Consider the following 57115-nt stretch of genomic DNA (forward strand, 5'->3'; position numbering starts at 1 on the left):
CGATCAGCGAGATCTCGGTCCACGACCTGGTCACCGGCGAGCGCGTCGGCGAGGTGCCGACCCCGGGGCTGGGCACCATCGGCGGCATCAGCGAGCGTCCCGAGGGCGGTCACGAGGCCTGGTTCGGCTACACCGACAACACCACGCCACCGAGCATCCAGCGTTACGACGCCCGCACCGGCGAGACGACGCTCTGGGCGGCCTCCCCCGGGGCCATCGAGGTGCCGGCCGTCGACACCGAGCAGGTGACCTACCGCTCGGCCGACGGCAGCGAGGTCCACATGCTGGTGATCTCCCTCCCCGGCGCCGAGGGCCCGCGCCCCACCATCCTGTACGGCTACGGCGGCTTCGGCATCTCGATGACCCCCGGCTACTCGGCGTCCGTCCTGAGCTGGGTCGAGGCGGGCGGCACGTACGCCATCGCCCAGCTGCGCGGCGGCGGCGAGCAGGGCGAGGAGTGGCACCGGGCCGGGATGCTCTCCCACAAGCAGAACGTCTTCGACGACCTGCACGCGGCGGCCGAGCACCTGATCGCCACCGGCGTGACCACGTCCTCGCGGCTGGCCATCTCCGGCGGCTCCAACGGCGGCCTGCTGGTCGGCGCGGCCCTGACCCAGCGCCCCGAACTGTACGCCGCGGTGGTCTGCTCGGCGCCGCTGCTCGACATGATCCGCTACGAGCTGTTCGGCCTGGGCGCGACGTGGAACGTCGAGTACGGCTCCGCCGAGAAGCCCGACGAGTTCGCCTGGCTGCACGCCTACTCCCCGTACCACCAGGTGCGGGAGGGCGTCTCCTACCCGGCGACGCTGTTCACCGTCTTCCAGTCCGACACCCGGGTCCATCCGCTGCACGCCTGGAAGATGTGCGCCGCCCTGCAGCACGCCCAGGCCTCGGACCGGCCGATCCTGCTCCGCAACGAGGCGGAGGCCGGTCACGGGGCCCGCGCGGTGAGCAAGACCGTCGAGCTCGCCTCCGACCAGCTCACCTTCCTCGCCTACCACACCGGGCTCACCTCCTGAGGGCCTCCTGAGAGCTTGGCGGGGACCTTGGGAGGCGGGCGTCGAGAGGGCGTCCGTGGGGGTGCCGGACGAGAGGGATGCTGGACGAGGGGAGTGCTGGACGAGCTTCCCGGCAGCGGGCGTGACGCCGTGAGACGAGGACGGCCATCGCGTGATCCTTCGAGCCTTCGATACTCCGAGCCTTCGGGCGCGACGTGCGAGATCGGAGGAGAAGGGGGCGATGGCCGTACCGGACGGGGGCGGGCCCCGCGGACGGCCGGTGAACTGTCGGTGGCGGCGGCTAGGGTCGGGGCCGTGAGCGACGCGGCGGCCGAGGGCCTGACCTTCACGGAGAGCGAGCCGGGGTCCTTCCTGCGGCCGTATGTCACGCATCTGTCGGCCTACACCGAGCGGCGCGCCGCTCCCACGCCCCGGCGGCAGCCGCCGTTCGCCGGGGTCGTCATGATCTTCGGGTTCGGCGTGCCGCTCTCGCTGAGCGGCCCCGCGGGGTTCCGGCGGCTGGCCTCGTTCGCCGGTGGCCTGCACGACACCTACGTCGACACCACCACGGCCGGGGTCGCCGAGGGGGTGCAGGTCAACCTCACGCCGCTCGGGGCGAGACGGCTGCTCGGGATGCCCATGCGAGAGCTGACCAACCGGCTGTTCTCGCTGGAGGAGGTGCTCGGGGGCTGGGCCACGGCCACGGTCGAGCGGCTGGCGGAGGCCCCCGGCAGGGCCGCCAGGATCGCCCTGCTGGACGAGGCGCTCAGCGGGCGCATCGACGAGGCGCCGGAGCCGGACCGCCGTGTCGGCTGGGCGTGGAGCCGCCTGGTCGCCACCCGCGGCACGGTCTCCGTGGCCTCGATCGCCGCCGAGCTGGGGTGGAGCCACCGGCACCTGGTCTCCCGCTTCCACGACCAGATCGGGCTGGCGCCGAAGGTCACGGCCAGGGTGTTGCGCTTCGAGCACGCCACCGGCCGTCTGAGGTCCGGCATGTCCCTGGCCGACACCGCCGCCACCTGCGGTTACTACGACCAGGCCCACATGAACCGCGATTTCAGGGCGATGGCCGGGGCCACTCCCCGCGAGCTGGTGCCGCCTCCGCGCGTCCTCGGGTGACCTGGTCAGATTTTTCCAAGCCTCGCCACTCCCGCCGGTGACATCGTGGTGATCACCACACGGGAGGAGAACACATGCGAACGGTGTATCCGCTGGTCCGCTACCGCGACGCGGGCAAGGCCGTCGACTGGCTGGTCGAGGCTTTCGGTTTCCAGGTCCACGAACTCGTCACGGACCCCGACGGGGGCGTCCGCCACGGTGAGCTGATCGTCGGAACCGGGATGATCATGACCGGCACGGGCGAGCCCGGCGGGCCGGGGATCTACGTCGTCGTGGACGACCCCGACGCCCACCACGCCAGGGCCGTCGCGGCCGGGGCGGAGATCACCAGCGAGCCGGACGACAAGGACTACGGCTCGCGTGACTACGCCTGCAAGGATCCGGAGGGCAACGACTGGTACTTCGGCACGTACCGGCCCTGACCCGGTGATCCTCGCACGGCGGGTCCGGCACCAGGCGATCGTGACGGCGATCCTCGCCGGGGAGCCGGAGCGGTGGTTCCGGCGTGGCGGGGCTCGAAGGAGCGATTCCGGAGGGGCGATTTCGGAGCGATGGCTCCGGGACGGCGGTTCAGGGACGGCGGTTCAGGGCGGTGGCGATGTGGGCGATGTGTCGGTCCGAAGGGAGCCGAGAGTGTCGAGGGTGTCGCGGGCCGCGGCGACGGCGGCCTGGCCGAAGCTGATACCGCCGTCGTTCGGAGGGACGGCGCGGTGGGTCAGGACCCGGAGGCCGCGGAGCCGGAGGGCGGCGACGAGGCGCTCCAGCAGCAGCCGGTTCTGGAAGACCCCGCCCGACAGGGCGACCGTGCCGAGGCCGGTGTCCTCCCCGAGCCGCGCGCACACCCGGGCGGCGGAGGCGGCGAGCCCGTTGTGGAAGCGGGCCGCGACGAGCGCCGGAGCCGCCCCGGCGCGGGTGTCCTCGACGACCGCCCGGACGAGGTCAGCGGCCTGGATCGTCACGAGTGACCCCTCGGTGACGGTGCTGGCCGAGTAGGCGCCCTGCTCCGCGGGGTCGGCGCACTGTTCCAGGGCGACCGCGGCCTGTCCCTCGTACGTGACCGTGTCGCGGAGGCCGAGGATCGCCGCCACCGCGTCGAACAGGCGCCCGGCGCTGGAGGTGAGGGGTGAGTTCGTCCCGGCCCCGGCGACCGCGACCACCTCGTCCCAGCGCGAACCGTGGCGGGCCCTGACCGGCAGGTCCCCGGGGAGCGTGTCACCGTACGCCGCGCGCAGGTGCGAGGCCGCCATCCGCCAGGGCTGCCTGATCGCCGCGGCGCCGCCGGGCATCGGCACAGGTGCCAGGCGCCCGGCGCGGGTGAAGCCCACCAGGTCGGCCACCAGGAACTCGCCGCCCCAGATGGTGCCGTCGGTGCCGTAGCCGAGGCCGTCGAAGGCCACCCCGATGACCGGGCCGGTCTCCTGGTTGTCGGCCAGGCAGGAGGCGATGTGCGCGTGGTGGTGCTGGACCCCGGTCAGCTCCACCGAGCCCGGCACCTCCAGGTCGAGGGCGTACTTGGTGGACAGGTATTCGGGGTGCAGGTCGTGGGCGACCAGTGCCGGGGTGATGCCGAGCAGGTGCCGGAGGTGCTCGATCCCCTCGGTGAAGGAGCGCAGCGTCTCGTAGTTCTCCAGGTCGCCGATGTGGGGGGAGACGAAGGCGTGCCCCTGCCTCGCGAGGCAGAACGTGCTCTTCAGCTCGGCGCCGCAGGCGAGCACGGCCCGCCGGGCAGGCGGTGAGAGCCTCAGGGGCTCCGGGGCGTACCCACGGGATCTGCGCAGCGGCACCGTCCTCCCTCGCACGGTGAGGAGTACGGAGTCGTCGGCGCGGACGTGGATCGGCCGGTCGTGGGTCAGGAAGGCGTCCGCGACCCCGGCGAGCCGGGAGAGCGCGTCGCCGTCGCGGTGGGCGATGGGCTCGTCGGAGAGGTTCCCGCTGGTGAGCACGTACGGGCGGGCGAGTTCGGCGGCGAGCAGGTGGTGGATCGGCGTGTACGGCAGCATGAGGCCGAGGCGACGGTCGCCCGGCGCGACGGCCCCGGCCACCGCGGCTCCGGGGCGGCGGGGCAGCAGCACGATCGGGCGCTGGGGGCCGGTGAGCAACCGCTCACCCTCGGCGTCCAGTTCGCACAGCGCCCGCGCGGCACTCAGGTCGGGGACCATGACCGCGAAGGGCCTGTCCTCACGGTGCTTGCGGGAGCGGAGGGTCCGGGTGGCCTCCTCGTCGGTGGCGTCGACCGCCAGGTGATACCCGCCGAGCCCCTTGACGGCCAGGACGCCGCCCGCTCGCAGCACCTCCACCGCGGCCGCGATCGGATCGGCCCCGCCGTCCGGACCCGCACCGGGACGGCCGGGGTGCGAGCCGTCGCCATCCGGGGTACGGGGGTCCGGGCCGCGGAGATGCGAGCCGTTCCGGGTACGGAGGTCCGGGCCGTGAGCATACGAGCCGTTCCGAGCACAGAGGCCGGGGGCGGAGGCGTGGCCGTGGCCGGGACGACCGGCGTCCGGGCCGTGAGCGGGCGAGCCCTCGCCGCGAAGGCCGCCGTCCAGGAGGCGAAGGACCGGGCCGCAGGCCGGGCAGCAGATCGGCTGGGCGTGGAACCTGCGGCCTGACGGGTCGAGATACTCCCGCTCACACTCCCCGCACATGGCGAACCCGGCCATCGTGGTGGCGAGCCGGTCGTAGGGGAGGTCCCGGATGACGGTGAACCGCGGCCCGCAGTTGGTGCAGTTGACGAAGGGGTGGCGGTGACGCCGGTCGGCGGGGTCGAACAGTTCGGCCAAGCAGTCGTCACATGTCGCGACATCGGGTGGGACGAAGGTGAAGCGCCGGGTTCCTCCCCGGCTGGCCGCGATACGGAATCCCCGGTCCCCGCACGCCGGTATCGCGGTGGCCGTCACGCGGTGGATCGCCGCCAGCGGCGGGGCCTGGTCCCTCAGGTCCTCCTGGAAGCGCGCGACGTCGCCGGGCTCCCCCTCGGCCTCGATGAACACGCCCCGGTCGTCGTTGCCCACCCACCCGGACAGCCCCAGGGCCCGCGCCAGGGAATGGACGTGGGGGCGGAATCCCACCCCCTGCACGATTCCCTCGACCCTGATCCTGACCCGGATCCGTGCCCGCGCGCGCCCCGTGCCCATCCCGCCATCCTTCCCACGACCGGCGGGAAGACCTCGGGGGCTCGCATGATCTGGACGGGAAGGTTACGTCGATGATCAGAGCTTTGCCGTTGGTTGTCGAGCCGAGGGTGTCGGGCCTGAAACGGCCAATCGTAATGTGGCGACTACCGTGAAAAATACGGAGCGTCGACATGCCTGGCACACCGAGTACGCGAACAACGCCTCTTTCGCCACCGGCCGTCATACCGGTCACCGAGGCGGCGGTCATCGCGGCCTTCGCGCGGCGGGACCACGCCGGGCACGCCCTCACGGGTGACGTGGAACGCATCGCGTGTGCCGCCCGGGCCATGGCCACCAGGTTCCGCCTCGGTGGCAAGCTGATCGTGTTCGGCGGCGCGGGCACGGACGCCGCGCACATCGCGGTCGAGTTCATGCACCCGGTCATCGTGGGCAAGAGGGCACTCCCGGCGGTGGCGCTGAGCAGCGGCGCCCCGGCAGGCCCGGCGGACGACGAGACGGGCCGAAGGAGCGGGGACGGCGACGGGAACGACGGGGACTTCCGGGAAGGCGGGAGCTCCCAGGAGGGCGAGCGCTCTCGGAAAGGCGGGGGCGGTGGGGGTGGCGCCGAGGTCTTCGCCCACCAGGTACGCCACTGGGCGGACGCCGCCGACACGGCCCTGGGGATCTCCCGTGACGGCCGATGCCCGAGCGTCCTGCGCGGGCTGGAGACCGCCGGAGAACTGGGCCTGCTGACCATCGCCCTCACCGGTGGCGAAGGCCATGGGAACGGAGACGGGACCGGGCACGGGGCCGGGCACAGGAAAGGGAACGGGGAAGGGAACGGCATCACGGCCGGTCCGGCGGGTGACGACCTCCCGGCCGACCACACCTCTACCGGCCGTACTTTGCCCGGCCGCGCCCCGACCGGCCGCGTCCCGACCGGCCGCGCCCTGACCAGTCGCACCTCGACCGGCACCCTCCCGGCCGACCACACCTCGGCCGGCCACGTCCTGGTCGATCACGTCCTGGTCGCCGCGTCCGACGATCCCGCCGTGGTCAAGGAGGTTCACGTCACCGCCTACCACCTGCTGTGGGAGCTGGTCCACGTCTTCCTCGACCGACTCGGCACACCCGGGCGAGGGGTGGACCGGTGAACGGCCCCGAGGACTGCACCGACGGTGTCTGCGTCACCTGCTCCGACCAGGCGCTGCCGATGAACGTGGTCAGGCTGCTGGGGGGAGAGCTGGCGATCGTCGACGCGGGCGGGGTCCTCGAAGAGGTGAGCGTGGCGCTGGTCGACCCGGTGGTGGGCGACACCGTCCTCGTCCACGCCAGGGAGGCCATCGCCGTGATCGCGCACCGGAGCGACAGCGGAAGCGACAACGACGACAGCGACAACCACAACCACAACCACAACGACAGCGACAGCGACAGCGGGAAGGACGGCGATGAGCAGGCTTGACAGAACACCCGCCGAGGCCGTGCGCGGCCTGTACCCCTTCCTGTACGACAACGACAACGACAACGACCAGCACACCCACGACCACGACGAGCACACCGACCGGACCACCGGCCGGACCGACCCCGGAGCAGCGGAGGTGGAAGCCGAAGCCATCCGGTCGGCCGCGGAGAAGACCGGCGAGATCGTACGGCTGCGCGGGCGGATGGGTGCGGAGTCGGCGGCGGAGCTGGCGGCGTGCGCCGAGGAGATGGCCGCGCGGTTCGCCGCGGGCGGAAGGCTGTTCAGCTTCGGCAACGGCGGGAGCAGCACCGACGCCCAGGAGGTCGCCACCGCCTTCCTGCGGCCCTGCGACGGCCCGGCCCTGCCCGCCCTCTGCCTGACCGGCGACGTCGCCGTGGTCACCGCGCTCTCCAACGACGTCGGCTTCGAGGTGGTCTTCGCCAGGCAGCTCGCGGCGCTGGGCCGTCCGGGGGACATCGCCGTCGGCCTGTCCACGAGCGGCGGGTCGGCCAACGTCGTCCGGGCGTTCGAGGAGGCGGCCCGGCGGGGCATGCTCACCGTCGGGCTGGCCGGAGGCGGGGGCGGCAGGCTGGCCGAACTGGCCGAGCGAGGCGTCCTGCACCACCTGTTCGTCGTCCCCTCCTCCTCGGTTCACCGGATCCAGGAGGCGCAGACCACCCTCTACCACGTCCTCCGGGAACTCACCTGGCACGCGCTCGGGCCGGCCCCGACACCGCGGGCGCACAGCCCCGGGTGAGGAAGAGCATTCGCGCAGGTCCTCCCCCTTCACGTTCCGCAGACACCCACGAGGAGGGGAGGCGTCATGGCAGCGCCGACGGACGCAGCGAGCAGCAGATCTCAGAGGCCGGAAGAACGCCGGGAGGAACCCGTCGTCCACATACTGTGGATCAACGCCGGGCTGAGCTGCGACGGCGACTCCGTCGCGCTCACCGCGGCGACCCAGCCGAGCGTCGAGGACATCGTGCTCGGCGCGCTTCCCGGGCTTCCCAAGGTGGCCGTGCACTGGCCGCTGATCGACTTCGAGTCCGGGCCGATGCAGGGCTCGGACGTCTTCATCGAGTGGTTCTTCAAGGCCAAGCGCGGCGAGCTGGACCCGTTCGTGCTGGTCGTCGAGGGCTCGATCCCGAACGAGAGGATCAAGCAGGAGGGCTACTGGTCCGGGTTCGGCAACAACCCCGAGACCGGCCAGCCCATGACGACCAGCGAGTGGCTGGACCTGCTCGCGCCCAAGGCGACCGCGATCGTGTGCGCGGGCACCTGCTCGGCGTACGGCGGCATCCACGCCATGGCGGGGAACCCGACCGGGGCCATGGGCGTCGCCGACTATCTGGGCTGGGACTGGAGGTCCAAGGCGGGGCTGCCGATCGTCAACGTGCCGGGCTGCCCGGTGCAGCCGGACAACCTCTCCGAGACGCTTCTCTACCTGCTCTACCAGGTCGCCGGGCAGGCGCCGATGATCCCGCTGGACGAGGAGCTGCGCCCGACGTGGCTGTTCACCCAGACCGTGCACGAGGGGTGCGACCGGGCGGGCTACTACGAGCAGGGCCAGTTCGCCACCGAGTACGGCTCCCCGAAGTGCCTGGTCAAGATCGGCTGCTGGGGGCCGGTCGTCCGGTGCAACGTCCCCAAGCGCGGCTGGATGAACGGCATCGGCGGCTGCCCGAACGTCGGGGGCATCTGCATCGCCTGCACGATGCCGGGCTTCCCCGACAAGTTCATGCCCTTCATGGACGAGCCGCCGGGCGCCCACCTCTCCTCGGCGATGAGCGGCGCGTACGGGACCGTCATCCGGGCGCTGCGCGGCATCACCCTGCGGACCGTCGACAAGGAACCGAAGTGGCGCCACAAGGGGCGCGAGCTGCTGACCGGCTACAAGGCGCCCTGGAGCTGACATGACGACATCGGAGCGAAACCCCGACCTCGTGGAGATGGCCTGGGACCCCATCACCAGGATCGTCGGGAGCCTCGGCCTCTACTGCAAGATCGATTTCAGGAACCGGCGGGTCGCCGAGTGCTACAGCACCTCGTCGATCTTCCGTGGCTACAGCGTCTTCATGAAGGGCAAGGACCCGCGCGACGCCCACTTCATCACCAGCCGCATCTGCGGGATCTGCGGCGACAACCACGCGACCTGCTCGGTCTACGCGCAGAACATGGCGTACGGGGTGCGGCCCCCGGCCCTGGGCGAGTGGATCCTCAACCTCGGCGAGGCCGCCGAGTACATGTTCGACCACAACCTCTACCAGGAGAACCTGGTGGGGGTCGACTACTGCGAGAAGATGGTCCGCGAGACCAACCCCGGGGTGCTGGCGATGGCCGAGCGCACCGAGGCGCCGCACGCGGGCGACCACGGCTACCGGACCATCGCCGACATCATGCGCTCACTGAACCCGCTGGAGGGCGAGTTCTACCGCGAGGCGCTGGCGGTGAGCCGTCTCACCCGCGAGATGTTCTGCCTCATGGAGGGCAGGCACGTCCACCCCTCGACGCTCTACCCGGGCGGGGTGGGCACGGTCGCGACGGTGCAGCTGTTCACCGACTACCTGACCCGGCTGATGCGCTACGTGGAGTTCATGAAGCGGGTCGTGCCCATGCACGACGACCTGTTCGACTTCTTCTACCAGGCGCTGCCCGGCTACGAGGAGGTCGGCCGCAGGCGGGTGCTGCTCGGCTGCTGGGGAAGCTTCCAGGACCCCGAGCACTGCGACTTCACCTACCGGAACATGAGCCACTGGGGCCGCGAGATGTACGTCACGCCCGGGGTGATCGTCGACGGAAAGCTGGTCACCAACGACCTGGTCGACATCAACCTCGGCATCCGGATCCTGCTGGGCAGCTCCTACTACGACGACTGGCAGGACCAGGAGCCGTTCGTCACCCGCGACCCGCTGGGAAACCCGGTCGACATCCGGCACCCGTGGAACCAGCACACCATCCCGCACCCGCAGAAACGCGACTTCGGCGACAAGTACAGCTGGGTCATGTCGCCCCGCTGGTTCGACGGGGAGGACGCACTGGCTCTCGACACCGGCGGCGGGCCCATCGCCAGGCTCTGGTCGACGGCGCTGTCCGGCAGGGTCGACATCGGCTACGTCGAGTCCACCGGCCACAGCGTGCGGATCAACCTGCCGAAGACGGCGCTGAGGCCGGAGAAGACGTTCGAGTGGAAGATTCCCGAGTTCAAGGGGCAGCCACTGTCCAACGCCCTGGAGCGCAACCGGGCCCGCACCTACTTCCAGGCCTACGCGGCGGCGTGCGCGCTCTACTTCGTCGAGCGGGGCCTGGCCGAGGTGCGGGCGGGGCGCACCCAGACCTGGGAGCCGTTCACGGTTCCCGACGAGGCGATCAGCTGCGGCTTCACCGAGGCCGTGCGGGGCGTGCTCTCCCACCACATGGTGATCAGGAACGGGAAGATCGCCAACTACCACCCGTACCCGCCGACGCCCTGGAACGCCAGCGTCCGCGACGTGCACGGCACGCCGGGGCCGTACGAGGACGCGGTGCAGAACACGCCGATCTTCGAGGAGAACCCGCCCGCGGACTTCAAGGGCATCGACATCATGCGCACAGTGCGGAGCTTCGATCCGTGCCTGCCGTGCGGGGTGCACATGTACCTCGGCGGCGGCGAGGAGCTTCGCAGGGTGCACACCCCCCACGCCTTCGGCGCCACGTGAGCCGACCGTTTCCCGGCACCGGAAAGGGGACCCGGGCAGATGCCGCAAGCCCATGACGTCCGGGCGACGGGCGATCGCGTCGAGGCGCTGATCGCCGACCTCGGCGCACTGAGCGACGCCGTGACCCGCGCCAAGGCCGAGGACCTCGTACGGGCCCTCGTCGAGCTGTACGGCGCCGGTCTGGAGCGTGTCGTCGAGATCGTCACCGAGTCCGAGGCCGCCGAGGTGCTGGGCCGCATGGTCGGCGACCCGCTCGTGTCCGGGCTGCTGGTCCTGCACGACCTGCACCCGCTGACCACGGCCGAACGCGTCCGCGACGCGCTGGACACCGTACGGCCCCACCTGGGCTCGCACGAGGGCGGCGTGGAACTGCTCGGTGTGGGCGAGGACGGCGTCGTGCGGCTCCGCCTTGAGGGGAACTGCCACGGCTGCCCGTCCTCGCTGCTCACCGTGACCGACGCCATCGAACGGGCCGTCGTCCAGGCGGCGCCCGAGGTGGCGGGGGTGGAGGTCGAGGGGGTGAGCGGCGGGCGGCCGGAGGTGCTGCAGATCCAGCGCCGCCCGCCCGGCCCGTGCCCGGTGCCCGAACGGGCACCGGTTTCGGAATCGGCCACGGGATCAGAGTCGGCAACGGCAACGGGATCAAAGCCTGCGTACGAACAGGAGCCGGCATCGTGACGGCCACCGGGTTGCGCAGGTTCCGCGAGCCGCTCCCGCCGGGCCGGCCCGGCGAGTCGCCGGTGACGCTCTGCGAGCTGTGCGCGGCACCCGCGGGCGAGGACCACGGCCACGTCGTGAACGTCGAGAGGCGGGCGCTGCTGTGCGCCTGCCGGGCCTGCCACCTGCTGTTCACCCGCGACACTCCCGGCCGGGCCCGCTACCGGGCCGTCCCGCGACGCTACCTTCACGCCCCTCGGTTCCGGTTGGACGCGGCCGACTGGGAAGAGATGCGCATCCCGGTCCGCACGGCCTTCTTCCTCCGCGACTCCTCGACGGATCGGACCGTGGCGTTCTACCCGAGCCCGGCCGGGGCCACCGAGTCGCTGCTGCCGCTGGAGACGTGGGAGCGCGTCCTGACGGCCAACCCGGCGATGGCCGACGTCCGGCCGGACGTGGAGGCGCTCCTGGTGGACCGCCGCCCCGACGGCGGCTTCGCCTGCCACCTGGTGCCGATCGACGCCTGCTACGAGCTGGTCGGCCTGGTACGGCTGCACTGGAAGGGCTTCGACGGCGGCCGGGAGGCGCGGGAGGCCATCGAGGGGTTCTTCGCCGGGCTGCGCGAGCGCAGTCGCACCGTATCGCCCGCCTCCGGTGGTGATGAGAGTGGATGAGCTCGCGTTCGACTGCGTGGACGTGCGGGCGGAGGCGTACGCGGCCTTCCCGACGCTGGCCTTCCGGCTGCGCGTCACCGACCCCTCCCCCGAGGGCGTGCACACCGTCGCGCTGCGCTGCCAGATCCGGGTGGAGCCCCATCTGCGGCGCTACGGCGACACCGAGGCGGAGCTGCTCGGCGACCTGTTCGGGGACCCGGCCAGATGGGGCGACACGCTGAGACCGCTGCGGTTCGCCGATGTCTCCGTCATGGTCCCGGCGTTCACCGGGAGCACCGAGATCGACGTACCGGTGCCGTGCGGTTACGACCTGGAGGTATCGGCGGGCCGGTACTTCGCCGCCCTGGACGACGGCGAGATCCCGATGGTCATGCTCTTCAGCGGCACGGTGTTCGCCAGGGCGCGGGGCGGCTTCTCGGTGAGCCAGGTGCCGTGGCACCGCGAGGCCCGCTGCCGACTGCCGGTGGCGGTGTGGCGGGAGCTGATGGACCGCTACTTCCCGAACTCGGGCTGGCTGCGGCTGCGCCGCGACACGCTGCGGGAACTCAGCAGGTTCAAGTCCGGGCGCGCCCTGGCGACCTGGGACGAGACCTTGGAACTACTGCTCAAGGAGACCCGGCGATGAGCGTTCCGATGGACATCGCGCGGCGGGTGGCGGACGCGGTGCTGTACGAGGGCTACCTTCTCTATCCCTACCGTGCCTCGTCGGCCAAGAACCAGGTGCGCTGGCAGTTCGGGGTGCTCGTACCGCCGGGGTTCACCGCTACCGCCGAGCACTCGGCCAGCGTGACCGAATGCCTCCTCGAAGGGGCGACGTACGCCGTGGCACACCTGAACCTGCGTTTCCTGCACGTCAGGACGCGCGGCGTCGAGCGCGCCGAGGACGACGGCTACTGGCCGGTCCAGCAGCTGCGCAACGGCCACCGGACCTATCTCACCTTCGACGAGGCGACCGAGCGGGAGGCGGAGGTGACGCTCCCCATCGCCGGTCTGCTCGGCGCCCCCGAGCGGGTGATCGAGGTGCGCGTTCCCGGAGACCGCGTGGTCGAGCCGATCGTGGCGCCGTCCGGGGAGGTGATAGGGCGTCTCGTCTCCGAGCACCTGCCGCTGCACGCCGCGCTCAGGGTCTCCGCCGAACTGGTGCCCGGACCGTACGGCCTGGTCAAGTTGCGCGCCCGGGTGGAGAACACCGACGACTGGCAACCGCTGGGCGCGCCGCGCGAGCAGGCGCTGCGGCACTCGCTGATCTCGGCGCACCTGATCATCGCGGTGACCGCCGGGGCCTTCGTCTCCCTGCTCGACCCGCCGGAATGGGCGCGTCCCGCCGTGCAGACCTGCCGCAACGAGCACACCTGGCCGGTACTCGTGGGCGAGCCCGGCCACCGGGACGTCGTGCTCTCCTCGCCGATCATCCTCTACGACCACCCCGACCTCGCGCCGGAGAGCCCCGGCCCGCTGTTCGACTCCACGGAGATCGACGAGATGCTCCACCTGCGCACGCTCACCCTCACCGACGAGGAGACCCTGGAGGCCAGGGAGACCGACCCCCGGGTGGCCGAGCTCATCGACATGGTCGGCAGCATGCCTCCCGAGCTGCTGGAACGGCTCCACGGCGCGATCCGCTCGGTGGAGGAGGCCAACGGCCACGCCGACCGGCGGCCCCCCGCGTCCCCGGAGGCCGCAGAGCCCCCGGGCCGGGAGGAGACGCCCGTGCCCTGGTGGGATCCGGGCGGTGACGCCGCGGTCTCCCCGGAGACCGACAGCGTGACGGTCGCCGGGGTGGCCGTCTCCAAGGGCAGCAGGGTCAGGCTGGTGCCCGGCCGGCGCCGCGCCGACGCCCACGACATGTTCCTGGCCGGAAGGACCGCCCGCGTCGAGGCCGTCCTCCTCGACCTCGACGGCGCCCGCCACCTGGCCGTCACCCTCGACGACGACCCGGGGGCCGACCTGCGCCGGTCGCACGGCCGCTTCCTCTACTTCGCCCCCGACGAGGTCGAGCCGCTCACGGACGACCCACCGGCGGACGGTCCCGCCGCCGGAGAGGCGACCGGGCACGGACCGGCTCCGGAACCGGCGAGAGAACCGGCCACGGAATCGGCGGGGGAATCGGTGACGGAATCGGTGACGGAATCGGCCACGGAGAGGTCGGCCTCCGAGGGATCGGCCGGAGGGCCGCGGTGCGACCGCCCGTTCGGCGACGGGGAGGTGGGCGCGTGAGGGTCCTGGTGGCCGGGGTGGGAAACGTCTTCCTCGGCGACGACGGCTTCGGGGTCGCGGTGGTCAGGCACCTGGCCGACACCGACCTGCCCGGCGGGGTCGAGGTGCGGGACTTCGGCATCCGGGGCATCCACCTGGCCTACGAGCTGACCGGCGGAGGGTACGACACCGCGATCCTGGTCGACGCGGTCTCCCGCGACGGCCCGCCCGGCACCCTGTACGTCCTCGAACCGTCGGCGGGCGCCGCACCGGGATCCTTCGTCGACGCGCACGCGATGACGCCCGAGAGCGTGCTCTCGCTGGCGGGCACGCTCGGCGAGACCGGTCGCGTCCTGCTCGTCGGCTGCCAGCCCGCCGACACCTCGCCGGGCATGGAGCTCAGCGGGCCGGTCGCGGACGCCGTCGGCGTCGCGGCGGACCTGGTCACCGAGCTCGCGGGACAACAGCTCGCGGGACAACAGATCGCGACGGCCGTCGCCGCCGCGGCTCACGAGGAGGAACGGACATGCTGAAACGCCTGCTGGCCGGGGCGGTGCTGGCGGGGATGGCCGTACTGGTCTACCAGTCGCTCCCCGACATCAAGCGCTACCTGAGGATGCGGAACATTTGACGTCCTCCTCGGCGTGAACGCCGAAGATTCCTGCCATGTCGCTCACGCGACATCTTGGTGGGTTCCTGTTTCACAGCCAGGAGCCTGGACGAGTCCAGGTCTTACCTCAGCTCCGCAGGCGTTTAACGTCTCCGCTCGTCCAGCGGCGACTCGATCACACTACCGGAGCGTGTCCTGACCTGACGGCAAAACCAGGAGGGTCAGGGCACGCTCGCGTCAGAATGAGAGGAAACGATCATGCACGAGTTCGGGATCGCCGAGGCGATCCTCATCGCGGTGGAGAAACGCGCGGACGGCAGGCGGGTGCGACGGGCGCGAGTCCACGCGGGCGCCCTGCTCCGCGTCACGGAGCCGGGGATCAACCAGGCGTTCTCCTCGATCTCCGGAGGGTCCGTGGCCGAGGACGCCCACGTGGAACTGGTCATCGTCCCCGTGCGGATGACCTGCCGCTCCTGCGGGAGCACGTCCACCTCCGTCGAACCCTTCGCCGTCTGCGCGGGGTGCGGCGACACCGATATCGACACCGAGGGCGGCGACGATCTCCTCCTCGAATCCATCCAGATGGCGGAGGCCTCTCATGTGCCTGGGAATTCCCGGCGAGATCGTGGAAATCCTGTCGGACCGTCCTGATCTGGCCATGGTCGACGTCTGCGGCGTGAAGCGCGCGATCAACATCGGCCTGCTCGACGAGCAGCGTGTCGTGCCCGGCGACTGGATCCTCATCCACGTCGGGTTCGCGATGTCGAAGATCGACGAGGTGGAGGCCAGGGCCGCGCTCGACTTCCTCGAAAGCATCGGCCAGGCGTACGAGGACGAGATCGCGGCCCTTCGAGAATCCATGATCGAAGAGGGGTGAGGGCTGATGCGTTTCGTCGACGAGTACCGCGACGCCGAGAAGGCCCGGACGCTCGCCGCGCGGATCGCCGCGCTGTGCGAGCCCGGCCGCGACTACAAGTTCATGGAGGTGTGCGGCGGGCACACCCACACGATCTACAAGCACGGCCTGGAGGACTACCTGCCCGAGGCCGTCACCCTGGTGCACGGTCCCGGCTGCCCGGTCTGCGTCATCCCCATGGGACGGGTGGACGACGCCATCCACATCGCCGAGCAGCCGGACGTGATCATGACGTCGTTCGGCGACATGATGCGGGTGCCCGGCGGGAACGGCTCGTTCCTCGACGCCAAGGCGCGGGGAGCCGACATCCGGATGGTCTACTCCCCGCTGGACGCCCTGAAGATCGCCCGGAAGAACCCCGGCAGGCGGGTGGTCTTCATGGCCATCGGGTTCGAGACCACCGCGCCCTCGACGGCGATGACGGTCCTGCGCGCCGAGGCCGAGGGGATCGGGAACTTCTCGGTCTTCTGCAACCACGTGACGATCATCCCCGCCATCAAGGCGATCCTGGACTCCCCCGACCTGCGCCTGGACGGGTTCATCGGGCCGGGCCACGTCTCCACCGTGATCGGCTGCCGGCCGTACGGGTTCGTCGCGCGCACCTACGGCAAGCCCATGGTGGTGGCCGGTTTCGAGCCGCTGGACGTGCTGCACACGGTCTACCGCATCCTCGTGCAGCTGTCCGAGGGCCGTTCCGAGGTGGAGAACCAGTACGCCCGGGTGGTCCCGTGGGACGGCAACCCCAAGGCCCTGCGCGTCATCGGCCAGGTGATGGAGCTGCGGCCGTACTTCGAGTGGCGCGGTCTGGGCTTCATCTCGCAGTCGGCGCTCAGGTTCACGGAGCGGTACGCCGCCTTCGACGCCGAACGGATCTTCCAGATTCCGGGCGGACGGGTGGCCGACCCGAAGGCGTGCCAGTGCGGTGAGGTGCTCAAGGGGGTGCTCAAGCCCTGGGAGTGCAAGGTGTTCGGCACCGCGTGCACCCCGGAGACGCCGATCGGCACATGCATGGTGTCGTCCGAGGGCGCCTGCGCGGCCTACTACGACTTCGGGCGCTTCTCGCGCGAGCGCGTCAAGGAGGCGACCCGGAGATGAACGGCGGGAGAGACGGCACCGGACGAGCCGGGGAGCAGGGCCTGGAGCACGACGTGCGGGAGATGGATCCCCCGGGATCACACGGCACGAAACGGCAGGCGCCGGACCTGCGGGAAGGAGAACACGTCCACGGACAGCTACCGGACCTGCAGGACCTGGGAGACCTGGCGGGCTTGGGAGACCTGGCGGGCTTGGGAGACCTGGCGGGCCTGAAGGATTCGGGGGAGAGGGAACGCGACCGGGAGCGGCAGGTGCTGGACCGCATCGAGCGGGTGCGGCGGCGCGGGGCGCGCGTGCGGGAGGACCGCATCACCCTGGCGCACGGCGCGGGCGGCAAGGCCACGCACACCCTGATCGAGGCGGTGTTCCTGGAGGCGTTCCGCAACCCGATGTTGGAGCCCCTGGAGGACGGCGCGGTCGCCGACGGGCTCGCCTTCACCACCGACGCGTTCGTGGTCACGCCGCTGTTCTTCCCCGGCGGCGACATCGGCGACCTCGCGGTCAACGGCACCGTCAACGACCTGGCCATGTGCGGGGCCCGCCCCCGTTACCTCTCCGCCGGGTTCATCCTCGAAGAGGGCTTCCCCGTCGCCGACCTGCGGCGGGTCGCCGCCTCGATGGCCGAGGCGGCGAGGGCGGCGGGCGTGTGGATCGTCACCGGCGACACCAAGGTCGTGGAGAGGGGCAAGGCGGACGGCTGCTACGTCACCACCTCCGGCATCGGGACGCTCGACCGGCCCGTCCGGCTGAGCGCCGCCTCCGCGCGGCCGGGAGACGCGGTCATCGTGTCGGGGCCGATCGGCGAGCACGGGATCACCGTCATGCTCGCCCGGGGGGAACTCGACATCGAGGCCGACCTCCGCTCCGACACCGCCCCGCTCAACACCCTCGTCGACGTACTGCTGGACGCCTGCGGCGGCGCGGACGGCGACGGCAGCGGTGACGGCGGCGCGGTGCGCTGCCTGCGCGACGCGACCCGGGGCGGGGTGGCGACGGTCGTCAACGAGATAGCCGAGGCCTCTCGGGTCGCCGTCGTCCTCGACGAGGACGCGGTGCCGGTCCGTCCCGCCGTACGGGGGGCGTGCGAGCTGCTGGGGATCGACCCGCTCTACGTCGCCTGCGAGGGGCGGATGGTCGCGGTGGTGGCCGGGGATTCCGCCGACGCGGCGCTGGCCGCCCTCCGCTCCCATCCGCTCGGCTCCGAGGCGGCGGTCATCGGGCGGATCAACGACGACCCGCCGGGGCTGGTCCTGCTCAGGACCTCCTTCGGCGGCACCCGCATCGTCGACCTGCTGGTCGGCGACCCGCTACCGAGAATCTGCTGAACAACGAGCGAATCCAGAGGTGCTGGACATGGGCGACAAACGCGAACCCGGCCGCAAGGGCCGGAACGGCAAGGGCGAGACGGCGAAGCACGGCCACTCCCGTGACCTGGGCCACGCGAGCGAGGAGGTCGTACGGTCGGGCAACCTGGCCTTCGGCCCCCCGCCGGAAGGCAAGGGTCCGCCCCGCGTGGTGTCCGCCGCGGAGCGCGGGGGCGTCCCCGCCACCGACACCAAGGCCCGGTCCCCGCTCGGCGTCGGTACCAGTGAGAACCGCGGCGCCGAGAAGACCGCCTCCCGGAAGAAGGAGCAGGGCCGCGAGAAGGTCGGCACCGACGAGAGGGGACGCCCCTACGGCGTCTCCCACCCCGAGGACGTCACCGGCGTCAGCCCACGGAAACCCAGCCGGCATCCAGGGTGACCGCCCACCGCGCCGACGGGGAAAGGCGACCGTCTTGCAGCCGTCGAAGAGAACACACCGCTCGGCCGGCGGGCCGGCGGGATAGACGACCGTCCCGTGGCCACCGAGCGGCACGTGTCGCCCGGGCGACGCGCCGGCGGGGAAAGACAAGTCCCGTGGCCACCGAGCGGCACGCGCCGCTCGGCCGGCGCGCTAGCGGGGAAAGACGATCGTCTTGTGGCCGTCGAGCAGGACGCGCTGCTGGGTGTGCCAGCGGACGGCACGCGCCAGGGCCTGGCACTCGACGTCGCGGCCGATGGCGGCGAGGTCCTCCGCGGAGTGGGTGTGGTTGACCCGGGCGACCTCCTGCTCGATGATCGGGCCCTCGTCGAGGTCGGCGGTCACGTAGTGCGCGGTCGCGCCGATCAGCTTCACCCCGCGGGAGTGCGCCTGGTGGTAGGGCTTGGCGCCCTTGAACGACGGCAGGAACGAGTGGTGGATGTTGATCACGTTGCCCGCGAGCTTCACGCAGAGGTCTTCCGACAGCACCTGCATGTATCGGGCGAGCACCACCAGATCGGCCCGGTAGTGGTCGACCAGGGTCAGGATCTCCTGCTCCTGCCTGGGCTTGGTCTCGGGGGTGACCGGCAGGTGGTGGTAGTCGATGCCGTACGACTGGGTCAGCGGCCGCAGGTCCGGGTGGTTGGAGACGACCGCGACGATCTCGATGTCGAGCAGGCCCGAGCGCGTCCGGTAGAGGAGATCGTTCAGGCAGTGGCCGAACTTGCTGACCATCACCAGCACGCGCGGTTTGACGGAGACGTCCCGCAGCTTGAAATCCATGCCGAACTCGGGGGCGAGCGCGGCGAAGGCCTCGCGCAGCTCCCCGTCGGGCAGCGCGGAGGCGAACTGCACCCGCATGAAGAACCGCTCGGACACGACGTCACCGAACTGCTGGCTCTCGATGATGTTGCATCCCCGCCCGGCCAGGAGGCCGGAGACCGCGGCCACCACACCGGGACGGTCCGGGCAGGACAGCGTCAACACAAACTCGGCCCTGGAACTCATGCCTTCACCCTTGAGCTTGAGACGTCGGATCGTACGATGCTTCCACCTGACGTGGGCAGAGTACAGCGAATCCCCCCGCCGCACCCGGCGGTCCGGCACGTGGCGGGCCGGGGGACGCCGAGGTCGCCGGAAGCCCGGAACCGGCGGGTGGTAGCGTCCCTGGCCTATGGACGACCCTCAGCCGAGCGACCGGCCCGCGGCCCGGGTGATCTGTGTGGACGGGGCCGGCCGGGTGCTTCTCATGCACTGGCGCGACCCCTCAGGCGGCCGGCCCCTGTGGGAGCCGCCGGGTGGCGGGATCGACCCGGGCGAGACCCCTCTCGACGCCGCGCGGCGCGAGCTCACGGAGGAGACGGGCCTGCCGGGCGAGGCGGTGCTGGACCGGTGGGTGCCCGTGCGCCGGGATTTCCACTGGATCGGCGTCCACTACGTCAAGACCGAACGGTTCTACCTGGCCAGGTTCGGGGACACCCCCGAGGTGGGCGCGGGGGCGTTCACCGCCGAGGAGAACATCACCTACCTGGGGTCCGGCTGGTTCTCACCGGCGGAGATGGCCGATCTCCCCGGCTTCCTGGAGCCCCCGGACCTGCCGGAGGTCGTCTCCCGGATCACCCGGCTGGGGTGAACCGGCCACCGGACCCTGCCGGGACCGGACGGACAGGGACGACCGAATGAGCGGGGACGTGAAAAGCCCTGGCGGGCCTCGATCTCGCGGATCGAGGGCCGTCTGCCGTCAGAGTCCGATTCTCCCGGCCGGAAAGAACCTCATCCCTTGTGGATGGCACTGGCGACGCCACCGAGCCTGGACACGCCGGTTTTGTGGACAATGATCTTTTTCATCGCACTCACCAGAGAATAGCGATAGGTACGAAGAACAATTATTCGCATATTTTCGGAACAAGCAACACTTATCGGTAAAGCAATCTAAATTTCAGATCATTTAGTTAAAGAGGACATAGCGGCTACCAGGTCTTTTTCTCCGTAAATCACCACACATCCCCCTCGCTCTTCCCGGCGAATCTCGCGCCATCCGAACTTGCGATAGAGCTCCATCGCCGCGAGCTGATTCATGGTGGTGTCACCACGAAGGCGTGCGTAACCGAGCTCCAGGGCCCGCGCCTCCAGCGCGAGGACCATCTGGGCGCCGAAACCGCGACGCTGGAACTCCGGATGGACCCGCATGCGGCACATCTCGGCGGTCTGGTCGTCGACGCGGCGGAGACCGCCCATCGTGACGACGCGCCCGTCGGGCATCTCCCCCACGAGGAACTCCCCCCGGTCGGCGAGGTAGATCTCGTGGATCTTCGGGAAGTCGTCCTCGTAGTAGACGCCGTCCCCCGGCGCGAGACCGACCTGGGCGAGGCATATCTGGTGGAGCGCCCAGACGGGTTCGAGGTCGGACCAGCGATAACGCCGAAGCCTCGGCTTCAAGTGCCACTCCTGTCGGCCACCGGATCCTCCGTCGACGTGCTGCGGCTGCGCAGCGATTCCATGTAGATCTTGAGCTTGGGATGGCCGGGAGCCCTCACCTCGACCTGCTTGCCCACCTCGTGAGCGCGCTGCATGAGGATGTCGGGCCGGCAGGCGTCGTCAAGGCCCGAGATCGTACGCTGGGCGATCTCCAGCGCCTCGTCCACGTCACCCTCAAGGATCTTGCACTGGGCCCGGTCGAACTTGATGAAGGTCGGATCGAGCCAGTCGGTCGGCCCGTACTTGGTGAGCGCCTGTTCCAGGATGAGGTCGGCCTCCATCGCCTGCCCGAGCTTGACCAGCGCGTCTCCCTGGTGGAAGTAGAGCTGGCGCTCGGTGTAGCCGAAGGTCGAGTCGTCCTGGTCCGCGGCGGTCATCTGGGAGAAGGCCGCCCTCGCCCTCGACAGCGCCCGCTTCGCCTGGTCGACCACGTCCTTCTTGCCCGAGCCCGACATCATCGCGAGCGCGCGGGCCTCGACCACCGGGGCCATCGCCTGGGCCGCGCAGGGCGTCTGCCCGGCCAGGTCACGGCTCTTCTTGGCGAGGTTGAGGGCCTCGCGCGGATCGCCGTAGTAGAGCGGGACCAGAGCCTCCCTGGCTATGACCCACGCCCTCAGCGCCCGGTCGCCGGTCTCGTCCGCCGCGGTCCTGCCGGTCCTGAAGAAGGACCGGGCGAGCCGGTGGTCACCGAGATTGACCATGATCATGCCGCTCAGACCGGCGAGCTGCGCCGCCATGCGGCACAGTCGTTCCTGCAGGTCGACCGGCTGGCGCCGCTCCATGGCCTTGCGTACCGCGGCGAATTCGAGCATCACGTCGCACAGCAGCCTGAGCGGGGCGGTGTTCATGTACTGGCGGCCGAAGCCGATGGTGGATTCCTCCCACTGGTCGAGCATCGCGGGCGAGACGGTGGCCGAGACCAGCGTGTCGTCCATCCTCCTGCGCATGCTCTCCACCGATCCGAGCACCTGCCCGTCCAGCGCGATGCCGCTGCCGCTGCCGGCCAGGAGCTGTAAGAGCGTCCTCCGTAGCACGTTCTCGTCCTCCTCACCCCCGTCCGCGGAACACTCGACGCCGATCGACTGGATCAGCAGCTCACGCGGACCAGGGGAAATGTCGGGTCTTCCATCCTGAAGATCACCTCGGACGACACCGGGCATCTTGTGGCCGTGGCCGCAGATGCACGGGCCGTCGTACCCGAGGGAGGCGGGTTCGACCCGGTAGGCGGAGCACAGGTAGTGCAGGTATTCGGGGCCTGGCCGCTTCAGCCCGCTCTCGTACGCGGACAGGAGCGTCTCACCGATGCCGGGGGCCGACTTGCCGTCGCGTTCGAACAGCGCCCGTATCTGTTCGATGACATCCGCGAGAGCGACGCCGTGCGCGAGGCGGTGACCCTTAATCCGAGTGGTCCCGAATTGCGAACTACACTTTTCATAGATTTCCTCGGCTATCTGCGCCGAGGACTTCCCTGCGGCCAGGCCACGAGCCCGGACCTGCCGCGCCAACTCTGTTTCCCTGTGCTGCCTGCCGGACATACCGGCCCCTCTCTCGTGGCCGGCCGGGCTGGCTGGCACACTGGTCCCGACCGGTCCTCTCTCCCTTGACTCAGTGTGATCTTTCCGTCGCACTGCGCCTACCGAGAATGATGGACCACGTTTGACTCATCCGGAACACACTAATAAAGCCGCTGGCTAAGAATCGTCCCCCGAGGGACTGTTTCTTTCAACCTACTTGGCACATCGCCCACCCTGAACTGGGTTTTCCCCGAATTGACCCGTAGGGCCACCGTGAGTCATCTTTGGCGAGCAGCACCGTAAGCGTGATCGAACGAACACGATTCGGTGCCGGCGAGCCGAGACCACGAGGAGGGACGAGGTGGGTGAAGACGATTTCCGGCACCTTGAGCGACTGGTGACGGAGCTTGACTGCCGCGGGCTGCACGCCCGCGTGGTGCGGACCCACTCGGGCCGTGCGTTCGTGCGCGTGATCAATCCGAAGGCGACCAGCCTGGCGGAGAACGTCACCTGCCGGGCGCAGGCCGCCCCCAGCCATCGGGATTGGTATTACTGGTGGTCCTGGGGTGAACGAATGCACACGGTGGAGGATCCCGCCGGTGCCGCGACCAAGGTCGCACGCGTACTCGCCGCGGTAGGAGAGTGAGGTGAGCGGCACAACGGGCCTTCACCCGCCCGGTGTGCCGCGCCTGCCGCGGCTCGGCGGAGCCGGCGGGGTGACCGGTGCGGAGCGTCCTCGGACGCTGGGCACCCCGCCGGCTCCGAATCGTCCGGCCGACACGCGCGAACTCCCACCTGGGGAAACGTCGGGAAAGCGGTCGGAACGCAAAAGGCTCTCGCGTGCCGAGGCCCACGAACTGCTGTAAAGCACAGGCTGCCGTCCGGTATCTCGTCCGGGCGGTGACCGGAGGGATCCCTTTCGGGAACGGTACGGGACACGCTTCCGGGTGCGTGCCCCGTCCGGGTCGTCCCGTCACCGGGGCATCCGGGTCCGCCCCCGCGGCCCTGGACCAGGATGTCCCCGTCTTCCCCGGCGTGATGTGACGGAGGCCGGTTCGATCGGCAATATGGATGGGTCGCATGACTCATCCGGTCTGCCTGTCGATCCGATCCGAGAGGGATCCACTCCGTGTTCCTGCTTTCCCCCACGCCCACTCCCACCCCCAGCGTCACCCCGACCTCAGGTCCGGAAGTCGTCGTCGAGAACCTTCTCGACATGAGCGCGGGTTTGACACAGGGATGCGGGAACGGCGGTGGGGTAATCTGCGACTTCGTGAAGATGCTCATGCCCGCGGCCGTCGCCTGGGTGGCCCCCGCGATCGCGTGGCTGATCGCCATCACACTGGTCGTGGTCATCGCGCTGATCCTGCGCAACCTGGCGCACCGGCTGATCGGCCGGATCGTGCGCCGGGCGTCCGCCGAGCGCCCGTCCCTGGCGGGGCGGCTGCGCGGCAGGGAGACGGTCACCCCCGAGGGCCTCGACGCGATCGTGGCCGAGCGGCGCAGGCAGCGGGCGGAGACCATCGGCTCGGTGCTCAGGCACATCGCCTCGATCATCATCCTGGGCACCGCCGTGCTGACCGTCCTCGAACGCCTCTCCGTCCCCATCGCCCCACTGCTGACCAGCGTCGGCATCCTGGGCGTGGCGATCGGCTTCGGCGCCCAGGAGCTCGTCAAGGACTTCATCGCCGGCATGTTCATGCTCCTGGAGGACCAGTACGGCGTGGGTGACGTGATCGACGCGGGCGCCGCGATCGGCACCGTGGAGGCGGTCACCCTGCGCATCACCCGCCTGCGCGACGCCGACGGCCGGGTCTGGTACATCCGCAACGGCACGATCACCCGGGTCGGCAACGAGTCGCAGGGCTGGTCGCGCGCCACGGTCGACGTGCCGGTGGCCTACGCCTCCGAGATCCCGGTGGTCCGCGACCTGCTCAAGGAGGTCGCCGACGAGATGTGGAACGAGCCCGCCTTCCGCGACTCGATCATCGTCGAGGAGCCGCAGGTCTGGGGCATCGAGCAGATCTCCGACACCGCCATCATCTTCCGGGTCAGCGCCAAGACCATCCCCTCCCGGCAGGCGGAGGTCGCCCGCGAGCTCCGCCTGCGGATCAAGGCCGCCCTCGACCGGGCCGACATCACGATCGCCGCCTGACGTCAATTAGGCTGGAGCCGTGTCCGCTACCCCCGAGGAACCCCAGTCCTTCTACGACGCCGTTGGCGGCGAGGAGACCTTCAGGCGTCTGGTGCACCGCTTCTACCAGGGAGTGGCGGCCGACCCGATCCTCCTGCCGCTGTACCCCGAGGACGACCTCGAAGGCGCCGAGGAGCGGCTCCGCCTGTTCCTCATCCAATACTGGGGCGGTCCCAACACCTACAGCACGCAGCGCGGCCACCCCCGGCTGCGGATGCGGCACAACCCGTTCGTCATCCGCTCGGCCGAGCGCGACGCCTGGCTCCAGCGGATGCACGAGGCGGTGATCTCCCTGGAGCTCCCCGACGACCTGGAGAAGCGTCTCTGGGACTACCTGGTGTACGCGGCGCACAGCATGGTCAACGCCCCCGACGCGTGAGTCACCGCGTGATCGGGGTCCTCGGCGCGTAGATCACCGCGTGGTCAGGCTCCCCGGCGCGCGGGCCGGCGCATGATCGTGGTTTCCGGCATCACCACGCGGCCGGGGCCACGACGCGGGCATCACCACGTGGCCGGGACACGACGCGCGGACCGCCGCACGGCCAACGCCCCGCCGCGCGGACACCGCACGGCCAACGCCCCGGCGCACAAACACCGCACGGCAGGGGGCCGTGACGCATAAACCCCACCGCGCGGGGGCAACCCATGCACATGGAAACCCCCTGGTGGCGTGACGCCGTCGTCTACGAGATCTATGTTCGCAGCTTCGCCGACGCCTCCGGAGACGGCGTCGGCGACCTGCCCGGCATCAGGCAGCGCCTCCCGTACCTCGCCGAACTCGGCGTGGACGCGATCTGGCTGACCCCCTTCTACCGCTCCCCCATGGCCGACGGCGGCTACGACGTGGCCGACTACCGCGACGTCGACCCGCTCTTCGGCACACTCGCCGACTTCGACGAGCTCGTCTCCGAGGCGCACCGGCTCGGGCTGCGGGTGATCGTCGACATCGTCCCGAACCACAGCTCCTCCGCCCACGAGTGGTTCCAGGCCGCGCTGCGGGGCGAGGGACGCGACCGCTACGTTTTCCGCGACGGCGGGGACCTGCCGCCCAACAACTGGCAGTCGACCTTCAGCGGCCCTGCCTGGAGCAAGGCTCCCGACGGGCAGTGGTACCTCCACCTCTTCGCCCCCGAGCAGCCCGACTTCAACTGGCGCAACCTCGAGGTGCACTCCGAGTTCCTGGACGTGCTGCGGTTCTGGCTCGACCGGGGAGTGGACGGGTTCAGGATCGACGTGGCGATGGGCCTGTACAAGGCCGAGGGGCTGCCGGACACCCCGCCGGAGGACCAGGCGTTCAAGGCCGAGTCGCCGATCTGGGGACGGCCGGAGGTGCACGAGGTCTACCGCGACTGGCGCAAGGTGCTCGACTCCTACGAGGGCGAGCGGATGGCGATCGGCGAGGTCTGGACCGACTCCGCCGAGGATCTAGCCCTGTACGTCCGCCCCGACGAGCTGCACCAGAGCTTCAACTTCGCCTGGCTGGAGGCGCCCTGGTCCGGGCCCGCGTTCAAGAAGATCATCGATGACACGCTGGCCGCCGTGACCGCTCCCACCTGGGTGCTTTCCAACCACGACGTGGTCCGCCACGTGACCCGGTACGGCAACGGTCTGACCAACTCCACGACGGGCCTCTCCCGGGCCCGTGCGGCCCTGCTCGCCATGCTCGCCCTGCCGGGCTCGGCATATCTCTACCAGGGGGAGGAACTAGGCCTCCCCGAGGTGAAGGATCTTCCCCCGGAGGCCCGCCAGGATCCCATCTTCGCCCGTTCCAAGGGAGAGCTGCCCGGCCGTGACGGCTGCCGGGTCCCCATCCCCTGGTCCGGCGTGGCCGAGCCCTACGGCTTCTCGCCCGACGGGACACGGCCCTGGCTGCCCCAGCCGGTCGAGTGGGTCGTGCTCTCCGCCGAGCGCCAGTCGAACGACCCGGGCTCGACGCTCAGCTTCTACCAGGAGGCCCTGCGCGCCCGCCGCGAGCTGCGCGGCACGCTGCCCGACGAGATCACCTGGGTGGACTCTTCCGAGGACGCCCTCATCTTCAGCCGAGGTCCCCTGACCTGCGTCATCAACTGCGGTTCCGAGTCGGTGCGGTTGCCGTCGCACGAGCGCGTCCTGATCGGCAGCGCCCCGGTGGACGGTCACCTGCTCCTGCCGGACACCGCGGCCTGGCTGTACACCCCCGACGCCTGAGGCTCCCTGTGCGGGCCGCCCGCCCGTCGCGGGCGGGCGGCCCGCACACCGGACGGGCGAACGCGCCACGGCGAGGCCGCCCGGCCTCAGGCGTCGGCGAACCTGCCCAGATAGGCGAGCTCATCCTGGTTGAACCGTCGCGGGGAGGCCCTCGCCACGTCGTAGGCCACGAGCACCGAGCGGGCCGTGACGAAGATCTCCTCATCGTCGCGGATCTCGTACGCGAGGGTGAAGCGCACCGGCCGGATCTCCGTCACCCACGACTCCACCCGGACCGGATCGGGGCGGAAGGTGAGGGGACGCAGGTAGTCGATCTCGTGCCGGGCGATCACGAGCCCCCTGAACGGCTCGTTGCCCTCGCGGTGAGGGTCGACATGGAACAGCGCCAGCCGCGCGTCCTCCAGATAGTCGAGAAACCGCACGTTGTTGACGTGTCCCAGCGAGTCGATGTCGGCGAACCTGACGGCCCTGGGGAACACATGCCGGTGACCACGGCCGACATCGTCCGCGATTCTCTGTCCAAACACACCCAGAACCGTAGCGAGCCCCCGGCGCCCGCCGCACGGCGGGGCATCGGGGGCTCGTCGGAAGCGTGCCGGTCGCGGCCGGACCGCACCCGGCCTGAACCGCACCCGTCGCGGGCGGGCCTCGGCCGGGTGCGGCGCCCCGGACCGGAGACCAGAGCGGTCTCCGGGACCGGGATCAGTCGCGGGTGAGCTTGCGGTAGGTGACGCGGTGCGGCCGGGCCGCGTCGGCACCCAGACGCTCGATCTTGTTCTTCTCGTAGTCGGCGTAGTTGCCCTCGAACCAGAACCAGTTCGAGCCCTCTTCCCAGGCGAGGATGTGGGTGGCGATGCGGTCGAGGAACCACCGGTCGTGCGAGGTGATGACCGCGCAGCCCGGGAACTCCAGCAACGCGTTCTCCAGGCTGGAGAGCGTCTCGGTGTCGAGGTCGTTGGTGGGCTCGTCGAGCAGCAGCACGTTGCCGCCCTGCTTGAGGGTGAGCGCCAGGTTGAGCCTGTTGCGCTCTCCGCCGGACAGGATGCCCGCCTTCTTCTGCTGGTCCGGGCCCTTGAACCCGAACGCGGCGATGTAGGCGCGGGACGGCATCTCGACCTGGCCGACCTTGATGTAGTCGAGCCCGTCGGAGACGACCTCCCAGACGTTCTTGGACGGGTCGATCCCGCCCCTGCTCTGGTCGGCGTACGAGATCTTGACGGTGTCGCCGATGACGATCTCGCCGTTGTCGGGCGTCTCGCTGCCGGTGATCATCCGGAACAGGGTCGTCTTTCCGACGCCGTTCGGGCCGATGATGCCGACGATGCCGTTACGCGGGAGGTCGAAGGAGAGGCTCTCCATCAGGACCCGCTCCTCGAAGCCCTTGGTGAGCTTCTCGGCCCGGATGACCGTGGTCCCCAGGCGCGGGCCCGGCGGGATCTGGATCTCCTCGAAGTCGAGCTTGCGGTGCTTGTCGGCCTCGGCGGCCATCTCCTCGTAGCGCTGGAGACGCGCCCGGCTCTTGGTCTGGCGGGCCCTGGCGTTGGAGCGGACCCACTCCAGCTCCTCTTCCAGGCGCTTCTTGCGCTTGGCGTCCTTCTGGCCCTCAAGCTTGAGCCGCGCCGCCTTGGCCTCCAGGTAGGTGGAGTAGTTGCCCTCGTAGGGGTGGCAGCGGCCCCGGTCGAGCTCCAGGATCCAGTTGGCCACGTTGTCCAGGAAGTAGCGGTCGTGGGTGACGGCCAGGACGGTGCCCGGGTATTTCTCCAGGTGCGACTCGAGCCACTGGACACTCTCGGCGTCGAGGTGGTTGGTGGGCTCGTCGAGCAGCAGCAGGTCGGGCTGCTCCAGGAGCAGCTTGCAGAGGGCGACCCGGCGGCGCTCGCCACCGGAGAGCTGGGTGACCTCGGCCTCCGGCGGGGGACAGCGGAGGGCGTCCATCGCCTGCTCCAGCTGGCTGTCGAGATCCCAGCCGTTGCGGTGGTCGAGGGCGTCCTGGAGCTTGCCCATCTCGTTGAGCAGATCGTCGCTGTAGTCGGTGGCCATCAGCTCGGCGATCTCGTTGAAGCGGTCGAGCATCGCCTTGGTCTCGGCGACACCCTCTTCGACGTTGCCGAGGACGGTCTTGGATTCGTTGAGGGGGGGCTCCTGCTGAAGCATGCCGACGGTGAAGCCGGGCATGAGCCGGGCGTCGCCGTTGGACGGCTGCTCCAGGCCCGCCATCATCTTCAGCAGCGTCGACTTTCCGGTGCCGTTGGGGCCCAGGACACCGATCTTGGCGCCCGGCAGGAACGACAGCGTCACGTCGTCGAGGACGACCTTGTCGCCGTGCGCCTTGCGCACGCGCTGCAGTGTGTAGATGTACTCCGGCATGCCTTTAGTTTAGGGCCTGGGGAGTTCAGCTAGGGGCGGGCGGGGACAGGGCTTGGGAGTTCAGCCGGGGGTGGTCTCGGATCCTGGCCTGCGAGCCGGGGGCACGACGGTGGCGGGCAGGCAGATCTGGTCGCGACCGAGCTCCTTCGCACGGTAAAGAGCCAGGTCGGCCGCGGCGAGCAGCTCGATCAGGTCGTCTCCGTGCACACTCATGATCGCGACACCGACCGAGATGGTCACGGTGATCATGTTCTCGTCGGCGGGAACCGCCATCCGCCCCACCCGGGAGCGCAGTCGCTCGGCGACCCTGCGGGCCTCGGTCACGTCGGCCCTGGGCAGCAGGACGACGAACTCCTCGCCGCCGAACCGGCCCACCACGTCGTAGTCACGCAACTGGCTGCGGACGGTGTCGGCCACCCCGACGAGCACCTGATCACCGATCAGGTGGCCGTAGGTGTCGTTCACCCTCTTGAAATGGTCGATGTCGACGATCAGCAACGCGAGCGTCTCCCCCGTGCGACGCGCCCTGACGATCTCGGTGTCGGCCTCCCGCTGCCAGGCCGCGGCGTTCAGCAGGCCCGTCTTGAGATCGGTGCGGGCCGCCGCCTGGAGCTGGGCGTGCAGCAGGCTGCGCTGCAGCAGCACCACCGGGGGCAGCGCCAGGACCAGCAGGGCCAGGTTGAGCCCGCAGGTGATGGAGACGAGGACGCCGAGACAGAGCTCGACGACGTCGAGGAGCAGGTTCTCCCGGTTCCACAGGACCTCCCGCCAGCGGCTCTCGGGGTCGGCGGTGTGCGCGGCGACGGCGATCAGCGCGGTGTTGATCACTGTGAACAGGGCCGCGCAGCCGATGGCCACGAGGATCGGCCCTCCCTCACCCCTGGTCAGCGCCTTCAGGTCGCCGACCACGGCGTGGAAGAGCAGGGAGGCCGCGCATCCGGCCAGGCCGATCGCCGCGGAGCTGACGACCCGCCGGTAGACCACCGTCGCGCGCACCCGCTTCTGTAACAGGAACTGGAGCGGGATGGGCGCCAGGAGCGCGTAGAGGGGCGGGAGGAGCAGCGCGGCGGGCAGCCACCAGGCGGAAAGCAGATCACGGTAGACGCCCGCGGGCATGCCGAGTCTCCGGGTGGCCTCGATGCACACGGCCCCGCACGCCATCAGCGCGGTGAAGGTCAGCACATCGGACCAGCGGAAAACACCGGATATCGAGAAGAACACGATCGCGGCGAGATCCAGCGCTACTATCCCGCAGAGGTAGCCGACCAGCGGGCGACGCTGCCCCAGCAGGGGCCACCGATCGACCAAGGGTGTCATGCCGTCGCGCGGTTTGACCGACGTGTGACTGGGAGCCGCCATGTCGTCCCCCTCTCCGACTAACGATGTGTAACACAATAGTTGCGGAGTGTGCGACGCGCGATGGTAACCGCTACCTTTGACAGAGTGAGTCAGCCCACCGGCTGATCCACGTCTTGGAAACCGCTCGCTCGCGAGCGGGCCGTGTGGGAAAGGAGCAAGCCATGCTGCGGGGCGTGACCTGGACCTAACAGGTGTCTCGGCATCTGACACGGGCAAGACCATCGGCCGGTTATCTCGGCGTCACCGCGCTGTCGCGGCGAGACACCGACCGCGTCCGGCCGATGCCCCCTCACTCAGCCCGCCCCAGGCCCCTCTCCGCGAGGCCCCTGCTCCGTCAGCCGCTCCGCCCATGCGAACCCCCTATCCCGGTCCCCACCACTCACCACCGCTTCCCCACTTCCCCGCTTCTCCCACTCCTCTCCTCCGCCTCATCTCCCTGCCCCCTCTCTCCCTGCCTCTGTCTCCCTCCCCCCTGCCCGTCTCGACTCCCTCCTGGTCTCGCTTTCCGCCAGCCCGCCTCGCTTTTTCCTGGCCCTTCGCTTTCCTGGCTCCCGCTCCTGGCCCCGCCTTCCTGGCTCTCCGCGTCTTCCTCCGGCTCGCGGTCACCTGCCCTCTCTCAACTCCCCGCCCGAACCGGCGACCCGGTCTTGAACACCGGTCCACTGGAAGGCCCGCGGCCCGGACCTCCCAGCGGGAAGCGGCTCAGGCCGCCAGGCTCTCCCCTGTCGGCCAGGGCGCCTCATCACTCGCATCCGGGTGGATCCTCATCCCATCCGGCACACCCCCGGCCGTCCCGGCCCCTGTGCCCGACCTTCTCGCCCCCGCCGCGTCCTGCCGCCTCGTCGTGCTCCTGCCCGCCCTTCCTCGCCTCGCCATGGTCTCCCCCTCCACCGGCTCCTTCCCGGCAGGCTCGTGATCCTGCCGGACAGACTCACGGTCCGCCCCGCGCGGCGGCACCTCGGCGGCCTCTCCGGGGTCGATGGCCTCTCGGAGATCCGCGGCCCCTGAAAGATCCGCAGTGTCTCGGAGATCGATGACGTCTCCGAGTTGGGTGGTGTCCCCGGGGTGGGTGGTGTCCCTGGGGTGGGCGGCCTCCCCGAGCGTCACACCGTCTTCGGCGGCCTCACCGCCCGGCGTGATCTCCGTCTCGCGCGGCGCGGACGTCTCGTCGTCGGGGCCGGTCCCCAGGTCGTCGAAGCCGGTCTTCAGCAGGGACAGGGCACCGGTGGCTCCGGCCGCGACGGGGGCGCCACCGCTCATCGCCCAGTCGGAGGTCTCCCGATCGAGCTCGATCCGCTCCGCGCTGCCGAGAGCCGCGACCGGCCCGCCGCGCTGCGGCTTGGTGAAGCTCCCGAGCCCCCAGCGCAGGTCGTGACCGAGCGAGTTGGCCTCCACCTCGGGCATGAAGCGGCGCTCCCCCTCGTGGGTGAACTCGCGGATCCGCAGCCGCCCCTGGACCACGACCGGCTGGCCCAGATGGACCGACTGCGCGACGTTGTCGGCCAGCCCGCGAAAGCAGCGGACGCCGAAGTAGGTCGTCTCGCCGTTGCGCCACTGCTGGTTCTCGCGATCGAAGTAACGGCTCGTTGAAGCGATCTTGAGCGAGGTCACCCGGGAGCCGTCGGGGAAGGTGTGCTGGCGCGGCGGGGCCGCGACGTTACCGGTCAGCGTTACGTAGATGTCGTTCATCGTGCCTCCCATGAGAGCCGGCCGAGTGCCGGCGGCATGGAAGACACGATGGCCCGGCCCACCCCCCGCACGGATTACCGAATCGCGCTCTGTGGACAAGCCCCGGGCACGTGCGAGAACTGTGGACAACCCGGCTTCGCTCACTCCGAGCGAAGAGGGAAGAGGGAAGGAAGAGGGAAGAGGATCAAGCCTCACTCACCACTGGACGAGGAGGACCGGCCTCACTCGGAGCGAGGAGGACCGACCCCCCCCCCCCCCCCCCCCCCCCCGAGCAAAGCCCTAACAAGCCCGAGCACGCCCGAACAAGCCCGGACAAGGGAAAACCGGCCCCCACCCCGAACGGAGAGGACCGGCCTCGCTCACTCCAGGCGCGGAAGACCGTCTCACCCACCCCTGGGCGAGCTGTCTCACCCACCCGAGCGGTCTCACTCCCCCCGAACAGGGAGAGGAGAACGGATCAGCCCCGCAGGCCCCGCATGGCCGAGTAGAACTCGTTATAGCGGGTCAGCTCCCGCTCCACCGGCTCGATCACCATGCTCTCGGCGACCCCGGCGACCCTGCGGCGCATCTCGCGCTCCAGCGCGTCACGCTCGTTGCCCGCGCCGAGCACGACGAAGTTGCGGCTGGCCATCGCGGTGAGCAGGCCGAGCCCCAGGACGGAGAAGATCATCAATCCGACCCACGGCAGCGAGGCGGCGTCGCCGAACACCTCCAGCCCCTCCGGCGGGCTCCCCGCGCCGAACACGCCATAGGCGAGAGCCGTACCGACCCAGGCCAGGCCCGCGACGAAGAGCAGGACCAGAAAGTACTGCCAGGCCAGGAGCAACCGCCACCAGACCGGAACCCTGTCCAGGCGCGGCGCGACCTCCGACAGCTCCTCGGAGAGCACTTCCGGCAGCTGTGAGGAGCGGGAACGCGCGGCGTCCCTGATCCCGTTCTGCCACGCCTCGTGCATACCCGAGCTCAGGCCGTCCGTGAGCGCCTGGACGGCGGTGTCCACCTCGGCGGGTTGCGCGCTGACCGAGCCGCCGGTCAGGCCGTGGATCTCGTCTCTCAGATCGCCCAGACGCAGGTTGTTCAGCGGGTCGGGACGAAGCTTGGCGGCCCAGCGGGTGTAGGGCCAGCCGACCCACTCGCCGGACCTCGCGGCGTACACGTTCTCCATCGCCTCGCCGACCGCTGGGACGCCGACCGCGTCGCAGAGGGCGTCGGTGAGGCCGATCCTGCGGGCGTCGTCGATGGAGGAGGGCGGAGCGGACGCGCCGTCGACGGGCATGATCTTCGCGAGGCGGAGCGTCAGCCGGCCGAGGTCGGCCTCCAGCCGCTGGGTCGCGGCCCTGCGCTTGGAGACGGTCTCGGCGAGGACGCCCTTGAGGTTGTCGACGCCTCTGCCCGTGATCGCCGAGGTGGTGACGATCACGGGGTGCTCGACCCCCTCGCGGCGGAGCAGGCCGTCCAGGTCCGCGACGCACTCGGCCAGCTCCTCCTGGTCGAGCCGGTCGACCTGGTTGAGCACGAAGATCGTCACCGCCTCGTGCCCGGCCAGGTCGGTCACGTAGCGCCGGTGCGTGGAGGCGTCGGCGTACTTCTGCGGGTCGAGCACCCACACGACGAGGTCGGCGACCTGGATCAGCCGGTCGGCCTCGGTGTCGGTCAGCGCCCGGATGGAGTCGTGGTCGGGCAGGTCGAGCAGGATCAGCCCGTGGAGCTGGCTCTCGCCCCGGTCCAGGGCGCTGGCCCGCGCGAAGCGGTGCCGCCACTGGATCTGCAACCAGTCGAGGAGCGGGCCGGCGCCGTCCAGGCCCCAGACGCAGGCGTGCGTACGGGCCGTGGTCGGGCGGCGTACCCCCGTCGGCGACAGTTCCAGGCCGGAGATCGAGTTGAACAGCGTCGACTTGCCGCTGCCCGTACCCCCCGCGAGCGCTACCACGGTGTGGTCGGAGGAGAGCTTGAGCCTGTCACCGGCGCGCAGCAGCAGCTGACCCGAGTCGGTGAGGAGCTTGGGCTCGACCTTGCCCGGCCCCAGCTCCACGATCCGAGCCAGCGCGGCGAGCCGGCTGCCGAGACCCTGGCCTGACTGGGTGGTGCCAACACTCATCGGGCGACCTCAAGGTTGTACGTTGCCTGGTAAAGGCGGGTGGCGGCGGATTCGTCAGGTATGCCCGCGCCGTCGAGAGCCTGGGTGTAGCGCGCCATCTCGTCGTCGAAGAGCATGCCGATCCGGGCTCGGAGATCGCTCCGGGCCTTCACGCCGATGTTGCGCAGTGACTCTGCGCCGAGCAGCGCGTGCACCAGCCGCTGCGGGAGCGCCCCGGTGCCGTTCTGCGCGTCCGAGGAGCCGTAACCGAGCAGCCCGATGGTGAGGATCAGCGACAGGGACTCGACGTCGAACGAGATCACCCTGGCCACCGACCGCTTGGTCACCCCCTCGGTGCGTATCAGCTCGATGATGTGATCCTGCCAGGCCGCGATGGTCCGGCCGGTTCTGCGCAGGAGCTCGTCGGACGCGCGGCCGAGGCCGGACGCCGACGCCAGGGCCTCCTGCGCGCCCGGACGGTTCAGCCAGCGCGAGGAGGCCTCCTCCGCGGCCCGGTGCGCCGCCGAGACGACCACCGACTCCAGCCCCGCCCGCAGCGCGGACTTCAGGCCGCTGAGCCGCTCGGGCGCCTGCTGGCTCGCCTTGCCGCCGAAACGGCTCGGCCTGCGCAGGTGGAGGGTACGCATGAGGTCGCCGGACCCGGCGAAGTCCTGCCAGCGGGCGAGCACCTCGCCCCTGAGCAGCGAACCGTCGCCGGTGCTCTTGTCGATCTCGGCCAGCGCGCGGGCGTAGGCGCCGTCCACGTCACCGCGGAGGTCCCTCCGGAAGGCGACCTGGATCTCCAGTTGCTTGGCCAGCGCGGGGACACGGGTGCGGAAGCTGTTCAGCACCCCGTCCAGGGTCGCCCGTACGGCCTGCGCGCGGCGCCGGTCGTCGACCGACAGCTCGGTCAGCCAGAGACGCAGCTCGCTCACCTCGTGATCGGGGAGCATCCCGTCGGTGACCTTGCTCTCGTTGATGACGAACCGGTCGACCTCGCCGAGACCGTACTCGGTGAGCATCCTGACGAAGTGCTTGCTGATCACCTCTTGGGACCTGGGCGGGACCCGGGAGAGCACGATGGCCAGCCGGGCTCCGCGCTCCTTGGCCAGGCGGAGCAGCCGCCAGGCCGGGGCGTCGGCGTACCGGGCGGCGGTGGTGACGAAGATCCACAGATCGGCCGCGTCGAGCATGCGGTGGGCGATCTCGTGGTGCTCCTCGACGACCGAGTCGATGTCCGGGGTGTCGAGCAGGGCCACGCCGGCGGGGAGGCGCTCGGTGGAGACGAGCACGAGGCCCCCGGAGGCACCCTCGGGGTCGGGCTCGCTGAGCCGCCGGAGGCTGCCGAGCAGGTCACCCTTGGCGAACCACTCGTGGTCGTCGGGATGGCAGGCCAGCACGGGCGTCCCGGTCGTCGGACGGCGCACGCCGGTCGCGCTGACCTTGGCGTTGGCCAGGGTGTTGAGGAGCGTGGACTTGCCCGCGCCGGTGGAGCCCGCGACCACGACGAGCGCGGGAGCGGTGCTGGTGTGGACGCGAGGGATCACGTAGTCGTCGAGCTGGGCCAGGATCTCGCTCTGGACCCGCCTGGCCTCCTCCGCGCCGGGAAGGTCCAAGCCGAAGCTGAGGTCGGTGACACCGGTGCGTACGGCGGTGAGCGCGTTGCTCAGCGCCTCGGAGACGGCCTCGGGAAGCGGGGCCTCCCGCGTCCGGCCGCCCGGCGCACCCGCGCCGTCCTCACCTCGTGCCTCCCCGTCCTCACCTCGCGCCTCCTCCTCGCCCGGGGCTTCCTCCTCCTCGGCCTCCGCGTCGCCGTCGGCGGTTCCGGTCTCGTCCCGGACCACGGCACCGGCCTCGTCACCCTCGCTCCGGTCCCGCGTCTCGGCGTCACTCACGGGGGCGACGCCGGTGTCGGCATCACGCCGAACCTCACCGCCGCTCTCGGCCCCGTCGTCGATCCCGGTGGGGCCGGTGGCACGGCGGGACCCCTCGCCGGTCTCGACGGCCCGCGCGACCTCGCCGCCAGGCTCGGCGTCGCCGGTCTCGGTGCCATCGCTCTCGGTACCATCAGTCTCGGCAGCGGGGCGAGTCCTGTCATCGTCGTCGATCTCGGCGGGTTCGTCCTGGGACGCGAAATCGTCACGGCCGTCGTTCCGGCCACCGTCGGCGCTTTCGGCATCGGCCCGGGGAGCGTCATCGGCCCGCGAGGTCTCGGCGGTCTCACCGTCCTCGGCGTCCGCCAGGGGCCGCCCGGCCTCGACGTGATCCTCGACGTGGCCGGCGCCAGGTGTCCCGCCGTCGCCGCCGTCACTCTCCGCACCGCTCCCGGAGTCGTCGCGCGGCTCCTCGGAGGTCGTGTCGAGGATGACGACGACCTCGTCCCGTTCCGCGTTCTTCCCGGACCGCTCCCGCTCCTCGTCGGTCCTGCTCGCGCGAAGGGGCGGAGCGCCTTCGGCCCGGGACCGCTCGTCCTCGCAGTCAGGTGCCCCGCTCCCGGGCCGAGGGGGAAGAACCTCCTCGGCCGTACGGGAGGCATCGGCGCTTTCCGGGGCAGCGGGACCCGGAACCTCACGGGGGGCGGCACTCGGAGCCTCACGCCCGGCGCCGCCGTGTGATGGCGTGGCGGGGACACCTGTACGGGGACTCGGGGGGACCGGAGCACCCGGGCGGAAAATCGCGCCGGGTGCGCTGTCGGCGACGTCCCCGTCTCGGGGAGCGCCCGGCGGGACAGGGGCGCCTGGGCGGAAAGCAGCGCCGGGGGCGGCGGCCGGGGAGGCGGAAGCGCCGGGAGCACCGGAGGGAGGCGTGGCAGGGCCGGGGGTGCGGGGAACGCTCGGCGGGACGGGGGCACCCGGGCGGAAGAGCGCGCCGGGAGCGCCGGGAGCGGTGTCCGTGCGAGAGGCATCCGAGGGACCGGGAGCGCCCTGCCCTCGGGAAACGCCCGGAGAAGCGGTGGGGCCGCCCCCACGGGACGCGGGCGGGTAGGCCGGGCCGCTTCTGGGGGGAGCAGCGGAACCGGGGGCGGCACCGGGCGAGCCGGGAGCGCCGCCGCGGGAGGCGTTCGGATAGCCGGGAGCGCCCTGGCCGGGAGCCGGGACGGGGCCGCCCCCGCGAGAGCCGGGAGCGCCTCCCCGGGAAGCACCGGGAACACCAGGAGCACCCGAAGAAGGCGCGGCGGGGCCGGGGGTGCGGGGAACCCTCGGCGGGACGGGAGCACCCGGACGGGGGACGTTCGGGGAGGCGGGAGCGCCCTGGCCGGGAGCCGCGACGGGGCCGCCCCCGCGAGAGGCGGGAGCGCCCTGTCCGAAAGCCGCCCCCGGGCTCCCTCCACGAGAGCCGGGAGCACCCTGACCGGGAGCCGGGCTCCCCCCACGGGAGCCGGGAGTGCCCTGAGGGCCCGCACCGGGCGGGGGTGCGGCGGGGCCGCCCCGTGAGGGGCTCGCCGGACGGCCGCCCTGGACGCGCGGAGCGGTGGGATTGGAAGCCGCTTCACGGGAGGTGGTGATGGCTTCGATCTTGGCCTGGGCAGCGGCGGCGGCGGCGCGGAAGGCCGCCATCGCCTCCTCGGAGGCGGGCGGGGAGGTGGGATCGCTCGCCCCCGCCCGGGGTGCGGCACCGGTGGCACCGGCGGGACCACCTGCGCGGCCCGGCCCGGCGGGGCCCGCCGTCCTGCCCGGGGGCATGGCCGACGTTCGGCCCGGAGGTGTGGCTGGACCGGTCACGCCACCCGGGGTCGCGGGGCCCGCCACCCTGCCCCGAGGCGCGGCGGGACCGCCTGCCGCTCCGGGAGCGGCCGTCCCGGGCTGGGGCCCGGGGAACTGGCCGCGGGCGCGGATGGAAGCCGCGTCGTCGTCGGCGCGGATGGCGCCGAAGGTCACCGTCTGCTCGCCGGGGGATTCCTTGTCATCCGACGAGGTGTCGTCGGGTGGCTCCTGGGGGGTGCCGGCAAGGCGAGGGTCTCGGCCACCACCTGAGTGAGGGGGCCTGTTGGACGCCGATTTCACGGTACTCGCTCCGCTCGAACCATCTCGACCTCCTGGCCGACCTTCACGACATCGCCGACGATCACGATCGCAGGTGGCCGAATCCCAGCCGCGCTCACGCGCTCCGCCACAGTGGATAGCGTGGCGTAAAGAGCGCGTTGGGTCGGAAGGGTACCGTCCTGTACCACCATTACGGGAGTTTCCGGCGAACGTCCGTCATGGATCAGCGTTTCGGCGATCGCTCCGACCCGTTCGACCGCCATCATAAGCACCAGCGTGCCGCCGGATCTGGCCAAATTGGGCCAGTCGACGGTGGATCTCTCGTCGCCCGGCGGAACATGTACGGAGATCACGTGGAATTCCTGGCTCACGCCGCGATGCGTCACGGGCACGTTGGCCGCGGCGGGCACCGCGACCGGGCTGGTGATGCCGGGAACCACGATGACCGGGATGCCCTCGCGGGCGCAGGCGAGCATCTCCTCACCGCCACGGCCGAAGACGAACGGGTCGCCACCCTTGAGCCTGACCACGAACTTGCCCTGCTTGGCGTGCTCGACCAGCAGCTCGTTGATCCTCTCCTGGGCCATGTAGCGGCCGTAGGGGATCTTCGCGGCGTCGATCAGCTCGACGTCCGGGGAGAGCTCGTCGAGCAGGGCCTGCGGGGCGAGGCGGTCGGCGACGACCACGTCGGCCTGCGCCAGCAGTTGCCGCCCGCGGACCGTGATCAGGCCGGGGTCGCCGGGCCCACCACCGACCAGGGCGACCCCCACCGGCTTGGCGCGGTTGCGCCTGGCGTCGACCGTGCCGTCCCTGAGGGCTCCGACCACGGCGTCCCTGATCCCGGCGGCACGGCGGGGATCGCCGCCCGCGGTGATCGCCACGCTGATCTCGTCCACCTTGCCGCTGGCCGGGGTCCAGGCCGCCGAGGCGTCCTTGTCGTCGGCGCGTACGCACCAGACGCGCTTGGCCTCGGCCTCCGCGGCCACCGCGGCGTTCACCGCGCGGTCGTTCGTGCAGGCCTGCACCAGCCAGGCGCCGTCGACGTCACCGACCTGGTAGCGCCTGGCCTCCCAGGTCACCCGGCCTGTCGCGATGAGGTCGTCGAGGGCGTGCGTGACGCTCGTCGAGACGATGGTGACCAGGGCGCCCGCGTCGAGCAGCGCCGGCACCCGCCGCTGGGCGACGCGCCCTCCACCCACGACGAGCACTCGCCGCCCAGAGAGGCGCAAGCCAAGCAGGTAGGGCGACATGGCGACAGATCTCCCGTTCGCGAGGAATTGTGAAGCATGGCGTGCTAAGAGGTAAACCTACCGGCTAACGGCGCCCTCTTCGCTGCTCCCGTGTTAACAGCTGTCAAGAAAGGGCTGACCGCTGTCAACTCAGGTGCTCAAGACTTCCGTAGATCAGGCTTCCTTGTCCGTCACACCGGCGGAATCGAAGGTCGCGACCTCGTGCATCACCCTGACCGCCGCGCAGACGAGGGGGTGGGCGAGCAGGCCGCCGGTGCCCTCGCCGAGCCGGAGTTCCAGCTCGACCAGGGGGCGCAGCCCGAGGTGGTCCAGGGCGACCGCGTGGCCGGGCTCGGCCGAGCGGTGTCCCGCCACGCAGTGGTCGACGACGTCGGGGGCGAGCGCCGCCGCCGCCAGCGCCGCCGCCCCCGCGATGACACCGTCCAGGATGACCGGTACGCGAAGAGCCGCTCCGGCGAGGACGAACCCGGCGATCGCCGCGTGCTCCAGGCCGCCGACCGCGGCCAGCGTCTCCAGGGCGGACACCCCGGAGGCCGGGGCGAGAGTCCCGGAGGCGCCGTTCCACTCGGGCTCCAGGCCGTTCACCCGGAGGGCCTCGCGAACCACCTCGACCTTGCGCGCCAGGGTCTCGTCGTCGACACCGGTGCCCCTGCCGGTCACGACGGCCGCGTCGTGACCGGTGAACGCGCAGATCAGCGCGGCCGAGGCGGTGGTGTTGGCGATGCCCATGTCCCCGGTGATCAGGCAGCGGGCACCCGCCTCGACAAGGTCGCGGGCCACGGCCATCCCGGCCTCCAGGGCCGCGACCGCCTGCTCGGGGGTCATCGCCGGTCCCCGGGACAGGTCGGCGGTACCGTACGCGACCTTGCTGATCGTCAGGCCGGGCGCGGGGTCGAGGTCGGCGGCCACGCCGACGTCGACGACCGTCACGGAGGCGCCGGCCTGGGCGGCGAAGGCGTTGGCCACGGCACCGCCCGCGAGGAAGTTGCCGACCATCTGCAGGGTGACCTCCCGCGGCCAGGGGGTCACGCCCCTGGCGTGGACGCCGTGGTCCGCGGCGAAGATCGCCAGAGCCGCGGGCACCGGGAGCGGCGGCGGGTTGACCGCCGCGGCCCCCGCCAGCCGTACCGCCACGTCCTCCAGGGCGCCCAGCGCGCCACGGGGCTTGGTCAGGCGGTCCTGGTGGGCGCGGGCCTCGGCGACGGCGGCCGGGTCCGCGGGACGGATCGCCGCGATGGTCTCCTCAAGGATGGTCATGTGATCAGTCTCCCTTGGAAACAACTTTTCGGGAAAAGCACCAAAAAGCCACACATGGGCCACACGTGGTCACCGGAGGCAACGGAGGGCGATCGGGGATCACCAGGCGATGCCGCTGAGCGCCTCCTCGTAGCGCTCGATGACCACGTCGGCCAGGCCCTCGCAGTCACCGATGACGTCGGCGCAGCGGACGTCCAGGTTCGGGTGGCCGGCGGCGTAGGCCATGGCCTGTGCCCAGACGCGGTCGAGCAGGCCACCGGCGAACAGCAGGTAGGGAACGACGATCACGCGCTTGGCGCCGAGGCGGCGGCAGCGCTCGATCCCGCCGGGGACCCCCGGCGGGGTGAGGGAGACGAAGGCCGTCTCCACGGTCATGTACTCGTGGGCGTGGGTCTCCCAGAAGAGGCGGGAGACCCGGTGCACGTCGGCGTTCGTCTCGGGACTGGTGGAGCCGTCGCCGACCAGGACCACGGCGGTCTCGCCGATCTCGATGTGCTCGGGCTCGTCGTCGAACACCCCGGCGGCGGCCGGGACCAGGCGGAGACTGGCGACCTCGGCGGCCGCGTCGGCCAGACGCTCGGCGAGCAGCGCGAGGATGCGGGGGTCGGAGCCCAGGGGGCGACCGTAGTCGCAGGTCAGCATGGGATGCCTCTCCTGCTCGCGAGCCATCGCGGCGGGAATGTCCGCGCCGAGCCACACGTCGCCGGTGAGGCTCATCGGCTGGGCCACCATCCGGTGGTGCCCCCGCGCGACCAGCGAGGCGACGGAGTCGCTGAGGCGCGGCCTGGCCCTGGCGATGTAGCCGCCGGAGACGTCCGCGGCCGTCTGGTCCAGGCGGCAGCGGAGTCGATGGATGAACCTACCGAATTCAGCAGATCCATTGTCGTCGTGCGAGCCCTGCCCGATGAGCAGCAGCGGCGGTTTCATGGAAACAGGACTCCAATGACCTTGACCTGGGGTTACGCAGTAGGGACTCGCGACAATATCCGATGACGGCACCCCATGGACAGGTAACGGATCGGTAAATTCTGTCTTTTCTCTCGCGGGTGTGACAGGAGATGAGAATCGGGGCGGCGACGGCGGACGCGTCTCCTTCACCTGACGCGTCCTTTGGACCTCACGCGCCCTGGCACGGTAGCCGGGCTCGCGGGAGACGTCCAGCACGGCCACGCCGGTGTCTCACGCCCTGCGTGCCCCCTCCCTCCCGCGCCCCCCTTCCGACCAGGGACGTCTTCCGCCGCGACGCCCGTGAGGCGGAAATCCGGCGTGGATCAGGACAGGTCCTTCCTCAGCAGACCGAACACCACGATGTCGAGTGGGCCGTCCTCCCCCAGCTCGGCGGCGCGCAGCACGCCCTCCCTGACGAAACCGGCCTTCTCCGCGACCCGGAGGGAGGCCGTGTTGGCCAGGTCGGCGCGGAGCTCGATCCTGCGCATCTCCGTCGTCTCGAACACCCAGCGCGCCACGCCGAGCAGGGCCTCGGTGGCGTAGCCCCGGCCCCGGTGCAGCGGGTGCACCCCGTATCCGACCTCGGTGGTCCCGGCACCCCAGAGGGTCCTGAAGAGGCTGATCGCCCCCACGACCAGCCCTTCGGCCTCCATGGCCAGGTGCACGCCCTGGCCGGAGCGGCGCAGCTCGTGTACGCCATGGGAGAGCCACTGCGAGACGCCCGAGGGATGACCGGGCGCGCCGGGTGGCAGGAATCTGGCGCGCGCCTTGATCACCGAGCGGACGCGGGCGGTGTCACCGGGGTGGAAGGGACGGATCACGAGTCGGCCGGTCAGGATCGGCGGATCGGGTGCGAACGCGGTCACGCGCCCTCCTTGCCGGGGAAGCGGGGAAGCCGGGGAAGCGGGGAAGCCGGGGAAGCGGGGAAGCCGGGGAAGCGGGGAAGCCGGGGAAGCGGGGAAGCCGGGGAGCTTGCCGGGAATGCAGGGAAAGCCGGGAAATGTGTGGCCCCAGGCTCATCCCAGCGCCCCCGCCCGCGCAAGCCCAAACCTTCGCCTCATCCCGGTCGGGCACGGCTGAAAACCACATCCGCTAAAAGCACGTGGCCGGTCTCCCACAAACGGCCGGTCTCCCGCATGGGGCCGGACTTCCGCGCTCGGCCGGGCCTTCACATCCGGCCCGGCTTCCACATCCCGCCGGGCCTTCACGTCCGACCGGGCCCCGCGCTCGACCGGACTTCCACACTCGGCCGGGCCTCCGCATGCGGCCGGACTTCCGCACCCGGCCCGGCTTCCACATCCGGCCGGGCCTTCACATCCCGCCGGGCCTCCGCGTCCGGTGGAGCGGAACCGCGCCGCCGGGCTCGGCCTGGGCCCGGCGGACGACAACGACGGCTGGGCTCAGGCCGGACCCCACTTGGGCTCAGCGGACGATGACGACCTCCAGCGTGCGCGGGCCGTGCACGCCCTCCACCCGGTTCAGCTCGATGTCGCTGGTCGCGGAGGGGCCGCTGATCCAGGTCAGCGGCCTGGAGGGGTCGAGCCTGCCGACGGCCTCGGGGACACCGGTCACGATCTGCCCGGCCCGTACGACACACAGGTGGTAGTCAGGGACCAGGGTCAGCGCCCGCCGCCCCTGCCCGGGTCCGGCGTCCAGCACGATGGTGCCGGTCTCCGCGATGGCGACCGCGCACCCGGTGACGACCCCGTCCACGCCGTCCAGCTCGGCCGCGCTCAGCGGCGGGTCGTCGGTGATCGGGTCGTCCGGCACCCACTCCGGTGGCAGGCCGTCGGGGACGACCAGCCGGGTGGCACCCCGGCGGGCCAGCGCCGCCGCTATCGTCGCGGCCACCTCGGCCTCCCCGACCACGTGCACGACGGCCCGGTAGTCGGCCACGCGCTCGGCGAGCAACTCCACCGCGCCCTCCGGATCGGCCGGCGGTGACGTGCGGTAGGCCCGGGTGATCTCGACGTCGGGGGCTCCGGCCACGGCGGACCGGATCCTCGACAGGATCCGCTCCCTGCTGCCCGCGCCGGAGACGCCGCCCGTACCGGCGGAGGCACCCGCGCCGGACGAGCGCCCGGGGCCGGGCGCGGGGGTGGCCGCTCCGGCGGTCATCGGGCACCTCCGTCGGTCCGGTTCCACCAGTCACGGAAGGACTCGGCGGGTATGTCGGGAATATCGCGGGTATCGGTCCAGGCCGACAGCGGCCCCGGCAGGCGCCCGGGAACGAACCTGCGCAGGCGCCCGCCGAGCCGCTGGGCGCGCGCCAGCCGCGAGGGACGGTTGAACACCCAACCGGCGGCGCGCATGCCCATGCGCTCGGCACGCGCGTGACGGACCTTGCCGCGCAGGTGGACCAGGACCTCGGGGATGTCGATCGCGACCGGGCAGGCGTCGAAGCAGGCGCCACAGAGGGTCGAGGCGTACGGCAGCGAGGCGTCCAGCTCCGAGGCGGTCCCGCGCAACTGCGGGGTGAGGATCGCGCCGATCGGGCCCGGGTAGACCGAGCCGTACGCGTGGCCTCCGGCGCGCTCGTAGACCGGGCAGACGTTGAGGCAGGCGGAGCAGCGGATGCAGCGCAGCGCCTGGCGGCCCACCTCGTCGGCCAGCACGTTCGTGCGACCGTTGTCGAGCAGCACCAGGTGGAACTCCTGGCCCTCGACCGCGCCGGTCCAGGTGGAGGTGTAGGGGTTCATCCGCTCGCCGGTGGAGCTCCTGGGCAGCAGCTGGAGGAAGACCTCCAGGTCCCGCCAGCTCGGCAGCAGCTTCTCGATGCCGACCACGCTGATCAGCGTCTCGGGCAGGGTGAGACACATCCGCCCGTTGCCCTCGGACTCCAGCACCACCAGCGTGCCGGTCTCGGCGATCATGAAGTTGGCGCCGGAGATCGCGACCTTGGTCGCCAGGAAGCGCTCGCGCAGGTGCAGCCTGGCGGCCTCGGCGAGGGCGCGGGGCTCGTCGCTCAGATCCTCGGGCGCCGCGCGGCCCCAGTCGGCCATCTTGTCCTGGAAGATCTCGCGGATCTCCGAGCGGTTGCGGTGGATCGCCGGGACCAGGATGTGCGAGGGCCAGTCGTCCCCGAGCTGGACGATCAGCTCGGCCAGGTCGGTCTCGTACGCCGTGATGCCCTCCTCCAGGAGGGCCTCGTTGAGGCCGATCTCCTGGGTGGCCATCGACTTGACCTTGACCACGCTGGTCTCGCCGGTGGCCTTGACCAGGCCGGCGACGATCCTGTTGGCCTCCTCGGCGTCGGCCGCCCAGTGGACGTGGCCACCCGCCGCGGTGACGGCCTCCTCCATCCGGAGGAGGTAGCGCTCCAGGTTGCGCAGGGTGTGGTCCTTGATCTCCTTGCCCGCCTGGCGGAGCTCGGCCCAGTCGGGCAGCTCGCCGACCACGGAGGCCCGCCTGCCGCGGATCGTGTGGGTGGCCTTGCGGAGGTTGTATCTGAGCTGTGAGTCCTGCACGGCGGCCGCGGCGTTCGCCGGGAAGGCGGGCATGCCCAGGAACGTGCCGCTCACCGGGCGGCCTCCGTGGCGGCGAGGATCTCGGCGAGGTGCATGATCCGCACGCCGGCGCGCTGGCGCTTCAGGGTGCCGCCGATGTGCATCAGGCAGGAGTTGTCGGCGGCGCACAGCACCTCGGCGCCGGTGGTCGCGACGTTGTGCACCTTGTCGGCGCACATGGCCGCGGAGATGGCCGGGTTCTTCACCGCGAAGGTGCCGCCGAAGCCGCAGCACTCGTCGGCTCCGGGGAGCGGGACCAGCTCCAGCCCCCTGACCTGCTCCAGCAGCCGGGTGGGCCGGTCACCCACCCGGAGGATGCGCATCGAGTGGCAGGTCGGGTGGTAGGTCACCTTGTGCGGGAAGTAGGCGCCGACGTCGGTGACACCGAGGACGTCGACGAGGAACTCGGAGAGGTCGTAGACCTTGGGCACCATCTCGGCCACCTCGGCGGCGAAGGACCCGGGCGCGTCTTCCGTCGCGACGCCCTCGACGATCCCGCTGGTCCCGGTGGTCCCGGTGGTTCCCGTGGTCTCCGCGGTCCCGGCGATCAGGCCCCCGGCGGCCCCGGACCCGGCCATGACGGGGGCGGCGGAGGCGGAGGCGCGGGTGGCGGAGGCGCGAGGGGCTGAGGTACGAGAGGCGGAGGCGCGGGCGAGCCGCGGGTACTGTTCGCGGACCATCGCGGCACACGATCCCGACGGCGCGACGACCGCGTCGTACCCGGCGAAGACGTCCACGAAGTGGCGCGCGAGCCGCCTGCCCTCCTCGGGGTATCCCGTGTTGACGTGCATCTGGCCGCAGCAGGTCTGCGCCCGAGGGAACTCGACGTCACATCCGAGGCGGCGCAGCAGCGTGACGACCGCCCGCCCGGTGCCGGGAAACAGTGTGTCGTTCACGCAGGTGATGAAGAGGGCGACGCGCACGGCACTCCTTCCTTTCAATGGTCAGACCACAGTATGGTCTGACCACATTTCCCCACAAGAGGAGGCCCTCTTGAGCGGTTGGCAACCGGTCCGGCGCACCCGGGCGTTCGAGGACGTGATCGCCCAGATCGAGCGGCGCATCGCGGGCGACGGGCTCCGGGTCGGCGACCGCCTGCCCGGCGAACGGCAGCTCGCCGAGCAGCTGCGGGTGAGCCGGTCGTCGGTACGCGAGGCGATGCGGGTGCTGGAGACCCTGGGAGTGGTGTCGTCGCAGGTCGGACGAGGTCCGGACGCGGGAGCCTTCCTCATCTCCAGGCCCGCCGAGGCCCTGAGCGACCTGCTGAGGCTCCACCTCGGGCTGTCGAACCTGTCACTGGAGGAGGTCGTCGACGCCCGGCTGATGATCGAGAAGTGGTCGGCCGCGCACGCCGCCGTCCACGGGGCCGACCTGTCGGCCCTCACCTCCGCGCTGGAGCGCATGGACGCCACGACGACGGCCGAGGAGTTCGTCGAGCACGACACGGCCTTCCACGTGGCCATCGCCGAGGCGTCGGGCAACAGGCTGACCACCGCCATGATGCTCTCCCTGCGCGACTCGCTCCGGCGCTACGCGGTCGAGGCGGTCGAGCGCCTCGGCGGCACGGCCGGGCTCATGGACGACCACCGCCGGATCCACCGGGCCATCGCCGCCGGGGACGCGGCGGAGGCCTCGGCCGCCGTCGAGGACCACCTGCGGCGGGCCTATCCCGGCATCTCACGTGCCCCACGGGCTGAGGACGATGAGGGGCTTGAAGGGCAGCAGGGGCGGCCTGACCGAGTCGGCTGAGCGGCAGGTGGCGCCCGAGCAGGAGACCAGGGCGTCGAGCTGCCGGTTGAACTCGGCGATCACGGGGAGCGGGGTCTCCGCGGCGAGGTTTCGGAGCTGGTAGGGATCCCTGACGAGGTCGTAGATCTGGTACTCGCCGGTGGAGTAGCGGACGAAGGTGTGCTGGGCGGTCCGCATCCCCTGGTACGCCGGGACCGGGGTCTGGCGGGCCGAGTCCGGGCTGGTCGGGCGGTAGAACTCCAGCAGCACGTTCTGGCGCCACGAAGGCGGCGTCTCGCCCCGCAGCAGCGGCAGCAGGGAGCGGCCCTCGGCGAAGTCGGGGAGCGCGGCCCCGGCGAGCTGGGCGAACGTCGGGGCGAGGTCGATGCTCGCGGCCATGTCCCCGACGACGCGTCCGGCCTGCACGCCGGGCCCCCTGACCAGCAGCGGCACTTTGATCGCTTCGTCGAAGGGCGTGGTCTTGCCCTGGGGGAGCCGGTGCTGGCCCAGGTGGAACCCGTTATCGGAAGCGAAAAAGATATACGTTTCATCCAGCTTGCCGGAGGCCCTGAGAGATTCGACGAGGGCGCCCACCATGTCGTCCACGCCGAGCATCGCCCGGAGCCGGTCCCGGTAGTGCCGGTCGATTCTGCGGATCTTCGTGGCGTCGAGCGGCGGGAGCGACCTGAGCCAGAGCGGCTCGGCGCTGACGTCGGGCTGGTTGAAGGACGGGGTGCGCGGGGCCACCACCCCGGCGAAGGCGGCCTGGTGGCGGGGGGCGTAGTTGGCCGGGTTGTGCGGGGCGACCGGGGCGAGATAGAGGAAGAACGGATCCCGGCTGGGCTGGGAGACGAACGCCCCGGCCTTCGCGCTGAGCACGTCGGTCAGATAGTCCTGCGGCGCGAAGCCGTAGTCACGCAGCATGCCGTTCTCGTTGAGCGTGTAGCCGTACTCCTCGTACAGCCTGCGCACCGGCACGTCCCACTCGTCCCAGCCCGGAGGCACGTGGGTGGCGGAGGTGGTGCCGCCGGGATAGTGGTTGAGGTATTTGCCCATCAGTCCGGTGCGATATCCGGCCGACTTCATCCATGTCGCGATATTGGAGCGTTCCAGACCTGATGTGTAGTACTTGGTGAAACCTCCCTCGGGGGCGGTGTTGGTGAACACGCCGTGGCTGTGCACGTACTGGCACCGCATGATCGACGCGCGCGAGGGACAGCACCAGGAGTTGGGCACGAAGAACCTGTCGAAGCCGGTTCCCTGCCGGGCGAGCAGGTTCCAGATGTTGGGAAATTTCTGTAGATCGCCCGCGTCCAGATCGTCGACGAGGACCAGCACGATGTTGGGCCGTCCCTCCGCGTGCGCCACGGCCGGGATCGCTCCCATCGCGGCGAGGGCGAGGAGCGACATCAGGGAGAGGAGTTTGCGAGCGGCGTTGAGCACAAGTGCACGCTTCCCGGGAGACCGAATTTCGACACCTCACACTCGACCGACCAATGTAGAACGTGTTCTAATTGCGGGGCCTGTCCGGCGTCACGTCGCGAGGAGACCCCCGTGAGCACCGACCTGAAGCTCGGCCTGAACCTCGGCTACTGGCAGCGGAACGCCGACGACGCCACCGAACTCGTCCAGACCGCGGAACGGCTGGGATACGAGTCCGTGTGGACCGCGGAAGCCTACGGTAGCGACGCCTTCACCCCTCTGGCCTGGTACGGCGCGCGGACGTCCCGCATCAAACTGGGCACATCAGTGGTGCAGATCTCCGCGAGAACCCCGGCGGCGACCGCGATGACCGCGATGACGCTCGATCATCTCACCGGCGGGCGGCTGCTGCTCGGCATCGGCGCGTCGGGGCCCCAGGTCGTCGAGGGGTGGTACGGGACGCCGTTCCCCAAACCGCTCGCCCGCACCCGCGAGTACGTCGAGATCATGCGCAAGGTGTGGCGCCGCGAGGAGCCGGTGACGAGCGACGGCGAGCACTACCCCCTCCCCTACCCGGGAGGCGCGAACCTCGGCAAGCCGCTGAAGCTGATCACCCGCCCGCTGCGCGCCGAGATCCCCCTCTACCTCGGCGCGGAGGGCCCGAAGAACGTCGCGCTCGCCGCCGAGATCGCCGACGGCTGGCTGCCGCTGTTCGTGTTCCCCGAGAAGATCGAGCGGATGTACGGCCCCTCGCTCGCCGGGGCCGGTCCCGGCTTCGACATCGCCGCGATGGTGATGACCGTGATCACCGACGACGTCAGGGCTGCGCTGGACGGGGTGAAGATGATGCTCACCCTCTACATCGGCGGCATGGGGGCCAAGAGCCGCAACTTCCACGCCGACATCATCGGCAGGATGGGCTACGCCGAGGCCGCCGAGGAGATCCAGGCCCTCTACCTGGCCGGACGCAGGGACGAGGCGTTCAACGCGATCCCCGACGAGCTGGCCGACGGCATCTCCCTGGTCGGCCCGGTGGGCCGCATCCGCGAGCGCCTGCAGCTGTGGCGCGAGAGCCCGGTGAGCAACCTCCTGGTCATGGGCCCCCGCGACGAGGCCTCCCTGAAGACCATCAGGGACCTCGTCCTGGGCTGAACCGTCCCGGGCGGCGCCGCTCCTCCTCGCGCGAGGACCGCCCCGCCGCCCGCCGGTCTCGCCGCGCGGCGGGGCTGACGTCACCTCCGGACGCCGACCTTCCCCACCCAGCCGGACTCCTCGTACGCGATCTTGAGGCCCTTGCGGAAGGGGAGGTGCACGGAACGGTCGCCGGTACGGGGTCTCTCGTCCGGGCCCGTGTAGGCGAAGGCCAGCAGGCGCGACCCCGACTCGTCGACGACCAGGGTGCGGTGGCCTTCGACCGTGGTGACGGCGAAGCCGGTGCGCCTGAGCGGGTCGAGGACGTCCTTCTCCAGGACGATCCCGGGCTGGGCCGCGAGGACGCGCAGCGTCGCGGCACGCGTGGCCGGGCTCGCGGGTGAGGCGAGCAGGTACCGCGCGGCGTCGAAGACGAAGGCCGGGAACGGCCCGTCCCGGTGGGCCGAGCGGAGCCACCGCTCCAGCTCCCCGGCGTCACCGGGCAGGTCCCGCACCTCGTCCATGGTCAGCGTCTCGCTCCCGACCCGCCACCGCAGCGAGAGCCGGGAGAAGTCCTCGGTACGCGGCCCCGGCCACAGCGCCGGGGACCCCTTCGCCCTCCATGCCGCCTTCGCGGCCTCGGTCGCGAAAGTGATTTTTACCTCCTGGTTGGACACGGTCCGCCCGGCCCGGCCGTCGTACCAGGACTCGCCGGTGTGGGCGACGGTCGCGCCGGACCCGACGGGTTCGAAGGTCCTGGTGCGCTCGAACCAGTACCGGCCTTCCGGGGAGGTCGCGCGCGCCGCCGTCTCCGCGCCCGCCAGCAGGAACGACCGGGCGTCGAGCGTGACCACCGGTGTGCCGGGGGTCGCGGCCGGGAGCGAGCCGGAGGTCTCGGGGGGCGGCACCTGGGCCTCGGGGTGCCGTACCGGGGAGGTGCCCGAGGCCGGGTCCGGGGAGGCGGTCGCCGCGGTCCGGCCCCCGCCCGGCCCCCGCAGCCCGACCGTCCCCGTCATGACGGCGGGCACCGTCACGGCGGCGGCCAGCCCGACGAGGGCGCCGGTCAGCACGATCCCGGGGGTGAGGCGGAGACGGGACAGGGGGCGGGAGGCGTCGAGGGGCACGCGGGAGGACACGGAATCGGAAGCGCGACCGGACGCGCGATCGGGCCGGGACACGGCCGTCGCGAAGGCACGGGCGAGGTCGGCCTCGCGCCGCCGCCGGTGGGCGTCCTCGGTGAGTGCGTCCGGGCGCAGCGCGCGGACACGTTCGTCGACGTCGTTCAAGACTGCTCCTGCAGGGTGGTGGCCGGGGTGAGGTCGAGTGCCTGGGACAGGCGGCGGCGGGCGCGATACAGGCGGACGGTGAAGGCCCGGGTGGAGCAGCCGGCGAGCTTGGCGGCGTCGGCCGGAGCCAGCCCGTACCAGCTGGCCAGGATCACCGCCTCGGCGTCCGGCTCGGACAGCCCGGCGAGCGCCGCGAGGGCCGCCTCGCGCTCGGCGACCTGCTCGGCGACCCGCTCGGTCACGTCGCCCTCCGAGGACAGCTCCGCCAGCCGTTCCACCAGTGCCCGCCGTCGCAGCCCGGAACGCCGCTGCCCGCGCAGCAGGTTCCGGGCGACGCCGAGCAGCCAGGGCAGCGGCGGCTCCGGCAGCTCCTCCAGCTGCCGCCAGGCGATCAGGAACGTCTCGCTCGCGATGTCCTCGGCCGCCTGCCGCTCCGCGCGCAGCAGCGTGTAGCCGAGCACGCTGCGATAGTGCCGGTCGTACAGCGCGGTGAATCGCGCTTCTGGATCATCCACACCAAGGAGTGCCTTTCCCGGCCCCCCGATCACCGGCCGGGAAGAGAAAAGTTATCCGCCGCCCCGTTTCCCCACCCACCCGCCTCGACCGGTGCGTGCCTTCTCCACGCCCTCTCCACCCCATCCCACCCGCCCCGGCCGGTCCGCTCCCCCCTCACCCGCTCGATCCGGTCGCCCCGCCCCCTCACCCCCGTCACCCGGTACGGCGCGTCCCGCTCCGGGCCGTCGTACCGGTTCTCAGTCCGGCCGGGGAGCCGGGTTGGCGGTGACGGAACGCAGGAGCGGAGCACTCGCCGCTCCCGCGCCGATCACCCCGGCGAATCCGAGCGCGACGCAGACCAGCAGGATGATCGCGCCCGTGACGTTCATCGCGACGGCGGCGAAGGGCAGGGCGCAGAAGACACCGGCCGCGATGGTGCCGCCTCCCATGACCGTCAGCGGTATGAGGGTCTCCGCCCGGCGGGCCGCGTCCAGGACCTCCAGCGGCGTACCGGCCAGGCGGAGCAGCGCGTAGGTCTGCCTGCGGTCGAGCACCGAGGAAGCGGCGGTGATCCCGGCGCCGGCGATCGCCACCAGGAACGAGACCGCGAGGACGATGACCGTGCCGGTGCCGACGTCGTCGAGGATCTGGGCGGAGAGCCGGTCGTCGTCGGCGGCCGAGGTCGCCCCGTGTCCGGGCACCAGCCCCTCCAGGGCGGTGCGCGCCCGATCGACGGCCGCCACGTCCACCGGCTCCTCCGAACCGGAGCCCGAGCCGGAGCCAGGGGCGGCGGTGCCGGTGCGGCCCACGGAGATGGTGATCACCCTGTCACCGCCACCGCCATCCTCGCCGCCGGTGCCGTCCTCCCGCCCTCGCCCGCCCTTCGCCACCAGGCCGACCGCCGCCCGGACGTCCGCCGCGGCCAGGCGCTCGCGCACCTCGGCGGTGACCTCGGCCGCCCGCGCGGAGGGAACGGCCAGGCGCAGCTCCGCCCGCGCGCCGTCGAACACGACGTCGCCCGGGGCGAGAAGACCGATGAACCCGGCCACGAACCCCGTCAGGGCCACGCCGCTCACCGTCCGCCAGGCGGACCTGGGGTCGTCGGTCAACCGGCGCCCGGCCAGCAGCCGGGCGGGGCTCCGGGCCACGCGGGTGGTGATCCGGCCGATCAGCGCGACCACCCACGGACCGGCGAGGTTGACGCACAGGAAGGCGCCGCCGATGGCCGCGGCGATCACCCCCACCTCGACGCCGCGGCCGAGCAGGGGAACCGCCGCCAGGGCCGCGAGCAGCGCGACCACCCGGAGGAAGCGCATCGCCGGAGGGGTCTCCCGCTTGGCGACGCCGAGCGGGCTCACCACCACGCGGCGCAGGCCGACCACGGCCGACACCCCGACGAGCAGCGGTACGGCCACCAGCACGGCGAGCGTGGGAAGCACCCCCGGCCACACGTCGGCGAGGAACCAGGGACCTCCCCTGATCTCGATCCGGGCCAGCAGCGGGGTGAGCAGCCCGTACAGCGCCGTTCCCAGCACCGCGCCGCCGAACGCGGTGATCACCGCTTCGTAGACGGTCATGGCGACCACCTGACCGGGAGAGGCGCCGACCAGCCGGAGCGCGGCCAGGCGCTGGTCCCGGCGGGCCACGGTCAGGCGGGCCGCCGCGCCGCCGAACACCAGCAGCGGTACGACCATGAGCACGCTCGCGATCAGCCCGAGCGCGCTGTAGCCCACCGCGTCCTCGGTCGTCTTCCCCGTGAAGCCGGAGATCCTGGTCGGCACGGCGCCGCCGCGCGAGTCGTCCGACGAGGTGGCCCTCATCACGGGTGAGTCCGCCGTCTGCCCGCGCACCACGACCAGCTCTCCCGGGTACACGAGCGCCTCGTCGCCGATCGTCCCGCCGCGCCTTCCCGGGAAGCGGGCGGCGAGCTGCGCGGCCGGGAGCTCGCCGGCGAGCTCGGCCATCCCCGGGGACAACCAGACCTCCCCGGGGGCGGGGAAGCGGTCCAGGCCGGGCGGCGGGGGTGCCTGCGGCCCGAGCGCGGCGAGGTCCACGACCGTGATCCACCGGTCGCGCACGTAGTCCGTGCGGACGGCCTGGATCGCCATGGCCCCGCTCGCGGCCGGTACCGGGTTGCGCCACGCCTCCCGGCCCGCCCTGTCCTGGAAGCCGAGGTTGGCCACGACGGCGAAGAGCAGCAGCGCGGTGGAGACCGCCACCGCCGCCACGGTCAGCCCCGCCCCCAGCAGGCCGCGGCGGCCCCCGCCGCGCAGCAGCCGCCAGCTCAGGCCGAGCGGCCCGCTCACCGGCTCATCCCGGGAAACGTCCGGGTCGCCGCCTCGGCGCCGTCCCGCTCCCCGATGTCCTCGTACGGATCCCGGGCGCCGGGACCGGGCAGGCCAGGCGGGCCAGGCAGACCGGGCAGCAGGTGGCCGTCGCGTACCTCGACCACGCGGTCGCACCAGCGGGCCACCTGGGAATCGTGGGTGACGACGACCAGCGACGCCCCGTTGTGCCGGGTGGCGCCGGTCAGCAGGCGCATCGTGTCGTGGCCGGTGTTCTGGTCGAGCGCCCCCGTCGGCTCGTCGGCGAAGACGACCGCGGGGCGGGTGACCAGCGCGCGGGCGATCGCCACCCGCTGCGCCTGGCCACCGGAGAGCTCCCCGGGGCGCCGCCCCTCCATCCCGCCCAGACCGAGCGGGCCGAACCACTCCCGCGCCTGCCGCACGGCGTCGGCCCGGGAAACGTCGCCGAGCATGAGCGGCAGCGCGACGTTCTCGTCGGCGGGAAGTTCCGGCAGGAGCTGGCCGAACTGGAACACGAAGCCGAACCGCGTGCGGCGCAGGGCGCTGCGCTTCCGCTCCCCCAGCGTGTCGACGCGTTCGCCGAGCAGGTGCACCTCACCCGCGTCCGGCTTCATGATCCCGGCCAGGCAGTGCAACAGCGTCGATTTTCCCGACCCGCTCGGGCCCATGATCGCCACGGCCTCGCCCGCGTGGATCGCCAGCCCGACACCGCCCAGCGCCACGGTCGTTCCGAAGCGCTTGACCAGCCCGGATCCCTCAAGGACAACATTCATGCGAGCACTTTCCCGCGTGGGGAACGGCGGCAGATCGACCGATCGTCTCCACGCCCCCCGGCGGGATCGGCCGAAAGGACGATTCGCCGTCGTTCACCGGCACATCGGCCGGATGCCCGATCCGGAACCGCCCGTGTGCTGGCACAATCCATCAGGTGACGATTCGGGTGCTCATCGCCGACGACCAGGAACTGGTACGCACCGGGTTCCAGATGATTCTGGACGCCCAGGAGGACATGGAGGTCCTGGCGACCGCCGCCAACGGGGCCGAGGCCGTCGAGCTGGCGCGGAGGCTGCGGCCGGACGTGTGCCTGCTCGACATCCGGATGCCCAAGCTGGACGGTCTGGAGGCCACCCGCATCCTCGCGGGACCGGGGGTGCAGGACCCGATGAAGGTGGTCATCGTCACCACCTTCGACCTCGACGAGTACGTCTACGGGGCGCTGCGCGCCGGGGCGACCGGTTTCCTGCTCAAGGACAGCGGGCCGACGCTGCTCATCGAGGCGATCCGGGCCGCGGCGGCCGGGGACGCGCTGGTGTCGCCGTCGGTGACGGTACGCCTGCTCGAACACCTCTCCCACCCCCGGACCGGCGCCGTCCGGCCGCCCAGCGAGCCCCTCACCGAGCGCGAGCTGGACGTCGTACGCCTGGTGGCGAGGGGGCGGACCAACCAGGAGGTGGCCGCCGAGCTGTTCGTCTCGCTGTCGACCGTGAAGACGCACCTGGGGAGCATCCACACGAAGCTGGGTGCCAGGAACCGGGTGGAGACCGCCGCGTGGGCGTGGGAGTCCGGAATCGTCAGCTGAGCCGTCAGCTGAGCGGGGCGTTTGGGCCGATTAGCGGAAGAGCTGACTGGATAGAAAGAGGGCAGGTCCTCGGCGCATGGCGGGGGGAGATATACATGCGCTCTATCCCATCTCTACAGAAAAGGTCGGCTTCGGCCGTCTATGTCGCTCTCACCGCGCTGGTGATCGCGATCGCCGCCCTGGCGGTGTTCGAAGAGGCCCGTGGCCGGCGCCTCGTCCTGGAGATATCCAAGCTCGGCGGCGACCCCCACGCCCCCGGCGCCGACGCGGTCTTCGGCGCGGTCACCGTCTTCGCCATCCTGATCATGTTCTTCGCGGCGACCGCGATCGCCACCGTCGCCGCGTACCTGAACTGGCTGCTCCGCGCCCGGCAGGGCGCCAACCTGCCCGCGGTGGCGCCGGTCCTGGTGAGCTGGTTCGTGCCGGTGGTCAACCTCGTCGCGCCCGCCGTGCTGGTCGACCGGCTGTGGTGGGCCTCACGCCCGCCGCTGGACCGCCGCCTCCGCTGGACGGCGCTGCTCACCGCCTGGTGGCTGAGCTGGCTGGTCGCGTTCGCGCTGGTGCTGGCCCGGCTGTGGCCGGGCGCCTCCCAGGGAGGAACGAACCTGACCGGCTTCGGGCCGACCGAGCTGATCGCCGTCGCGGTCGCCTCCCTGCTGTGCGCGGCGACCGTGCGGCAGATCACCGGCGTCCAGGCCGCGGGTGCCCGGCACCGGCGGCAGGCCGATGCGGAGCACCACCTGCCGCCGCCCCCGGCCGAGACGCTCCCGCACCTGCTCGTGAGGGACGCCCCGTCCTCCTCGCCCGCCCTTCCCGAGGCTTCGTCGCGGGAGGCTTCCTCAAAGGAGACTCCCGCGCGGGAATCTCTCTCACGCGAAGCCCTCTCACGCGAATCTCTCTCACGGGAGGCTCTCTCGCCGGAGGTGTCCGAGCAGGACCGGCCCCAGGAGGTCCACCCCGCCGGGCAGTGAACGAGAAGCGCCCCGCCCGCCCGGCGGGCGGCGGGCCGGGGGCGTCGGCCTCGCGTCCCCGCCGACACGACTCCATCGGCGGAAAGCCAGCACGACTCCATCGGCGGAAACACGTCCGGGCGCCGCGCCGGTTCCGCGTCCGCACCTGCGGAAGGCGCGTGCGCTCACCGGCGGAAGGCGCGTCCGGGCGGGGCGTCAGTCCCATGCCCTGATCAGCAGCCAGCCCTCACCCGCGGTGTCGAAGCGGAGCTCGTAGGTCCCGGCCCGGTCGCCCGAGGCGGCCTCGGCCCGCCAGAACCGGCGCTCACCGGGATCGCTGTCGGAGGTCTTCCACCACTCTCGCGCGACCACCCAGTGGTCGAGGACCCGGCGGACGGTGTAGAGGCGGTCGCGCCAGACGAACTGGACGGGCTGCCCGTCGCGGATCCACACCTCGATGGGGTCGCCGTAAAGTCTGCTCAAGACGCCTCTCCCGCGGCTTTCGGATGAGCACCCGGGGGAAGGCGGGTCTGGCGTATCGAACATACGTTCTTATGGGGACGGGCGCAAGTCCCCCATCTGCCGTACGAGCGGGTTGGCGTCCACCGAGTTGCGGATGCTGAAGGTCACGCTGCCCGCGCGGTAGCGGTCGTCGGACCACTCGACGGGCCGTCCCTCGTGGGTGGTGGTGACCCGGCGCTGGCGCAGCAGCGGGCTGCCCCGGCGCACGGCCAGCAACCTGGCGTCCTGGACGCCCGCGGCCACCGCGTCGATGAGGTGCTCGCCGTAGGCGAAGACGAGGCCGACGCTGTCGTACAGCGCCTGGGTGACCGACTCGCAGTCAGGTTCGATGCGCTCGACGGCCGGGGCGATCCACCCGGCGTAGACGGTGCGCTCCAGCATCACCGGCTCGCCCTCCAGGGAGCGCAGCCGCAGCACGGACAGGACCGGGTCGCCGGGCTGGATCGCCAGCCGTACGGCCTCGGTGGTGTCGGCACCCCTGCGGCGCTGCTGCAGCATCCGCCCGCTGACCCGGTAGCCCATCGCCCGCGCCCACTGGGCGAAGCTGTGCAGCTCGGCGAAGCTCTGGCT

52 protein-coding genes (2 of these 52 running past the window's edge) are annotated in these 57115 nt (G+C 71.3%); 28 read left to right on the plus strand and 24 right to left on the minus strand.

Features of this window, described 5'->3' with window-relative positions; translation table 11 throughout:
- The 3 genes from ACFFRH_RS33070 to ACFFRH_RS33080 all read left to right on the plus strand — a co-directional run.
- Positions 1-1019: the final stretch of a prolyl oligopeptidase family serine peptidase gene (locus ACFFRH_RS33070; RefSeq protein WP_386161307.1), read on the plus strand. The gene continues 1054 nt to the left of window position 1, outside the view; 1019 of the gene's 2073 nt are visible here — the last part of the coding sequence; its start codon lies off the left edge, out of view; its stop codon occupies positions 1017-1019.
- 294 nt (positions 1020-1313) lie between these two features.
- Positions 1314-2117, plus strand: a complete 804-nt coding sequence (locus ACFFRH_RS33075) for a helix-turn-helix domain-containing protein (protein ID WP_386161309.1) — start codon at positions 1314-1316, stop codon at positions 2115-2117.
- Positions 2118-2191: 74 nt separating this feature from the next.
- Positions 2192-2539, plus strand: coding sequence for a VOC family protein (locus ACFFRH_RS33080; protein ID WP_386161311.1), 348 nt, complete (start codon positions 2192-2194; stop codon positions 2537-2539).
- Positions 2540-2701: 162 nt separating this feature from the next.
- Here ACFFRH_RS33080 and hypF read toward each other — a convergent pair whose 3' ends face one another.
- Positions 2702-5251 carry a carbamoyltransferase HypF gene (gene hypF, locus ACFFRH_RS33085; protein WP_386161313.1) on the minus strand — a complete coding sequence of 850 codons (2550 nt, stop codon included), beginning with the start codon at positions 5249-5251 and terminating at the stop codon, positions 2702-2704.
- A 170-nt stretch (positions 5252-5421) separates the two neighbouring features.
- Between hypF and ACFFRH_RS33090 the strand changes: the two genes are divergently transcribed.
- The 16 genes from ACFFRH_RS33090 to ACFFRH_RS33165 all read left to right on the plus strand — a co-directional run bounded on the left by ACFFRH_RS33090 (position 5422) and on the right by ACFFRH_RS33165 (position 18278).
- Positions 5422-6384 (plus strand): hypothetical protein, encoded by a 963-nt coding sequence (locus ACFFRH_RS33090; RefSeq protein WP_386161315.1) that lies wholly within the window; start codon positions 5422-5424, stop codon positions 6382-6384.
- Positions 6381-6692 (plus strand): HypC/HybG/HupF family hydrogenase formation chaperone, encoded by a 312-nt coding sequence (locus ACFFRH_RS33095; protein ID WP_386161317.1) that lies wholly within the window; start codon positions 6381-6383, stop codon positions 6690-6692. The genes ACFFRH_RS33090 and ACFFRH_RS33095 overlap by 4 nt, the downstream gene beginning before the upstream one ends.
- The gene (locus ACFFRH_RS33100; protein WP_386161318.1) at positions 6679-7449 is read left to right on the plus strand and encodes a D-sedoheptulose-7-phosphate isomerase; all 771 of its coding nucleotides are present in this window, start codon (positions 6679-6681) and stop codon (positions 7447-7449) included. The genes ACFFRH_RS33095 and ACFFRH_RS33100 overlap by 14 nt, the downstream gene beginning before the upstream one ends.
- A 66-nt stretch (positions 7450-7515) precedes the next feature.
- Positions 7516-8604 carry an NADH-quinone oxidoreductase subunit B family protein gene (locus ACFFRH_RS33105; RefSeq protein ID WP_386161320.1) on the plus strand — a complete coding sequence of 363 codons (1089 nt, stop codon included), beginning with the start codon at positions 7516-7518 and terminating at the stop codon, positions 8602-8604.
- A 1-nt stretch (position 8605) separates the two neighbouring features.
- Positions 8606-10387, plus strand: a complete 1782-nt coding sequence (locus ACFFRH_RS33110; RefSeq protein WP_386161322.1) for a nickel-dependent hydrogenase large subunit — start codon at positions 8606-8608, stop codon at positions 10385-10387.
- Positions 10388-10426: 39 nt separating this feature from the next.
- Positions 10427-11065 carry a NifU family protein gene (locus ACFFRH_RS33115; protein ID WP_386161324.1) on the plus strand — a complete coding sequence of 213 codons (639 nt, stop codon included), beginning with the start codon at positions 10427-10429 and terminating at the stop codon, positions 11063-11065.
- Positions 11062-11718: a DUF5947 family protein gene (locus ACFFRH_RS33120; RefSeq protein WP_386161326.1), complete on the plus strand. Its 657-nt coding sequence runs from the start codon at positions 11062-11064 to the stop codon at positions 11716-11718. The genes ACFFRH_RS33115 and ACFFRH_RS33120 overlap by 4 nt, the downstream gene beginning before the upstream one ends.
- The gene (locus ACFFRH_RS33125; protein ID WP_386161328.1) at positions 11711-12343 is read left to right on the plus strand and encodes a DUF6084 family protein; all 633 of its coding nucleotides are present in this window, start codon (positions 11711-11713) and stop codon (positions 12341-12343) included. The genes ACFFRH_RS33120 and ACFFRH_RS33125 overlap by 8 nt, the downstream gene beginning before the upstream one ends.
- The gene (locus tag ACFFRH_RS33130) at positions 12340-13935 is read left to right on the plus strand and encodes a hypothetical protein (RefSeq protein WP_386161330.1); all 1596 of its coding nucleotides are present in this window, start codon (positions 12340-12342) and stop codon (positions 13933-13935) included. The genes ACFFRH_RS33125 and ACFFRH_RS33130 overlap by 4 nt, the downstream gene beginning before the upstream one ends.
- Positions 13932-14447 (plus strand): hydrogenase maturation protease, encoded by a 516-nt coding sequence (locus ACFFRH_RS33135; RefSeq protein ID WP_386161332.1) that lies wholly within the window; start codon positions 13932-13934, stop codon positions 14445-14447. The genes ACFFRH_RS33130 and ACFFRH_RS33135 overlap by 4 nt, the downstream gene beginning before the upstream one ends.
- Positions 14441-14545 carry a DUF6893 family small protein gene (locus tag ACFFRH_RS33140; protein ID WP_386161334.1) on the plus strand — a complete coding sequence of 35 codons (105 nt, stop codon included), beginning with the start codon at positions 14441-14443 and terminating at the stop codon, positions 14543-14545. Before ACFFRH_RS33135 ends, ACFFRH_RS33140 begins: the two co-directional genes overlap by 7 nt.
- Before the next feature lie 237 nt (positions 14546-14782).
- Positions 14783-15175 carry a hydrogenase maturation nickel metallochaperone HypA/HybF gene (locus tag ACFFRH_RS33145; protein ID WP_386161336.1) on the plus strand — a complete coding sequence of 131 codons (393 nt, stop codon included), beginning with the start codon at positions 14783-14785 and terminating at the stop codon, positions 15173-15175.
- Complete coding sequence (locus ACFFRH_RS33150) at positions 15150-15401, plus strand: HypC/HybG/HupF family hydrogenase formation chaperone (protein WP_386161338.1); 252 nt, start codon at positions 15150-15152, stop codon at positions 15399-15401. The genes ACFFRH_RS33145 and ACFFRH_RS33150 overlap by 26 nt, the downstream gene beginning before the upstream one ends.
- Before the next feature lie 6 nt (positions 15402-15407).
- Complete coding sequence (gene hypD / locus ACFFRH_RS33155) at positions 15408-16535, plus strand: hydrogenase formation protein HypD (RefSeq protein ID WP_386161340.1); 1128 nt, start codon at positions 15408-15410, stop codon at positions 16533-16535.
- Positions 16532-17860, plus strand: a complete 1329-nt coding sequence (gene hypE, locus ACFFRH_RS33160; protein WP_386161342.1) for a hydrogenase expression/formation protein HypE — start codon at positions 16532-16534, stop codon at positions 17858-17860. The genes hypD and hypE overlap by 4 nt, the downstream gene beginning before the upstream one ends.
- Before the next feature lie 28 nt (positions 17861-17888).
- Positions 17889-18278, plus strand: a complete 390-nt coding sequence (locus ACFFRH_RS33165) for a hypothetical protein (protein WP_386161344.1) — start codon at positions 17889-17891, stop codon at positions 18276-18278.
- Between the two features lie 192 nt (positions 18279-18470).
- On the opposite strand, the gene purU is transcribed toward ACFFRH_RS33165, so the two are convergent.
- Positions 18471-19325, minus strand: a complete 855-nt coding sequence (gene purU / locus ACFFRH_RS33170) for a formyltetrahydrofolate deformylase (RefSeq protein ID WP_386161346.1) — start codon at positions 19323-19325, stop codon at positions 18471-18473.
- Between the two features lie 166 nt (positions 19326-19491).
- Here purU and ACFFRH_RS33175 point away from each other — a divergent pair, with 166 nt between their 5' ends.
- Complete coding sequence (locus tag ACFFRH_RS33175; RefSeq protein ID WP_344750190.1) at positions 19492-19950, plus strand: NUDIX hydrolase; 459 nt, start codon at positions 19492-19494, stop codon at positions 19948-19950.
- A gap of 311 nt (positions 19951-20261) precedes the next feature.
- Here ACFFRH_RS33175 and ACFFRH_RS33180 read toward each other — a convergent pair whose 3' ends face one another.
- Positions 20262-20756 (minus strand): GNAT family N-acetyltransferase, encoded by a 495-nt coding sequence (locus tag ACFFRH_RS33180; RefSeq protein ID WP_344750189.1) that lies wholly within the window; start codon positions 20754-20756, stop codon positions 20262-20264.
- Positions 20753-22330 (minus strand): NsdA family TPR-like regulatory protein, encoded by a 1578-nt coding sequence (locus ACFFRH_RS33185; protein WP_386161348.1) that lies wholly within the window; start codon positions 22328-22330, stop codon positions 20753-20755. Before ACFFRH_RS33185 ends, ACFFRH_RS33180 begins: the two co-directional genes overlap by 4 nt.
- Before the next feature lie 340 nt (positions 22331-22670).
- On the opposite strand from ACFFRH_RS33185, the gene ACFFRH_RS33190 reads away from it, so the two are divergent.
- The 4 genes from ACFFRH_RS33190 (at position 22671) to ACFFRH_RS33205 (ending at position 26690) form a co-directional block, all read left to right on the plus strand.
- A complete protein-coding gene (locus tag ACFFRH_RS33190; RefSeq protein WP_326643182.1) occupies positions 22671-22955 on the plus strand; it encodes a hypothetical protein in 285 nt (94 codons plus the stop codon).
- A 633-nt stretch (positions 22956-23588) separates the two neighbouring features.
- Positions 23589-24464 carry a mechanosensitive ion channel family protein gene (locus ACFFRH_RS33195; protein ID WP_386161415.1) on the plus strand — a complete coding sequence of 292 codons (876 nt, stop codon included), beginning with the start codon at positions 23589-23591 and terminating at the stop codon, positions 24462-24464.
- Positions 24465-24483: 19 nt separating this feature from the next.
- Positions 24484-24882 carry a globin gene (locus ACFFRH_RS33200; protein ID WP_344750185.1) on the plus strand — a complete coding sequence of 133 codons (399 nt, stop codon included), beginning with the start codon at positions 24484-24486 and terminating at the stop codon, positions 24880-24882.
- A gap of 266 nt (positions 24883-25148) precedes the next feature.
- Positions 25149-26690, plus strand: coding sequence for a glycoside hydrolase family 13 protein (locus ACFFRH_RS33205; RefSeq protein ID WP_386161351.1), 1542 nt, complete (start codon positions 25149-25151; stop codon positions 26688-26690).
- Positions 26691-26776: 86 nt separating this feature from the next.
- Here the strand turns inward: ACFFRH_RS33205 and ACFFRH_RS33210 are convergent, their stop codons facing one another.
- From ACFFRH_RS33210 to ACFFRH_RS33270, 13 genes are all read right to left on the minus strand, one after another.
- Positions 26777-27217 (minus strand): acyl-CoA thioesterase, encoded by a 441-nt coding sequence (locus ACFFRH_RS33210; protein ID WP_344750183.1) that lies wholly within the window; start codon positions 27215-27217, stop codon positions 26777-26779.
- Between the two features lie 175 nt (positions 27218-27392).
- Positions 27393-29057: an energy-dependent translational throttle protein EttA gene (ettA, locus tag ACFFRH_RS33215; protein WP_344750182.1), complete on the minus strand. Its 1665-nt coding sequence runs from the start codon at positions 29055-29057 to the stop codon at positions 27393-27395.
- A 60-nt stretch (positions 29058-29117) separates the two neighbouring features.
- On the minus strand, positions 29118-30374 hold the full coding sequence (locus tag ACFFRH_RS33220; RefSeq protein WP_386161354.1) for a GGDEF domain-containing protein: 1257 nt from the start codon (positions 30372-30374) through the stop codon (positions 29118-29120).
- Positions 30375-31118: 744 nt separating this feature from the next.
- Entirely contained in the window at positions 31119-32105 is a 987-nt protein-coding gene (locus ACFFRH_RS33225) for a single-stranded DNA-binding protein (protein ID WP_344750180.1), read from the minus strand.
- Positions 32106-32562: 457 nt separating this feature from the next.
- Positions 32563-34203, minus strand: coding sequence for a GTP-binding protein (locus tag ACFFRH_RS33230; RefSeq protein ID WP_344750179.1), 1641 nt, complete (start codon positions 34201-34203; stop codon positions 32563-32565).
- Entirely contained in the window at positions 34200-36077 is a 1878-nt protein-coding gene (locus tag ACFFRH_RS33235; protein ID WP_344750178.1) for a GTPase, read from the minus strand. The genes ACFFRH_RS33230 and ACFFRH_RS33235 overlap by 4 nt, the downstream gene beginning before the upstream one ends.
- Before the next feature lie 2105 nt (positions 36078-38182).
- A complete protein-coding gene (gene cobA, locus ACFFRH_RS33240) occupies positions 38183-39415 on the minus strand; it encodes a uroporphyrinogen-III C-methyltransferase (protein ID WP_344750177.1) in 1233 nt (410 codons plus the stop codon).
- Positions 39416-39568: 153 nt separating this feature from the next.
- On the minus strand, positions 39569-40672 hold the full coding sequence (gene cobT / locus ACFFRH_RS33245; RefSeq protein WP_344750176.1) for a nicotinate-nucleotide--dimethylbenzimidazole phosphoribosyltransferase: 1104 nt from the start codon (positions 40670-40672) through the stop codon (positions 39569-39571).
- A gap of 99 nt (positions 40673-40771) precedes the next feature.
- Complete coding sequence (locus tag ACFFRH_RS33250; protein WP_344750175.1) at positions 40772-41599, minus strand: sirohydrochlorin chelatase; 828 nt, start codon at positions 41597-41599, stop codon at positions 40772-40774.
- 344 nt (positions 41600-41943) lie between these two features.
- Entirely contained in the window at positions 41944-42486 is a 543-nt protein-coding gene (locus tag ACFFRH_RS33255) for a GNAT family N-acetyltransferase (RefSeq protein WP_386161357.1), read from the minus strand.
- A gap of 556 nt (positions 42487-43042) precedes the next feature.
- Positions 43043-43738 (minus strand): LutC/YkgG family protein, encoded by a 696-nt coding sequence (locus ACFFRH_RS33260; protein ID WP_386161358.1) that lies wholly within the window; start codon positions 43736-43738, stop codon positions 43043-43045.
- Positions 43735-45141 carry a lactate utilization protein B gene (locus tag ACFFRH_RS33265; RefSeq protein WP_344750173.1) on the minus strand — a complete coding sequence of 469 codons (1407 nt, stop codon included), beginning with the start codon at positions 45139-45141 and terminating at the stop codon, positions 43735-43737. Before ACFFRH_RS33265 ends, ACFFRH_RS33260 begins: the two co-directional genes overlap by 4 nt.
- The gene (locus tag ACFFRH_RS33270) at positions 45138-46049 is read right to left on the minus strand and encodes a (Fe-S)-binding protein (RefSeq protein ID WP_344750172.1); all 912 of its coding nucleotides are present in this window, start codon (positions 46047-46049) and stop codon (positions 45138-45140) included. Before ACFFRH_RS33270 ends, ACFFRH_RS33265 begins: the two co-directional genes overlap by 4 nt.
- A 70-nt stretch (positions 46050-46119) precedes the next feature.
- Between ACFFRH_RS33270 and ACFFRH_RS33275 the strand changes: the two genes are divergently transcribed.
- Positions 46120-46875 carry a FadR/GntR family transcriptional regulator gene (locus ACFFRH_RS33275; protein WP_344750171.1) on the plus strand — a complete coding sequence of 252 codons (756 nt, stop codon included), beginning with the start codon at positions 46120-46122 and terminating at the stop codon, positions 46873-46875.
- On the opposite strand, the gene ACFFRH_RS33280 is transcribed toward ACFFRH_RS33275, so the two are convergent.
- Positions 46804-48297, minus strand: a complete 1494-nt coding sequence (locus ACFFRH_RS33280) for a sulfatase family protein (RefSeq protein ID WP_344750170.1) — start codon at positions 48295-48297, stop codon at positions 46804-46806. The genes ACFFRH_RS33275 and ACFFRH_RS33280 overlap by 72 nt on opposite strands.
- 111 nt (positions 48298-48408) lie before the next feature.
- Here ACFFRH_RS33280 and ACFFRH_RS33285 point away from each other — a divergent pair, with 111 nt between their 5' ends.
- Positions 48409-49428 (plus strand): LLM class F420-dependent oxidoreductase, encoded by a 1020-nt coding sequence (locus tag ACFFRH_RS33285; protein ID WP_386161360.1) that lies wholly within the window; start codon positions 48409-48411, stop codon positions 49426-49428.
- Positions 49429-49508: 80 nt separating this feature from the next.
- On the opposite strand, the gene ACFFRH_RS33290 is transcribed toward ACFFRH_RS33285, so the two are convergent.
- The 4 genes from ACFFRH_RS33290 to ACFFRH_RS33305 form a co-directional block, all read right to left on the minus strand.
- The gene (locus tag ACFFRH_RS33290) at positions 49509-50693 is read right to left on the minus strand and encodes a hypothetical protein (RefSeq protein ID WP_386161362.1); all 1185 of its coding nucleotides are present in this window, start codon (positions 50691-50693) and stop codon (positions 49509-49511) included.
- Complete coding sequence (locus ACFFRH_RS33295; RefSeq protein ID WP_386161364.1) at positions 50690-51208, minus strand: RNA polymerase sigma factor; 519 nt, start codon at positions 51206-51208, stop codon at positions 50690-50692. The genes ACFFRH_RS33290 and ACFFRH_RS33295 overlap by 4 nt, the downstream gene beginning before the upstream one ends.
- Positions 51209-51445: 237 nt before the next feature.
- On the minus strand, positions 51446-53494 hold the full coding sequence (locus tag ACFFRH_RS33300) for an FtsX-like permease family protein (RefSeq protein WP_386161366.1): 2049 nt from the start codon (positions 53492-53494) through the stop codon (positions 51446-51448).
- Positions 53491-54267: an ABC transporter ATP-binding protein gene (locus ACFFRH_RS33305; protein ID WP_386161368.1), complete on the minus strand. Its 777-nt coding sequence runs from the start codon at positions 54265-54267 to the stop codon at positions 53491-53493. Before ACFFRH_RS33305 ends, ACFFRH_RS33300 begins: the two co-directional genes overlap by 4 nt.
- 155 nt (positions 54268-54422) lie before the next feature.
- Between ACFFRH_RS33305 and ACFFRH_RS33310 the strand changes: the two genes are divergently transcribed.
- Positions 54423-55073 (plus strand): response regulator, encoded by a 651-nt coding sequence (locus ACFFRH_RS33310; RefSeq protein WP_386161370.1) that lies wholly within the window; start codon positions 54423-54425, stop codon positions 55071-55073.
- Between the two features lie 95 nt (positions 55074-55168).
- Complete coding sequence (locus ACFFRH_RS33315) at positions 55169-56044, plus strand: DUF4328 domain-containing protein (protein ID WP_386161372.1); 876 nt, start codon at positions 55169-55171, stop codon at positions 56042-56044.
- Between the two features lie 195 nt (positions 56045-56239).
- On the opposite strand, the gene ACFFRH_RS33320 is transcribed toward ACFFRH_RS33315, so the two are convergent.
- Together ACFFRH_RS33320 and ACFFRH_RS33325 are read right to left on the minus strand one after the other, a co-directional pair.
- On the minus strand, positions 56240-56506 hold the full coding sequence (locus ACFFRH_RS33320; RefSeq protein WP_386161374.1) for a DUF6504 family protein: 267 nt from the start codon (positions 56504-56506) through the stop codon (positions 56240-56242).
- 69 nt (positions 56507-56575) lie between these two features.
- Positions 56576-57115, minus strand: partial view of a GntR family transcriptional regulator gene (locus ACFFRH_RS33325; protein WP_386161376.1) — the 3' portion only. 216 nt of this gene lie beyond the right edge of the window; the window shows 540 of its 756 coding nt (coding positions 217-756); its start codon lies off the right edge, out of view; its stop codon occupies positions 56576-56578.

This window comes from Streptosporangium vulgare (assembly GCF_042428775.1).
Taxonomy (GTDB): Bacteria; Actinomycetota; Actinomycetes; order Streptosporangiales; family Streptosporangiaceae; genus Streptosporangium; species Streptosporangium vulgare.

Excerpts from the sequence above, each read along its gene's own strand:
- ACFFRH_RS33175 (WP_344750190.1), top strand. The coding sequence starts at position 19,492 with ATGGACGACCCTCAGCCGAGCGACCGGCCCGCGGCCCGGGTGATCTGT.
- ACFFRH_RS33165 (WP_386161344.1), top strand. The coding sequence starts at position 17,889 with ATGGGCGACAAACGCGAACCCGGCCGCAAGGGCCGGAACGGCAAGGGC.
- ettA (WP_344750182.1), bottom strand. The coding sequence starts at position 29,057 with ATGCCGGAGTACATCTACACACTGCAGCGCGTGCGCAAGGCGCACGGC.
- cobT (WP_344750176.1), bottom strand. The coding sequence starts at position 40,672 with ATGACCATCCTTGAGGAGACCATCGCGGCGATCCGTCCCGCGGACCCG.
- ACFFRH_RS33115 (WP_386161324.1), top strand. The coding sequence starts at position 10,427 with ATGCCGCAAGCCCATGACGTCCGGGCGACGGGCGATCGCGTCGAGGCG.
- ACFFRH_RS33110 (WP_386161322.1), top strand. The coding sequence starts at position 8,606 with ATGACGACATCGGAGCGAAACCCCGACCTCGTGGAGATGGCCTGGGAC.
- ACFFRH_RS33315 (WP_386161372.1), top strand. The coding sequence starts at position 55,169 with ATGCGCTCTATCCCATCTCTACAGAAAAGGTCGGCTTCGGCCGTCTAT.
- ACFFRH_RS33195 (WP_386161415.1), top strand. The coding sequence starts at position 23,589 with ATGCTCATGCCCGCGGCCGTCGCCTGGGTGGCCCCCGCGATCGCGTGG.
- cobA (WP_344750177.1), bottom strand. The coding sequence starts at position 39,415 with ATGTCGCCCTACCTGCTTGGCTTGCGCCTCTCTGGGCGGCGAGTGCTC.
- ACFFRH_RS33130 (WP_386161330.1), top strand. The coding sequence starts at position 12,340 with ATGAGCGTTCCGATGGACATCGCGCGGCGGGTGGCGGACGCGGTGCTG.
- ACFFRH_RS33220 (WP_386161354.1), bottom strand. The coding sequence starts at position 30,374 with ATGACACCCTTGGTCGATCGGTGGCCCCTGCTGGGGCAGCGTCGCCCG.
- ACFFRH_RS33260 (WP_386161358.1), bottom strand. The coding sequence starts at position 43,738 with ATGACCGCCGGAGCGGCCACCCCCGCGCCCGGCCCCGGGCGCTCGTCC.
- ACFFRH_RS33250 (WP_344750175.1), bottom strand. The coding sequence starts at position 41,599 with ATGAAACCGCCGCTGCTGCTCATCGGGCAGGGCTCGCACGACGACAAT.
- hypE (WP_386161342.1), top strand. The coding sequence starts at position 16,532 with ATGAACGGCGGGAGAGACGGCACCGGACGAGCCGGGGAGCAGGGCCTG.
- hypF (WP_386161313.1), bottom strand. The coding sequence starts at position 5,251 with ATGGGCACGGGGCGCGCGCGGGCACGGATCCGGGTCAGGATCAGGGTC.
- ACFFRH_RS33105 (WP_386161320.1), top strand. The coding sequence starts at position 7,516 with ATGGCAGCGCCGACGGACGCAGCGAGCAGCAGATCTCAGAGGCCGGAA.
- ACFFRH_RS33305 (WP_386161368.1), bottom strand. The coding sequence starts at position 54,267 with ATGAATGTTGTCCTTGAGGGATCCGGGCTGGTCAAGCGCTTCGGAACG.
- hypD (WP_386161340.1), top strand. The coding sequence starts at position 15,408 with ATGCGTTTCGTCGACGAGTACCGCGACGCCGAGAAGGCCCGGACGCTC.
- ACFFRH_RS33185 (WP_386161348.1), bottom strand. The coding sequence starts at position 22,330 with ATGTCCGGCAGGCAGCACAGGGAAACAGAGTTGGCGCGGCAGGTCCGG.
- ACFFRH_RS33090 (WP_386161315.1), top strand. The coding sequence starts at position 5,422 with ATGCCTGGCACACCGAGTACGCGAACAACGCCTCTTTCGCCACCGGCC.
- ACFFRH_RS33225 (WP_344750180.1), bottom strand. The coding sequence starts at position 32,105 with ATGAACGACATCTACGTAACGCTGACCGGTAACGTCGCGGCCCCGCCG.
- ACFFRH_RS33140 (WP_386161334.1), top strand. The coding sequence starts at position 14,441 with ATGCTGAAACGCCTGCTGGCCGGGGCGGTGCTGGCGGGGATGGCCGTA.
- ACFFRH_RS33205 (WP_386161351.1), top strand. The coding sequence starts at position 25,149 with ATGCACATGGAAACCCCCTGGTGGCGTGACGCCGTCGTCTACGAGATC.
- ACFFRH_RS33080 (WP_386161311.1), top strand. The coding sequence starts at position 2,192 with ATGCGAACGGTGTATCCGCTGGTCCGCTACCGCGACGCGGGCAAGGCC.
- purU (WP_386161346.1), bottom strand. The coding sequence starts at position 19,325 with ATGAGTTCCAGGGCCGAGTTTGTGTTGACGCTGTCCTGCCCGGACCGT.
- ACFFRH_RS33230 (WP_344750179.1), bottom strand. The coding sequence starts at position 34,203 with ATGAGTGTTGGCACCACCCAGTCAGGCCAGGGTCTCGGCAGCCGGCTC.
- ACFFRH_RS33100 (WP_386161318.1), top strand. The coding sequence starts at position 6,679 with ATGAGCAGGCTTGACAGAACACCCGCCGAGGCCGTGCGCGGCCTGTAC.
- ACFFRH_RS33145 (WP_386161336.1), top strand. The coding sequence starts at position 14,783 with ATGCACGAGTTCGGGATCGCCGAGGCGATCCTCATCGCGGTGGAGAAA.